Source organism: Pseudomonas sp. HLMP (genome assembly GCF_046365545.1).
GTDB classification, from domain to species: domain Bacteria; phylum Pseudomonadota; class Gammaproteobacteria; order Pseudomonadales; family Pseudomonadaceae; genus Aquipseudomonas; species Aquipseudomonas guariconensis_B.
Genome location: NZ_JBDLLR010000001.1, coordinates 4,401,386 through 4,459,056 on the forward strand (window position 1 = coordinate 4,401,386; position 57,671 = coordinate 4,459,056).

Sequence of the window (57,671 nt, forward strand, 5' to 3'; positions counted from 1 at the left end):
GGTGTTGGAGCCCAGGATGTTCTTGCCGTCGTCGCCACGCGCGTTGTGAACTTCGTCGTAGCCCAGGCGCAGTTCGACGTCGTCGGTCAGGAAGTAACCGATCGAACCACCGAACAGGTTACCGTCGTTCTTGAAGTTGCGCTGGCTGTCGAAGAATTCCTTCTTGTAGAAGATCTCGGTTTCGACGGCGCCTTGACCTTGTGCCAGAGCGCCAATCGAAGTGGCGGCTACAAGCGAACCAATGGCCAAGCCCAAGGTGTTTTTCAATTTCATCCGTTAAATCCCCATCTGGTGATAGTTAAGCAGTCCCGACAAACTCCGGGGGACAACTCGTCGGCAAGTCTAGCAGAACTCGCCGGTTGGTTAGAGGTATTTACCAGCCACTAAGTTTCAGTCAACCCGGCAAATTTCTCTCTAAGCTTGTCGAGCGCCCGTTTGTAGCGCATTTTCGTGGCGCTCAGGCCCATGTGCATGATGTCAGCGATCTCCTGGAACTCCAGCTCTGCGACAAATCGTAGCACCAGGATTTCGCGGTCGATCGGGTTGACATGGACCAGCCATTTATCCAGCCCGCCTTTCTCTTCGGCCTTCGGAGCCTTCTCTTCGGACGCCTCTTCGACAGGGTCCAGACTCAGGGCATCCATCAGCCGCCGCTTGCGACGCTCCTTGCGGTACTGGGTAATGCATTCGTTGTAGGTAATGCTGTAGAGCCAGGTCTTGAACTTGGACTTGCCCTCGAAGTTCTTCAGACCGTACAGCACCTTCAGCATCACTTCCTGACAGACATCGTCCGCATCCCGGTCGTTCCCCAGGTAACGCGCACAGACGTTGAACAGGGTCCGCTGGTAGCGCCGCATGAGTTCCTCATAGGCGCGGGTAACGTGATACAGCTCCTCATGCGAACGCGCCACCAACTCCTCGTCGGTGAGCTCGCGGGGGTCATAGCGCATGGGCAGCGAGTGAACTTTATTCAAAACGGATCTGGCCGACAGTCAGGTCAATGTCGCCGCTCGGCCCCCTTGGGCCGTTTTTCGCGGCGGCATACATTAACAGCTTTTGTGCGGTTAGCGGCTATTGACTCGTTGTTCGAGCAATGCTCGATTGGACAGCGACACCAATTCGCCATCATCGGTCAACAGTGTCGTCTTGACCGTACCGATCTCCTCGATCTGCCCTTCGACCTCGCCAATCTGCACCTGTTGGCCCACTTGGTAGAGTTCGCGAACGTAGATGCCGGCCAGGATCTGCCCGGCGATTTCCCGGCTGCCCAGGCCCATCGCCAGTGCAACGGCCAGACCAACGGTAATCAGGCCGATGACGATCACGTGGTTGAGCAGGTCGGTCTTGACCTCCAGCTGGCTGATGGCCACCGAGATGCTGATGATGATCACCAGCCCCTGGACAATACGCCCGACGCCCGCGGCATATTCCAGGCCGATGCCCTCGGCGGCGCCGCGCACCAACCCGTTGACCACCTGCGCCAGGAGCACGCCGGCGAGCAGCACCAGGGCCGCGCCGAACACCTTGGGCAGGTACAGGGCGAGCATGTCGAGGGTCGCCGAGACCCGCTCCAGCCCCAGGGATTCGGCGGCGGACACCAGGAAGATCAGCAGCACGAACCAGTAGACGATCTTGCCGATCAGGGTCGAGATCGGCACCTGGATGCCGACCCGGCCAAGCATCTTGGTCAGCCCGGTACCGCTCATCAGGCGATCCAGGCCAAACTTGGCCAGCAGTTTGGACAACAGCGTATCGAGCAGCTTGGCCACCACGAAGCCGAGCAGCACCACGACCAGGGCACCGAACAGGTTGGGGATGAAGTTCGCCACCTTGGTCCAAAGGGCGGTCATGGCGGTGACCAGGCTCTGGGTCCAGAGATCGAGTTCCATATTCAATCGGCCTTATCAGCTTTTCTGCCAGCGGCAGGGTTGCGGCGCACCGGCGCGACATGCGCCGAGCCATTGTTCACGGCGATCAGCAGCGCCTGGCTCCAGCGGCCCAGCAGACTGAACAGATCGCCCGCGCCGACCTGGCGGTTGGCGGTTTTCAGGACGCGACCCAGGCAGGCGGCGTCGTCGCGGTCATGGCCGGACGGCGATGCCTTGAGCAGGTCACGCAGGGATTCTTCAAACGGATCGTGCATGGGCACCTCGCGCAGTATCTGTCAGAGACGAGGGCGCCGGGCAATGGGTCACACTGGGATGTGGGACGCATGTTTCAAGACCAGCGCAGGACGACCTTTTCGCGGGCAAGCCCTTGAGAGCGGCGCGGTGGCTGTGGGAACGGGCTTGCCCGCGAAAAGACCGCCCCAGCACACTCCTCATCTATACCCACCGCAAGCGTCGGAACAGCCACCACTGCCCCGCCGCCAGCCCCAGCACCACCAGGCAGGCGAAGAGGAAGCCAAAGGGGCTGTCCGCCCCCGGAATACCGCCGACATTGATGCCCAGCAGCCCGGTGACGAAGCTCATGGGCAGGAAGATGCAGGTGATGATGCCGAAGCGGTACATGGTCCGGTTCATCCGTTCGCTACGCCGCCGGTCCTCGGTCTCCAGCACCAGGGCAGCCCGCTCGCGGGTCAGTTCCAGCTCCTCCAGGTAGCGGATCAGGCTGTTGTTGAGCTCGTTCCAGTAATCGGCGTCGGCATCGGCGAACCAGCTCCACTTGTTGCGCGCCAACTGGGCATAGATGTCGCGCTGCGGGGCGAGGAAACGGCGCAGGCCGGCGGCCCGACGGCGGATCTGTTGCAGGCTGCCCTGGGCAGGGCTATACCGTTCGTCGGATTCCACCTTCTCTTCCTCGAGATCGACCACCTCCGACAGGTCGCTGACCAGGGCCTGGACCTTTTCGGTGAGCAGCTCGCCCATCAGCAGCAACAGCTCGGAGGCCGACTTGGGCCCCCGACCTTCCTCCAACTGCTGGAGGATCTCGTCGCTGGCGCGCAGCGGCCGCAGGCGCAGGGACACGACCCGCTGCGCCTGGGCGAAGATACGCACCGAGACCATGTCCTCGGGCTCGGCCCCCGGGTTGAGGTTGACCCCGCGCAGGAACAGCAGCATCTGCTCGCCAGCCAGCGCCAGCAGGCGCGGCCGGGTGTTTTCCTCCAGCAACAGGTCGCAGGCGAACTCACTCAGGCCGCTGTCGCGCAGCAGCCAGCTGCGGGTCTGCGGATGGCTGCGGTCCCAGTGCAGCCAAAGGCTTTCCTGCGGTTGCAGGTCAAGAGCGTCCAGTTCGGTCCGGGCAATCGTGCGTGCGCCGCCTTTACCATCGAGCACCAGGGCATGCACCAGCCCCCACTGCGCGTTGTCTTCCTCGAACATTCAAGCTCCATCAGCGCCCGCGGCGCGTCACTCCGGCATCTGCAGCGGGCTTGGTGAGACGATCACACCGTTGTTGTCGGCATACACGTATTCCCCCGGGCGGAAGGTCACCCCGGCGAAGGTCACCGGCACGTTGAGGTCGCCGATACCGCGCTTGTCGGTCTTCATCGGGTGGCTGGCCAGGGCCTGGACGCCGACGTCGGTCTGCACCAGCACGTCCACGTCACGCACGCAGCCATAGATCACCAGCCCTTCCCAGCCGTTCTTCGCCGCCTTCTCGGCGAGCATGTCGCCCAGCAGCGCCCGGCGCAGCGAGCCACCGCCGTCGACCACCAGGACCTTGCCCTTGCCATCGAGCTCGACCTGCTCCTTGACCAGCGAGTTGTCCTCGAAGCACTTGATGGTGACGATCTGGCCACCGAAGGAATCGCGACCGCCGAAGTTGCTGAACATCGGCTCCAGCACCTGGACCAGGTCGGGGTAGGCGTCGCACAGGTCGGGCGTTACGTAATGCTGCATGGGAAACTCCTGTCAGTCACAACGAAAGGGCGGATCTTGCGGGTTGCTGCCAAGGCTACACCTTGGGTGGTGTCGCAGTCACCCAGGACCGAGCAGTCATGTTTGCGGCGCCTGTACTGGCCCATTCGCGGGCAAGCCCGCTCCCACAGGGACCGCTGCTGAACTTCCGGATTGCGCTGTCCCTGTGAGAGATCACCCAGCGCTGTCGCGCAGAGAACAGAGAGCGAAAGGGCAACGAGAACCCTGTGGGAGCGGGCTTGCCCGCGAATGGGCAGTACAGGCGCGTAAAACTCAACTGGCAGGCACAGCCTCCGTCACCCCCACCGCCCCGTGCAACGGCGCCAGCGGGTCACGCAGCCAGCGCTCCACCAACGGCCACACCTGCGCCTGGGCCGCCTTGCTGACCAGCATGTCGACATGCCCGAAGGCATCGAAGCCCTCCTCGCGCCCCAGACGCAGGAACTGATTGTGCCCACCGCCCAGTTGCTCGAACAGCTTGCGACAGGCCCACACCGGATCCTGGTAGTCCGCCGCCCCCGCCACGGCCAGCACCGGCACCTCGACCTGCGCCAGCCCTGCCCACCAGTCGTCCTGCTTGTCGCCGAAACGCCCGAACAGGCCATGCCAGCGCAGGCTCTCCAGGGCCAGGCCTATCGGTTCGTCCTCTGGGCCACGCTTGAGCCGTGAGCCGGACAACTGGCCGAAGCGCTTGAGCAGCAGGCGAGCGCTCCAGGCCACCGGCGGTACTTTCAACGGCCAGTAGACCCGACTGACCTGGGTGCCGAAGAACGCCGCGCTGGCCACGCTGCCGGCCTGCAGGTAACCCCCGCCGAGCGCGGCGGCCAGGGTGGTGCCGCCAAGGGAGTGACCGATCCAGTGCGCGACCTGCCCGCTCTGCTCCTGGACGAACGCGGCGATCACCGGCAGGTCGAAGCGGGCGTAGTCGGCGACCCGGTTGTAGCGCCAGGCGCGGTTGCGCGGCGACAGGCCGTGCCCCCGCATCTCCGGGATCCACACATCGAAGCCGGCGCGTGCCAGGTAGGCCCCCAGGCCAATCCCCTTGGGCGAGTACCAGAACCGCCGGTTGGAAAAACTGCCATGCAGGAGGATCACCGGCACGCCCTGGGCGCGGGGCTGGTCGGCCAGGCCCAGGCGGGTCATGGCCAGCTCGACGCTGGGGTCGGGGCTGTTGCCGGCCTTGATCCGGTACACGTCTTCGCTGAGGTCGCCACGGCGCTCGGCACTGAGCAGGGCCACGGGGAACAAGGTACTGCTGCTTTGCATAGGTCGATTGCACAAAAAAGGGCGGGATCCATTGCTGGAACTCGCCCTGGATGAAACCAGGCGGGAGCGCCATGGGGCGCTCCCGCGTTCACTGCCTCATGCCGCGCCCTGGTCCTCGGCCAGGAAGAACCAGGTCTCGAGCACCGAGTCCGGGTTCAGCGACACGCTCTCGATACCCTGCTCCATCAGCCACTTGGCAAGATCCGGGTGGTCCGACGGGCCCTGGCCGCAGATGCCGATGTACTTGCCGGCCTTGTTGCACGCCTGGATGGCGTTGGCCAGCAGCTTCTTCACGGCCGGGTTACGCTCGTCGAACAGGTGCGCGATGATCCCTGAGTCGCGGTCCAGGCCCAGGGTCAGCTGGGTCAGGTCGTTGGAACCGATGGAGAAGCCGTCGAAGTATTCGAGGAACTCGTCGGCCAGCAGCGCGTTGGACGGCAGCTCGCACATCATGATCACGCGCAGGCCGTTGACGCCACGGCCCAGGCCGTTCTCGGCGAGCAGGTCGACCACCTGGCTGGCCTCGCCCAGGGTACGCACGAACGGCACCATGATCTCGACGTTGGTCAGACCCATCTCGTCGCGCACGCGCTTGAGGGCGCGGCACTCGAGCTCGAAGCAGTCACGGAACGACTCGCTGATGTAGCGCGAGGCGCCACGGAAGCCCAGCATCGGGTTCTCTTCTTCCGGCTCGTACAGCTTGCCGCCGATCAGGTTGGCGTATTCGTTGGACTTGAAGTCCGACAGGCGCACGATGACCTTTTTCGGGTAGAAGGCCGCAGCCAGGGTGCTGATGCCCTCGACCAGCTTCTCGACGTAGAAACCGACCGGGTCGTTGTAGCCGGCGATGCGCTTGTCGACGCTTTCTTTCAGGTCCGCCGGCAGGCCGGCATAGTTCAGCAGTGCCTTGGGGTGCACGCCGATCATGCGGTTGATGATGAATTCCAGGCGCGCCAGGCCGACACCGGCGTTGGGCAACTGGGCGAAGTCGAAGGCGCGATCCGGGTTGCCGACGTTCATCATGATCTTGAACGGCAGCTCCGGCATGGCATCGACCGAGTTCTGCTTGACGTCGAAGCCCAACTCGCCTTCGAAGATGAAGCCGGTGTCGCCTTCGGCGCAGGACACGGTCACGCCCTGGCCGTCCTTGAGCACCTGGGTGGCGTTGCCGCAACCGACCACGGCCGGGATACCCAGTTCACGGGCGATGATCGCCGCGTGGCAGGTACGCCCGCCACGGTTGGTGACGATGGCGCTGGCGCGCTTCATGACCGGTTCCCAGTCCGGGTCGGTCATGTCGGAGACCAGCACGTCGCCCGGCTGCACCTTGTCCATTTCCGATACGTCGTTGATCACACGGACCTTGCCGGCGCCGATGCGCTGGCCGATGGCACGGCCCTCGACCAGGACGGTGCCCTTTTCCTTGAGCAGGTAGCGCTCCATGACATTGGCGCTGGCGCGGCTCTTCACGGTCTCCGGGCGCGCCTGGACGATGTACAGCTTGCCGTCGTCACCGTCCTTGGCCCATTCGATGTCCATCGGGCGCTGGTAGTGCTGCTCGATGATCATCGCCTGCTTGGCCAGTTCGCTGACTTCGGCATCGCTCAGGCAGAAGCGCGCGCGGTCGGCACGGTCGACCTCGACGGTCTTGACCGAGCGGCCGGCCTTGGCTTCGTCGCCGTAGACCATCTTGATGGCCTTGCTGCCCAGGTTACGGCGCAGGATGGCCGGACGGCCGGCCTGCAGGGTGCTCTTGTGCACGTAGAACTCGTCGGGGTTGACCGCGCCTTGTACCACGGTCTCGCCCAGGCCGTAGGCGCCGGTGATGAACACCACGTCACGGAAGCCCGACTCGGTGTCGAGGGTGAACATCACGCCGGCGGTACCGGTTTCCGAACGGACCATGCGTTGCACGCCGGCGGACAGGGCGACCAGCTTGTGGTCGAAGCCCTGGTGCACGCGGTAGGCGATGGCGCGGTCGTTGAACAGGGAGGCGAAGACCTCCTTGGCGGCGCGGATGACGTTGTCGACGCCACGGATGTTCAGGAAGGTTTCCTGCTGGCCGGCGAAGGACGCGTCCGGCAGGTCCTCGGCGGTGGCCGAGGAGCGCACGGCGACGGCGAGATTGGGGTTGCCCTTGCTCAACTCGGCGAAGGCGCTGCGGATCTCGGCGTCCAGGCGCGGAGGGAATTCGGCGTCCATGACCCACTGGCGGATCTGCGCGCCAGTCTTGGCCAGGGCGTTGACGTCGTCGACGTCCAGCGCATCGAGCGCAGCGTGGATGCGGTCGTTCAGGCCGCTCTGTTCGAGAAAATCGCGGTACGCCTGAGCCGTAGTGGCAAAGCCGCCCGGCACCGATACGCCGGCACCTGCGAGGTTACTGATCATCTCGCCCAGGGATGCGTTCTTGCCCCCCACATGCTCTACATCATGGACGCCGAGCTTATCGAGGGAAACTACGTACTCTACCAAGGTGATCTCTCCACTAACTGTATTGGAAAAGCTCAAGGGCGCCCGCCTGCCTGCTCAGACTTGGCCGGACGCTTGTGGCCTGGACCTGGAAAATAAGTGAGAATGCCGAACAACCGTGTTCGGCAAACCGAACGTATCATACTCCAGAAAACTTCGGCAGCTTAAGGCCCAGGGTGCAAATGAAACGATCCGCGTTCTTCATCTCCGACGGTACCGGCATCACTGCAGAAACGCTGGGGCAAAGCCTGCTCGCACAATTCGATAGCATTCCTTTCAATAAATTCACCCGCCCGTACATCGACACCCCGGACAAGGCGCGGGCCATGGTCGAGCAGATCAATGCCGCGGCCGAGCGCGACGGGATGCGGCCGATCATCTTCGACACCATCGTCAACCAGGACATCCGTGAGATCCTGGCCACCTCCAACGGCTTCATGATCGACATCTTTTCGACGTTTTTGTCCCCGCTGGAGCAGGAATTGACCGCCCATTCGTCGTATAGCGTGGGCAAGTCCCACTCGATCGGCGGCAATTCCAACTACATGGAGCGTATTGAGGCGGTCAACTTCGCCCTGGACAACGACGACGGCGCGCGTACCCGCTACTACGACAAGGCCGACCTGATCCTGGTGGGCGTGTCGCGTTGTGGCAAGACCCCCACCTGTCTATACATGGCCATGCAGTTCGGCATCCGCGCCGCCAACTACCCGCTGACCGAGGACGACATGGAGCGCCTGCAGTTGCCGACGGTGCTGAAGAAGTACCAGGACAAGCTGTTCGGCCTGACCATCGACCCCGACCGCCTCACCGCCATCCGCCACGAGCGCAAGCCCAACAGCCGCTACTCCAGCTTCGCCCAGTGCGAGTTCGAGGTACGCGAGGTGGAAAACCTGTTCCGCCGGGAGAACATCCCCAACATCAACTCCACGCACTTCTCGGTCGAAGAGATCGCGGCGAAGATCCTGGTAGAGAAAGGCGTGGAGCGGCGGTTCAAGTAAGCGGCAAGAAAAAGCAGCGGTGCCGGGGCCCGCACCGTCTCAAGCCAGAAAGCTGCAAGCAAGACCAACGCGGTCTGCTTGCAGCTTGTCGCTTCAGTTGGCCGGCAGAACCGCCGCCTGCCCGCTCATGGCCAGGTCCACCAGCTCACGGTTGGCCACCGCGTACATGGCGTAGTCGGTGCCGGTGGCGTTGCGCAGGTCCTCGAGCATGGCACGCCAGCGCTCCACCATCACCCGGTGCTGCTCGATCCACAGGGCCACGCGGGCGTCCATGTCCTCCGGCGCATCGGCCATCTGCAGCACGGAAATGGTGATGGCGCGCTGCTGCAGGTCGATATCGTCGCGGTACGCCTCGCGGGCCAGGGCCTGCCAGTTGTTCTCCACCGACAGGTTGCTGATCTCCTGCAGGTACCAGGTCAGGTCCAGGGCACTGCCCACGGCGAAGAACGCCTTGGCCACCAGGGCCGGGTCGCGGCCGGTGACGTCCGAAGCCTCGATGATCGGCAGCAGGGTGTACAGGTGGGTGGTGCCGGCGACCATGCGCGCCAGCAGCTCCGGCACCCCAGCCTCGACGAAGCCCTGGTAGCGCTGCTGCCAGCGTTCGCGGGTCGGGCCCTCCAGCAGTTCGTCGAGCTTGAGCCCCAGTTGGGCGATCTTCGGCCCGAAATGGGCCACGTCGCGACCGGCATCCTGCTCGTTGCGACGGCTGCGCAGGAACCAGCGGGTGGCGCGGCGGCCCAGGCGCATCAGCTCGTCCATCAGGGTCAGCTGGATCTCGGCCGGTACCTGGTAGTCCAGGGCCTCGATCTGGCGGAACCAGTGCGGCAGGTGGAAGATGTCGCGCACGATCACATAAGCCCCGGCGACGTTGGCCGGGCTCATGCCAGTGGACTCCTTCAGGCGCTGGACGAAGGTGATGCCCATGTTGTTGACCAGGTCGTTGGCGATCTGGTTGCTGACGATCTCGCGCTTGAGGCGGTGGCGGCGCATGGCCTCGGCGAACTTGCTGACCAGCGACGGCGGGAAGGCGGTCTCCATGTCGCGGGTCAGGTAGTCGTCGTCCGGTACCAGCGACTTGAGCAACTGCTCCTTGAGGTCGATCTTGCTGTAGGAGATCAGCACCGACAGCTCGGCGCGGGTCAGGCTCTGGCCCACGGCCAGGCGCTCGGCCAGCAGCTCCTCCGACGGCAGGAACTCGATGGCCCGGTCGAGCTTGCCACGCCCCTCCAGGTCGGCCATCAGGCGCTTGTACTCGGCGATCCGCTCGCGGGCGCGACGGGCCGCCAGCGACAGGGCCTGGGTCTGCTTGTAGTTGTTGCCCAGCACCAGGCCGGCGACTTCGTCGGTCATGCTGCCCAGCAGTTGGTTGCGCTGCTTCTCGGTCATGTCGCCACCCTGCACCACTTCGTTGAGCAGGATCTTGATGTTGACCTCGTGGTCGGAGCAGTCCACCCCGCCGGCGTTGTCGATGAAGTCGGTGTTGGTGGCACCGCCGTTGAGGCCGAACTCGACCCGGCCAAGCTGGGTCATGCCCAGGTTGCCGCCCTCGCCCACCACCTTGCAGCGCAGCTCGTCGCCGTTGACCCGCAGGGCATCGTTGGCCTTGTCGCCGACATCGGCGTGGCTCTCGCTGCTGGCCTTGACGTAAGTGCCGATACCGCCGTTCCACAGCAGGTCGACCGGGGCCTTGAGCAGTGCGTGCAACAGTTCGGTCGGCGTCAGGCGGTCAGCCTCGATGGCGAAACGTTCCTTCATCTGCGGGCTGATGGCGATGCTCTTGGCACTGCGCGGGAAGATCCCGCCGCCTTCGGACATGATGCTGGTGTCGTAGTCGCTCCAGGCCGAGCGCGGCAACTCGAACAGGCGCTTGCGCTCGACGAAGCTGGTGGCCGGGTCCGGGTTCGGATCGATGAAGATGTGCAGATGGTTGAACGCCGCGACCAGCTTGAGCTTGTCGGACATCAGCAGGCCGTTGCCGAACACGTCGCCGGCCATGTCGCCGATACCGATCACGGTGATCGGGTCTTCCTGCACGTTGATGCCACGCTCGCGAAAGTGGCGCTGCACGCCGACCCAGGCACCACGGGCGGTGATGCCCATCTTCTTGTGGTCGTAGCCGGCCGAGCCGCCCGAAGCGAAGGCATCGCCCAGCCAGAAGCCATAGTCGATGGCGATACCGTTGGCGATGTCGGAGAAGGTCGCGGTGCCCTTGTCCGCCGCCACCACCAGGTAGGGGTCGTCGTCATCGTGGCGGACCACGTTGGCCGGCGGCACCACGCCGCCGTCCTTGAGGTTGTCGGTGATGTCCAGCAGGCCCGAGATGAAGATCCGGTAGCAGGCGATGCCTTCGGCCTGGATGTCGTCACGGCTGCCGCCCAGCGGCAGACGGCGCGGCAGGAAGCCGCCCTTGGCACCGACCGGGACGATCACCGAGTTCTTCACCTGCTGGGCCTTGACCAGGCCGAGCACCTCGGTGCGGAAGTCTTCCTCGCGGTCCGACCAACGCAACCCACCACGGGCAACGTTGCCAAAGCGCAGGTGCACGCCCTCGACCCGTGGCGAATAGACGAAGATCTCGAACTTCGGCACCGGCTTGGGCAGCTCGGGGATCAACTTCGGATTGAACTTGAAACTGAAGTACGGCTTGTTCTGGCCATTGGCGTCCGGCTGGTAGAAGTTGGTGCGCAGGGTGGCCTTGATCAGGTCCAGGTAGCGACGCAGGATGCGGTCCTCGTTGAGCACCTGGACCTCGTCCAGGGCGCTGAGGATGGCCTGTTCCAGGCGCTGCTGCTTGTCGTCCAGGTCATCCTGGGTGAGCTTGCGCGCCAGGTAGAAGCGGGTCTTGAACAACCGGGTCAGCTCGCGAGCGATGTCGGTGTGGTTGTTCAGGGTCGCGGCGATGTACCCCAGGTCGAAGCCCAGGCGGATCTGCTTGAGGTAGCGGGCGTAGGCGCGCAGCAACGCCACGTCGCGCCATGGCAGGCCGGCGGTGAGCACCAGGCGGTTGAAGGCGTCGTTCTCGGCGTCGCCCTTGACGATGTGGATGAAGGCGTCCTGGAGGATGTCGTTGAGTTGCTGGATGTCCAGCTCCATGCCTTCGCTGTAGGTGAAGGCGAAGTCGTGGATCCAGAACTCACGGCCACTGGCGTGACGCAGGCGATAGGGGAACTCGCCGAGCACGCGCAGGCCGAGGTTCTCCAGGATCGGCAGCACGTCCGACAGGGCCAATGGCGTGTCGGCGTGGTACAGCTTGCAGTGCAACTGGCGCTCGCTGAGCTGGGTCAGCGGTTGGTAGAAGCTCATCGCCAGCGGCTTGCTCTCGGACAATGCCAGCACGTGCTGCATGTCGACCACCGCCGAATGGGCGGCGAAGCGCTCGCGGTAGCCGGCCGGGAAGCCCTTGGGGAAGTCGGCGAGGATGTTGGTGCCCTGGGCCTCGCCGAAGTTCTCGATGACCAGCGCCGAATAGTCGTCGTGCCACGAACGGCAAGCCTGGATCACCTCGTTCTCCAGCTGCTGCGGGTCGATGTCGATGCGGTTCTTCGGATCGACCCGCAGGATCAACTGCACCCGCGCCAGCACCGACTCGGAGAAGAACGTCCAGAATTCGCAGTCGCTGGCCTTCAGGCGCTCCATCAGCACCTGCTGGATCTTCTGCCGCACCTCGGTGGAGTAGATCTCCCGCGGTACATAGGCCAGGCAGTAGCAGAAGCGTCCGTACGGGTCCTTGCGCAGGAACACGCGGATCTTGTTGCGTTCCTGGATCTGCACGATGGCCATGACGGTGCTGAACAACTCGTCGATCGGCGTCTGGAACAGGTCGTCGCGCGGCAGCACCTCCAGCACCTGGGCCAGTTCCTTGCCCAGGTGGGCCTTGGGATCGAAGTGCGAGCGGCGCTCGATCTCGGCCACCTTGCCACGGATGTAGGGGATGGTGCGCACGCTCTCGCCGTACACCGAGGAGGTGTACAAGCCCATGAAACGGCACTCCTTGACCACCTTGCCGTCGTCGTCGATCTGCCGGATCGACACGTAGTCGGGGTAGGCCGGACGGTGCACGCGGCTGGGTTGCGAGGCCTTGGCGAACGACAGCAGACGCGGCTCGCGCAGGTAGGCGACGGCGTAGTCCTCGATGCGCAGGTCATCGATGCCGAGCCCGGCGCGCAGCAGGCGGGTCAGGCCAAGGAACGAGCCCTCGTCGTAGACCAGGTGGCCACCATCGGCGTCCGACTCGACGGTGAATTCCTCGTAGCCGAGGAAGGTGAAATGGTTGTCCAGCAGCCACGCCAGGAAGCTCTGCACCTCGGCCTTGTCATGCTGCTCCGGGCCGAACCCGGTCTGCTCCACCAGCGCCAGCAGGTCGCGGACCTTGGCCTTCATCGGCTCGAAGTCGTCCACCGCCACCCGCACCTCGGCCAACACCTGGTCCAACTCACGGGTCAGGGTGTTGAGCTCGGCGGCGTTGGCGCAGCGGTCGATCTCCAGGTACATCAGCGACTCGTGGCTGATGCCCTCGCCCTGGGTGCCCTTGGGCAGCAGCTCGAGCAGCTCGCCCTTGGCCCCGCGCCGCGCGCTCAGCACCGTGGTCTGCAGGGTGTGGATGCTGTAGCCGCGACGGTTGAGCTCGGTGCGCACCGAATCGACCAGGAACGGCAGGTCGTGGTGCAGCACCTCGACCACGGTGTGGGTCGACTGCCAGCCGTGGCGTTCGTAGTCGGGGTTGTAGACCCGCACCTGTGGCTGCGCAGGGTCGAAGCGTTCGATGATGCGCCAGGCAGAGAGGGTGCAGCCGGCCAGGTCGGACAGCCTGCGCTGGGTGAGTTCGTCCAGAGAGATGATGCCGAAGAACTGTTCGGCGAACAGGGCCACTTGTGGCAGTGCCTGTTCGCTGATGTGCTGCGCCAGGGCCGCTTGCAGTTGATGCTGGAAGTCGGCTTTGCTGGCTGCGGTGAAGAACGCCATCTGTGGTACTCCGCTTGGGCTTTGTTATGTGTGAAGCGTCGCGTGCGTCCGCCGTGTACGGATCAACGATAGCCAACCCGTGGCGACAGGACGATGAAAACCAGGCGTTTGGACGTGACCGGCACGCCCATCCGTTCCATGGATGGGCACCTGCAAAGACGACTGCCGCCTCGGGCCGTGGCTTTACGGGTGACCATCGACTGGGCAGCTTAACGACTGAGCGGTCATCACGGCTTGCAGCGCTGCGACAATTTCGGTCAAGGGCCGGTAACTTTCCGTTTATGGATGTTCGCGGGGCTGTCAGAATGGCCTTTCGTCCCCCGACCCCGCTCCATGCAACGGAAGCCACCCCATGCAACTGAAAACCGCCCTGCTCTTCGCCACCCCTTGCGACGAGGAGGAAGACAACATGGCGACCCTGTGCTGCCACAGCGACAGGGGCCAGATGTTCCTGCTCACCCGCTACCCGGACGAGGACACGGTGGACCTGACCCTGGACGACGAGCCGTCGACGCTCGATGGCCTGAAGGTGACCTTCAGCGCCACACGCCTGCTGATCGAGGTGACGGCGGGGGATCGCGATGCACTCAAGGGCGCATCGCAGCTGGAAATCGTCCTGACATCGCCGGGGACGGACCTGATGGAGGTAGAGCAGACCCTGCGCAATATCCTCGACGGCACCGGCACCTACGTCAGCGAGCTTTAAGCTGCAAGCTTTCCGAGCCGCAAGCAGGCCTGTGTGAAGGCTGCTTGCGGTTTTTCAGTCCCTGCGGCTTGCAGCTATCCGATAGCCCCCTCGACCACGGCCAACACCTCGCCCTCGCGCAACTGCTCGGTCACCGCGACGATGTCCGGGTAGAACGCCCGGTCTTCGTCGGCCACCGGCACCCGGCTGCGTACCAGCTCATACAAGGCGCGGGTGGCGCTGGAGGCCTTGGCCGGGTCGTGGAAGTCCAGGGCCTGGCAGCCGACCAGCAGCTCGATCGCCAGCACCGACTCCAGCTTGCGCGACACCTGGTAGGCCTTGATCGCCGCGTTGAAGGCAAAGCTGACCGGGTCTTCCTGGTTGCCACAGGTCGAAACGCTGTCGATCGTCGCCGGGTGCGACAGCACCTTCATCTCGCCCAGCAACCCCGCCGCGGTGTATTGGATGATCATGTAGCCGTTGTTCAGGCCCGGGTTGCGCACCAGGAACGCCGGCATTTCGCTGAAGTGCGAGTTGACCATGCGGTCGGTACGCCGCTCGGAGATCTTCGCCAGGTTGGTCATCGCATTGCACAGGGTGTCGGCAGCCATGCCCACGAAGGAGCCGTCGAAATTCGCCCCGGAGATGGCGATGCCATTGCCCTCGGTGGTCGGGTAGATCACTGGGTTGTCGCCGGACGAGGCGATCTCGTTGTCGATGCAGGCCTGGGCATAGGCGATGAAGCGCTTGGAGGCGCCATGCACCTGGGGGATGGCGCGCAGGCTGTAGGTGTCCTGCAGACGGTAGTCGATGTGTTCTTCGATCAACCGACTGTCGCCCAGCAGGCGCTTGATGTAGCTGGCGGTCTGGGCCTGCTCGGCGTAGGCCTTGACCGAATGGTAACGGGGGTCGAAGGCGCGGATGGTCCCCTTGAGCACCTGCAGCGAGATCGCCGCGGCCACGTCTGCCGCCTGGGCGGCCTGGTTGGCGTTGTACTGGGCCAGGGTGGCGATGGCGGTGACCGAGGTCGTGCCGTTGAGCATCGCCAGGCCTTCCTTGCACTGCAGCTCGATCGGCTGCAGGCCCACCTGGCGCAGCGCCGCCGCGCCATCGATCCAGTCGCCCCCCGCGACCCGGGCCTTGCCCTCGCCGATCAGCACCAGGGCCAAATGGCCTTCAGGGCCCAGGTAGCCCACCGAGCCCTCGCCCGGCGCGAATGGCATGACATCGTGGTTGAGCAGGCCGGCAATCTGTTCGAGCAAGGCCATGCGCACGCCGGAGAACCCCTTGCCCAGGCTGACCAGGATCATCAACTGGATCGCCCGCACCTGCTCGCGATTGAGCGGCTCGCCCACCGACACCGCATGGGAGCGCACGATGTTCACCTGCAGGGTCTGGGCATCTTCCGGCGAAATGACATGGCGGACGTTGTCGCCAAAACCGGTGGTCACGCCATAGACCAGGCGGTTTTCCGCCAGAAAACGCTCGACCAGGCCGCGCGAGCGGTCGACCCGGGCGCGATAGGCATCGGAAAACCGCACCTTCGCCGAGTAACGGGCGACCGCGATGAACTCCTCGAGGGAAGGCTTGGCGTCGTCCAGGGTAACGGTGGCAATGTCTTTCGGGTGAATACGCATGATGCTCTGCTCTCTCTACTCATTGGCCTTTTTCAGGGCGCAGGAAGCCCGTCCTGTTCAGGGACAGGCGAAAAACGTCGGGTAACCGGGGGGGCTCAGGCCTGGCTGAGGATGAACCGGCTGAAACGCTCCGAGCGCTGGTCCTTGAACATCTCCTCTGGCGTGCCCTGGGCTTCGATCAGCCCCTGGTGCATGAACACCACGCGGTTGGAGACGTTGCGGGCGAAGCCCATCTCATGGGTCACCACCAGCATGGTCCGACCCTCTTCGGCGAGCGCTCGCATCACCTTCAGCACTTCGCCGACCAGCTCCGGGTCGAGCGCCGAGGTGGGCTCGTCGAACAAGATGACCCGTGGGCGCATCGCCAGGGTGCGGGCGATCGCCACGCGCTGCTGCTGGCCCCCCGAGAGGAACGCCGGGTAGTGGTTGCGCTTGTCCGCCATGCCGACCTTCTCGAGCAGCGCCTCGGCCTGTTCGAGGCACTCGGCGCGCGGCCGCTTCTGCACATGCAGCGGCCCTTCGATGACGTTCTGCAACACCGTCATGTGCGACCACAGCCCAAAGCTCTGGAACACCATGCCAAGCTCCGGGCGCAGGCGGTCGACCTGGCGCCGGTCGGCGGGCACCGGCAGCCGGTGGCGCCCCCGCTTGAACGCGATCTGCTCGCCGGCGACACGGATCTCGCCGGCGTCCGGGGTTTCCAGCAGGTTGATGCAACGCAGGAAGGTGCTCTTGCCCGAGCCACTGGAGCCGAGGATCGACACCACATCGCCCTGGTACGCCTCCAGCGAGATGCCCTTGAGCACCTCCAGGCTACCGAAGGACTTGCGGATATGTTTCACCTGCAGTACCGGATCGTTGCCAATAGTCATGTCAGTTACCCCTTCGCACGCTGAATGCGTACTTTCTTGTCGTTGTTCGCGTGGCCGCCGGCTGCCGGGGAGACAGCCAGCGCTCGAGCCACGCCAGTGTGCGGACGATCAGGAAGTTCAGAACCAGGTAGATGAGCGCTGCGCAGAGGAACACCTCGAGCGTGCGGTAGGTTTCCGAGATGATTCGCTGGGCCACGCCCGAGATCTCGTAGACCGTCACCAGGCTGGCCAGCGAGGTGGCCTTCATCATCAGGATGATTTCCGTGGAGTAGGCCGGCAGGCAGCTGCGCAGGGCGATCGGGATGATGATCCGCCGCGCCAGCAGCCCGCCAGACATGCCCGCCGCCCGCCCCGCTTCGACCTGTTGCGCCGGCACCGCCAGCAGGCCACCGCGGAAGATCTCCGCCATGTAGCCCGCCGTGCACAAGGCCAGGGCGATCACCGCACAAGCCAGCGGGTCGCGCAGCACCGGCCACAACGGGCTCTGGCGCACCTCGGGGAACTGGCTCAGGCCGTAGTACAGCAGGAACAGCTGGATCAACAACGGCGAGCCGCGAAACAGGAAGATGTAGCCACGCGCCAGGTGACGCAACGCGGCCACGTCGCAGACCCGCAGCCACACCACCAGCAGCGCCAGCAGCGTGCCAACGGCCACCGAGGCGGCGAACAGCACCAGGGTGGTCGGCAAAGCCCGCAGCAGTTGCAGCAGGGTGTCGCACAAGAACGCAAAGTCGATGGACATGTCGAGCCCCTCTTCAGCCGCGGCGCAAGGTTCTGCCAAGCCGCAGCTCGGCACGTGAGAACACCAGGTTGGAACCCCCCGTGAGCAGCAGGTAGAGCGCGCACCCGGTCATGAAGAACAGCACGAACTCCCCGGTGGAGGCCGCGGCGACCCGGCTGGCGCGCATCAGCTCGACCAACCCGGTCACCGAGATCAGCGCCGAGTCCTTCAGGCTGATCTGCCAGACCCCGCCAAGCCCCGGCAAGGCAAAACGCAGCACTTGCGGCGCGATGATCCGGCGAAAGCGCATCAGCATCGGCATGCCGATCGCCTTGGCCGCCTCCAGCTCGTTGCGCGAGACGGCCTGGAAGGCGCCACGGTAGACCTCCGCCTGGTAGGCGCCAGAGACCACGCCGACCGCCAGCGCCCCCACCAGGAAAGCCGGCATGCAGATGAAACCCTCGGCGCCGAACAGTTGGCCGACCTGGCCCACCAGGGCCGAACCACCATAGAAGAACAGATAGATCACCAGCAGTTCAGGTACCCCCCGAAACACCGTGGTGTAGGCATCGCCCAACACCCGCAGCAGGCCGTTGTCCTGAAGTTTCGCCGCCGCCACCAGCGCGCCGAGCAGCGCACCGACCAACAAGGCGGCCAGGGTCACCAATAGCGTCATGAGCGCGGCCAGCAGCAGCACGCCGCCCCAGCCCTGTGCGCCAAATCCGAGCAAATCGATCACGTGTACACCCACCCATAGCCATGTCAGGGAGCGGTCGGCCGAGGCCGCCGCGTGCAGTGCCTGCGTCGCCGGGCATCAGGGACGATGCCCGGCGACGCCCCAGAGGTTCAGGGGGTTGGCGGGGTGAAGTCGTGCTTGAACCACTTGCGGCTCAGCTCGCTGATGGTGCCATCGGCGATCAACGAGGCAATCGCCGCATCCAGCTTGGCCTTGAGCTCCGGCTCGCCCTGGCGGATGCCGAAAGCCTCGCCTTCGCCCCAGATCGGCCCGTTGATCGCCGGGCCCACCAGCACCACCTCGCTGCCGGCGCGTTGCATTTCCCCGGCGAGAAAGCCCAGGTCCTCGAACACCACGTCGACGCGACCGTTCTTCAGGTCCATCAGCGGCTCCGGTGGGGTCTTGTACTCGCGGATGGTCGCCACCTTGCCGAACTGGTCATGGATGAACGTGCTGTACACGGTGCCCGAGACGATACCTATGAGCTTGCCTTCGAGCCGTTTGCGCAAGTCATCGACCCTTGGCGTGTCCTGCGCCGGGTCGCCCTGCAGTTGCAACGTGCCGTCACCCAGGTCGATGCCGCTGGAGCGCAGGGCAACGAAGGTGGCCGGTGCCTTGGTGTAGGGGCGCGAGAAGTCGATCACCTGGCGCCGCTGCGGGCTGATCGCCAGGGCATCCATGACCACGTCGAACTTGCCGGCCTTAAGGCCCGGGATCAGGCCATCCCAGTCCTGGGCGACGATCTTGCAACGGACCTGCATGCGTTCGCACAGCACCTTGGCCATCTCCGGCTCGAAGCCATCGAAGGTGCCATCCGGGCGGGTGCGGTTCCAGGGTTCGTAGACGCCCTCCGTGGCGATCTGGATGCTGTCCCAGTCCTTGGCTGGGGCGTTGAAACTGGTCAGGGCCATCAACAACGAGCAGGCGGCGAATCCGATTTTCTTGTTGTTCATTCTTATTCTCCGATGCGAGACCACGAAGGTCGTAAAGGGCACGCAGGGCACGTCTTTCGGTGGGGTTACCTCCATTGGCCAGTGGTCTAGCGCCTGCCCAATGCCAGCACGACCGGCGAGGTCGGCCGGGCGCAGCACAGCAATACCTGGCCCGCCTCGGGCTCGGCCAAGGGCGCTTCAAGGTACTCGACGGTGCCGCTGAGCAGCGGCGTCATGCAGGCACTGCACAACCCCGCGCGGCAACTGAAGGGCGGCGACAGCCCTGCCTGCTCGGCGCAGTCGAGCAGCGATGGGCAAGACGCCTCCCAGGTGACCGACCGGCCCGAGGGCTCGAAGCGCACCGTCAGTTCACCCTGCGCCTGTGCGCTGGGTGTGGCCACGCTGGCCACGGCGGGGGCCTCGTCCTCGTCCAGGACAGTCGCCGGCCCGAAGAACTCGTAGCGAATCCGCTCGCGCTCGATGCCCAGGCCACGCAGCAAGCGCCAGTTGGCCTGCATGAACGGCCTGGGCCCACACAGGTAGACGTCGTAGTCGTCCAGCGGCAGCAGCGCCTGCAGGGTTTCGCGGCTGACCAGCCCACTGCTGTGGTGATGGCCATTGCGCACGTCGGCGTCGCTCGGCGCCCGGTAGCAGAAGTGCACACGAATCCCGGCACGCTTGGTCGCCAGGGCCAGCACTTCCTCACGCAAGGCATGCACGCTGCCGTTCTCGCAGGCGTGGACGAAATACACCGGCCGCGCCGAATGGGTCGCCAGGCGATGCAACATGCTCACCATGGGCGTCAGGCCGACGCCACCGCTGAACAGCAGCACCGGGCGGGTGCTTTGCTCATCGAGGACGAAGTTGCCGGACGGGCCGGCAACCTCCAGTTGCCCACCCACCTCCAGCGCCTCGTGCAAAAAGCTCGAGCCCACGCCGGCCGGCACGTCGGGCAAGTGCGCCGGCGCCCGCTCGTGCTTCACCGAGATACGCAGTTGCTCCGGGGTATCCGGGTCGCTGGACAGGCTGTAGGCACGCAGCAACTGCGGGCCCTGGGCCTGGGGGATGCGCACCACGATGAACTGCCCGGGGCGAAAGGCGATGCGGCCATCGTTCATGGCGGGCTTGAGCAACAACGAGGTGATGGTTGCGCTCTCCCGTACCTTCCCTGTCACCTGGAAGCGCGCGAAGCCCTTCGCGGCGGGAATGGCATCAAGCATGAGCGTTCACCTCGACGGTCGCGACCAGCCCGTGGGCGGCCTGCTGCTCTTCGCGAATCAGGCGCTCCATGCCACGGCGAAAACGCAAGGGGCCAGAATCGATGGCCAGGTCGATGTTCGGCGTCTGGCGCTGCCTCATGCCCGCATGCACCGCCGCCAGCACCACCCGGTCCTCCTCGAAGGCTCGACGCACATCGGCAGCGAACTGGCGGGAGACCTCCTGGTCGTCTGCGTCGAAATTGCGCAACTGGAACCAGTAGTAACGGGTGCGGTTCTCGTCGACCGGCGTCATGAAGTTGTAGGAGTCCATCAGGAACGCCTTCTCATGCAGCGCTCCGCCCTCCCCGCCCGTACCGGCCGGGGTGTGCACGCCCTTGATGATCGCATGGGCCGGGTAGCGCACCTCGTAGTACTGCAGACGGTCGCAGCGGCCTTCGAACTTCAGGTACTGGCGATAGAACGGCGCCACATCGATATTGCGCAGCCAGCGCGAGACCACCACGCCGTCGTCGTTCACCTGGGTCTGCAACGGCTCCGACTCACAGGCCGAGGTGCCGAAGGTGCTCTGGTGGACCCAGGCCACGTGGGAGGGGTCGAGCAGGTTGTCGGTCATGTACAGGTAGTTGCAGTCGATGGTCATCGAATCGCCACGGTTGACGCCCCAGGCCGGGTCGTCCCACTCGGGGATGTCGAGGAGCTTGCTGCGGTCGGCCAGGGCCGGCTCGCCCATCCACAGCCACACCAGGCCGTAGCGCTCTTCTACCGGGTAGCTGCGGACTTTCGCCGCCTGCGGAATGCGCGACACGCAGGCGGCCTTCACACAGGTGCCGGCGCCGTCGAAGGTGAGGCCGTGGTAGCCACACTCGACCACATCGCCGTGCAGGCGCCCCATCGACAGCGGCAGCTTGCGGTGCGGGCACGCATCCTCCAGGGCCACCACTGCGCCGTCGGCCTTGCGGTAGAGCACGACGGGCTCGCCGAGCAGGGTGGTGGCGTGCAAGGCCTGCTTCACTTCGGTGTCCCAGGCGGCGGCGTACCAGGCATTTCTCAAGAACATGGCATGAGGCTCCTGTTGTTGTTGTCATGGGCTGCATCAGGTTCTTGAAACACAGCCTAGGCCTGGGTGAAACAAAAGAATAGGTGGTGTTTTCTGTTGATTTATTAAGTTTTTCTAAACTAAAAATAGGCCTGTCCCCACAGCTGAGAGCCCGTCATGAGCCAGCTCCCCCCGTTACGCGCACTGGAAGTCTTCGAAGCCGTCGGCCTGTGCGGTGGCATCACCCAGGCGGCCAAGCGCCTGGGTATCTCCGCCGGCGCCGTCAGCCAGCAGATGAAGATCCTCGAGCAAGCCGTTGGCCTGAGCCTGACGGTCAAGGAAGGCCAGCGCCTGCGCCTGAACGCCGCCGGCCAGCGCTTTCACGAAGGCTGCAGCCAGGCGTTCGAGCGCTTGCGCGCGGCCTATGCGGGGTTGGAACGCTCGAAGAACACCAGCAACCTCTACATCAGCGCCCTGCCCTCGCTGTTGTCGAAATGGCTGGCACCGCTGGTGGCCGAGTGGCAGGCGGCATTCCCTCAGTTGAGCATCTACCTGGACGGCACCCACACCGAACCGTCCGAGGCCCACGCCAATGGCGTGGACTTTCGCCTGAGCTATGGCGCCGGCATGCATGACGACCAGCACACCCTCGAACTGTTCCGCGATTGCGTGGTACCGGCGTGCAGCCCAGCCTTGCTGGACGCGAAGGTCGACGCCGACCGCCTGCTCGCGCTGCCGTTGATCACCATCGACTGGCGGCCGAAGTTCGATTCACCGCCGTCCTGGGAGGAGTGGTTCGCCACGGCTGGCATCGGCGAGGTGCAAATCGCCAACTACCGGATCTACTCGCTGTCTTCCATGGCCATCCAGGCTGCCATCGACGGGCAAGGCATCGTCCTTGCGCAGTACTCGATGATCAGCCGGGATGTCGACAGCGGCAAACTGATGCTGCCTTGCCTGCGGGCCCTGCCCATGCCAGCGTCCTATTACCTGACCTGGAACCCGGGCAGCATCCACCACGGTCACTGCCGAGCCTTCCAGCGCTGGCTGATCGAGCGCGGGCGTGACCAGCAGGAAGTCACGCAGCGGTTGCTGGCCGAATCCCCGGCATAACGCATTGAATCGATTGACAACAGGGCCCGGACACAGGCATTGTCTGACAACCTGATCAATAGGCAACCGTTTCCATGCTAGAGCTCCAGCGCCCCGACACCCTGGTCGAACGGGTCGTCAGCGCCATCCGTGCAGAGATCGATTCCGGCCGCCTGGCCGCCGAATCGCGCCTGCCCACCGAACAGCAACTGGCCGAGCAGCTCAATGTCAGCCGCTCGGTGGTGCGCGAAGCGGTGGCGCAGCTCAAGGCCGATGGCGTGCTCATCGCCCGCCGCGGGCTCGGCTCCTACATCTCCCAGACTCCCAGCGGCACGGTGTTCCGCTTCCCCGGCAGCCAGGGGCGCAAGCCAGACCTGGTGCAGATGTTCGAGATGCGCCTGTGGATCGAGACCCAGGCCGCCGCCATCGCCGCCCGCCGCCGCGACGCGCACGACCTGGCGCGCATGGCCACGGCCCTGCAGGAAATGCTCGACAGGCGCAGCGACTTCAGCGCCGCCTCCGCCGCCGACGTGGCCTTCCACCGGGCCATCGCCGAAGCCAGCAAGAACGCGTACTTCGTGGCCTTCCACGACTTCCTCGGCGGCCAGTTGGCCGCCGCGCGCCGCAACGCCTGGGAAAACTCCGCCGCCCACTCCGTGGGCGGCTCGGCCGACGCCAATCGCGAGCACCAGGCGCTGTACCAGGCCATCGCCGATGGCGACCGCCAGGCCGCCGCGGCCTGCGCCGAAGCGCACCTGCGGGCCTCGGCCAAGCGCCTGAAGATCGACCTCCCCGCCCTCGACTGACACCCGGAGAACGCCTGGCAGCCTGGCGAGGTTTTCACGCGCACTACTTAGTCTGACAACCTGATAAGCAGATCCACCGACAAGAAATCCAAGGTACCCCTGCATGACCTACGACTACTGCATCATCGGCGGCGGCATCGTCGGCCTCGCCACCGCCATGGCCCTGCTCGAGCAGCGTCCCGGCGCGTCCCTGCTGATCCTGGAAAAGGAAGCGAGCCTCGGCCGCCACCAGACCGGCCACAACAGTGGCGTGATCCATGCTGGCATCTACTATGCTCCGGGCAGCCTCAAGGCCGACCTGTGCAAGCGCGGCGCCCAGGCCACCAAGGACTTCTGCAGCGAGCACGGCATCGCCTTCGACGTCTGCGGCAAGCTGCTGGTGGCCTCCAACGACCTGGAAATGCAGCGCATGCAGGCCCTGTACGAGCGTTCGCAGCAGAACGGCCTGAAGGTCGAGCGCCTGGACGCCGCCGAGCTTGGCCGCCGCGAACCCAACATCGTCGGCAAGGGTGCGCTGTTCCTCGATGCCACCGGCATCGTCGACTACAAGCAAGTGTGTACGGCCATGGCCCGGGTGATCGAGCGGGCCGGCGGCGAAGTCCACCTGAGCACCAGCGTGCGCGCGATCGAAGAACACGGCACGCATGTCGAAGTGCGCAGCGACGCGCAGACCTGGCAGGCACGCCAGCTGGTGGCCTGCGCCGGCCTGCAGTCCGACCGCCTGGCGCGCCTGGCCGGGGTGAAGATCGACCACCAGATCATCCCTTTTCGCGGTGAGTACTACCGCCTGCCCGCGAGCAAGAACCAGGTCGTCAACCACCTGATCTACCCGATCCCCGACCCGGACCTGCCGTTCCTCGGCGTGCACCTGACGCGGATGATCGACGGCAGCGTCACCGTCGGCCCCAACGCCGTGCTCGGCCTGGGCCGGGAGAACTACCGCAAGTTCTCGGTGAACTGGCGCGACGTCGCCGAGTACGCACGCTTCCCGGGTTTCTGGAAGACGATCTGGAACAACCTCGGCTCTGGCACCACGGAGATGAAGAACTCGCTGTTCAAGCGCGGCTACCTGGAGCAATGCCGCAAGTACTGCCCGTCGCTGGAGGTCGAGGACCTGCTGCCCTACGAGGCCGGCATCCGCGCCCAGGCGGTGATGCGCGACGGCACCCTGGTGCACGACTTCCTGTTCGCCGAGACGGCGCGCATGGTGCACGTCTGCAACGCTCCGTCGCCAGCTGCCACCTCGGCCATCCCGATCGGCCAGATGATCGCTGCCAAGATCCTCGAGGCCCGCTGAACCCTGCTGCACACCCCACTACAAAGACAATAAGGAACCTTCGATGTCGGTACATGAGGCGGCCCTGGCCGCGACGGAAACCCCGCAACAGCAACGCAAGCGCCTGCGCAAGGTGGCAGCGGCGACCATCTTCGGCTCGATGCTGGAGTGGTACGACTTCTACCTGTACGCCACGATGGCGGCGATCGTCTTCTCACAGATCTTCTTCGACGCCAGCAACCCGGCGGTGGCCTCGCTGCTGGCGTTCTCCACCTTCGCCATCGGCTTCATCGCCCGCCCCTTCGGCGGCATCCTGTTCGGCTACCTGGGCGACCGCTTCGGGCGCAAGCAGGTGCTGGTGATCACCTTCTGCATGATGGGCGTGTGCACCGCACTGATCGGCCTGATCCCCAGCTATGCCACGATCGGCATCTGGGCGCCGATCATCCTGGTGGTCATCCGTATCATCCAGGGCCTGGGCGCCGGCGCCGAACTGTCCGGCGCGGCGGTGACCTCCTACGAGCACGCCAGCGAAGGCAAGCGCGGCAGCCAGGGTGCTTGGCCGGCGCTGGGCCTGAACCTGGGCCTGCTGCTGTCGTCGCTGACCGTGTACCTGCTGACCATGAACGGCAATGCGTTCCTCATGGCCGGCGGCTGGCGCATCCCCTTCATCGCCAGTATCGCGCTGGTCGGCATTGGCCTGTGGGTACGTCGCAGCATCCCCGAGACGCCGGACTTCAAGGAACTCGACCAGGCCAAGGACAAGCCCCAGGTGTCGCCGCTGAAGCTGCTGCTGCGCAACGACCTCAAGGGCCTGGCCGTGGTGTTCTTCGTGGCCATCGGCTACAACGCCCTGAGCTACATCTTCAAGACGTTCTCGCTGGCCTACCTGACCCAGTTCAAGGGCGTCCAGGCGCATGTCACCTCGCTGTCGGTGACCATCGCCAGCCTGGTGGCGATCTTCGCCGTGCCGTTCTTCGGCTGGCTGTGCGACAAGTGGAGCAGCAAGATCGTGCTGATGCTCGGCGGCGTGTTCTCGGCGCTGTTCGCCTATCCGTTCCTGCAGTTGCTGAGCACGGGTGAACCGACGCTGATCTACGTGGCCATCGGCATCGGCACCGGGATCCTCGCGCCGATGATGTTCGCACCGCAGGGTTCGTTCCTCAGCCGGCAGTTCCCGACCCAGACACGCTCGTCAGGGTTCGGTACCGGGCGGGAGATCGGCACGGCGGTGGCCGGTGGCCTGGCACCGCTGGGCGGCCTGGCCCTGGTGGCTGGCTCGGCGACCCATTCCACCGATGGCGTGGCGCTGATCCTGGCGATTTCCGGGGTGCTGGTGGTGGTCTTCGCCCTGTGCGACCAGGGGCGCAAGCACTCCACCGCGAAGAACTGAGGGCTGCCTAGGCCAGTTAAAGCTTTACAGTCGCAATTGGGGCCGCTCCAGGTACCGCGCTCAATGGCAGAACGGCGCTGTACCTGAGCGGCCCCAGGATGCCAAAAGCACCACATGCCAGGCCCGCTCACCCCACTGGATTCACATGCATCACCCGCCCGCCTTCCGCCGGCCGGTCGACGAACATCACCTCCAGTTCGCTGTTGCGCAGCCCCTTGAGTGCATTCCAATGCGCCGAAGCATGGATGTACCGCGCCTCCAGCAAGTGCCGCTCCTCCTCGCTCAAACCCGGACCAGCGCTACGCCCCAGGGCGAAGTCATGCAATTTGGCACTGATCCCCAGCAACGCCTCCGGCAACCGATACGCCGCCTCGCGCGCCTCCACCTCGGCGAACGGCACCCCACCGCGCACCGCCAGCTCACGCATGATGCGCAGATAGATCCGCGACAAATGCCCCAGTACCTCACGCTCCCGATAAACCGCCGCATACACGCGCTTTTCCGGCCCATCCTGCCTGCAACGCCGCTCGACAGGCACCTCCCAGGTCAGGACCCGGGGCTGCGGCCCCGGCATGCCCGCATACTCCGCCGCCAACTGCCTGGTGGCGATGGCATACGCCCGCGTCCGCTCCGCTGGCGTGCGCGCAGGCACCAGGTTCGATCGCGGCTTGCTCAGCAGGACGCGCTCGGTCATCCGTTCCAGGTAGCCGCCGCCGATGTCCGAATGGACCCCGGGCACGACGATGTCGTGCCCGCTACGCACCAACGGGAAGTTGTGCCGCCTTTCATCGCCAGCCACCAGTTGCACGACCTGGCGCGCAATACCCTCGCCCAGGCCGAGGCGCAACCCGCCGTAACGGTCGTTGGCAGGGCTGAAGTTGCCTTGCCACGGGGCGACGATGGCCGCCACCGTGTCGAACAGGCCGATGAAGTTGATCGTCACAGGCCACGCCAGCAGGCAGGCCGAGCCCTCCTGCAACTGGTTGGCCAGGTGGCGGGCCGCCGCCGCCCCGCGACTGAAGCCGAACAGGTCCAGCTCGACCCCTGCCACGGGGCCCTGCGGTTGCCCTGCACGCCAGCGCCGCAATTGCCCGGCAACCACCGCCAGCGCCTCGGCCACTCGTGCCTCGATCCCCGTCTGGCCACGCCCGGTGGCCTGGGCGAGCGCCGAGTCGGGCGCGCCTTGCGTGGTGCCGATGCCCTCGACATAGACCTTGAAAAAGACCCTGTCCGCAAGTGCCTCCACAGCCCCGACCGGGTACAGCCCGTACAGCAGCGCCACGTTGCTCGGGGCATTGGCATAACTGCCGCCGCGTTCGGGCGATGCTCCCGCGTGCATGCCGTTGCCCAGGTTGTTGCCGGTGCCGTCGAAGAACACCCCCACCCTCAAGGTGAGCGGATGGGGTGTGCCGGAAGCGATGCGTTGCAGGTCCATCGGTGGGTTCCTCATTGTCCAGGACCGACAATGAGGCAACCTCGCGGCGCACGCGGGAACCCGCAGATTCCACAGGCAGTCAGCGATTGTTCGACGACCCGCGCCCGCCCCCCTGGAGAATTTTCCATGCCGCCATTGGTCGGCACGGGCCCGGATGGATTAAAGTATCAGCCCCTGCCCGGACGCCGCTGCGCCAGCACGCCCGGCTCATTTCCAGGAACCCTCGACGATGGAACACCGTGAGGCGCTGATCGCGCTGCGCACATTTCTTTCCTCCCAGATCCTTGGCCAGGAGAAGCTGGTCGAGCGCCTGCTGATCGTGCTCCTGGCCGACGGCCACATGCTGGTCGAAGGTGCGCCCGGGCTGGCCAAGACCAAGGCCATCAAGGAGCTGGCCGAGGGTATCGAGGCACAGTTCCATCGCATCCAGTTCACCCCTGACCTGTTGCCGGCGGACATCACCGGCACCGAGATCTACCGCCCGGAAACCGGCAGCTTCGTGTTCCAGCAGGGGCCGATCTTCCACAACCTGGTGCTGGCCGACGAAATCAACCGTGCCCCGGCCAAGGTCCAGTCGGCGCTGCTCGAGGCCATGGCCGAGCGCCAGGTCAGTGTCGGCCGCAGCACCTACGAGCTGTCGCCGCTGTTCCTGGTCATGGCCACGCAGAACCCGATCGAGCAGGAAGGCACCTACCCGCTGCCCGAGGCCCAGCTCGACCGTTTCCTCATGCACGTGAAGATCGGCTTCCCGGACGCCGCCGTCGAGCGGCGCATCCTCCAGCAGGCCCGGGGCGAGGCGCTGGGCGGCGAGGCCAAGCCGGAGCGGCGGGTCAGCCAGCTGGCGATCTTCGCCGCGCGCAAGGAGATCCTCGGCCTGTACATGGCCGACGCCGTGGAGGAATACCTGGTGCAGCTGGTGATGGCCACCCGCACCCCAGCCAAGTTCGATGCCGAGCTGGCCGACTGGATCGCCTATGGCGCCAGCCCACGCGGCTCGATCGCCCTGGACCGCTGCGCACGCGCCCATGCCTGGCTGGCCGGGCGCGACTTCGTCAGCCCCGAGGACATCCAGGCCGTGCTGTTCGACGTGCTGCGCCACCGCATCATCCTGTCTTTCGAGGCCGAGGCGGCGGGGATCGACCAGGACCGTGTGGTCCAGCGCATCCTCGACGTCGTCGCCGTCGCCTGACCCATGCCCACCGCGCGAACGGCCGAACCCGGCATCCGCATCGGCCTGGCCGAGCTGATCGACATGCGCCATCGCGTGCGCGAGATCCAGCTGTTTTCCCGGCCCGGCCAGCGCAGCCCGCTGGTCGGCCTGCACCACTCCAAGCTGCGCGGGCGCGGCGTGGACTTCGACCAGGTGCGCGTCTACCAGGCCGGCGACGATGTACGCAACATCGACTGGCGTGTCACCGCGCGCACCCAGGAGCCGCACACCAAGCTGTTCCACGAAGAGCGCGAGCGGCCGATCTTCATCCTGGTCGAGCAGAGCCAGCGGCTGTTCTTCAGCTCCGGCCTGATGTTCAAGTCGGTGCTGGCGGCCCAGGCCGCAGCGCTGTTCGGTTGGGCCGCGCTGGGCCACAACGACCGCATCGGCGGCCTGGTGTTCGGCGACAACGAGCACCACGAGATCAAGCCACGGCGTAGCAAGCAAAGCCTGCTGCAACTGCTCAACCGCCTGGCCAAGGTCAACCAGGCGCTGCACACCGAGGCCCAGCCCCAGGCCGACAGCCTCGGCCTGGCCTTGCGCCGGGCCCGCGAGGTGCTGCGCCCGGGCAGCCTGGCCATCGTCATCTGCGACGAACGCGCCTTGAGCGACAGCGTCGAACAGCACCTTTCGATGCTCTCGCGCCACTGCGACCTGCTGCTGATGCCGGTTTCCGACCCGCTCGACCATGCCCTGCCGGCCGCCGGCCTGCTGCGCTTCGCCCAGCGCGGCGCCCAGTTGGAACTCGACACCCTCGACGCCAGCCTGCGCCAGGCCTATCGCCAGCAAGCCGAGTCGCGCGTCGAGCGCTGGGAACTGCTGGCGCAGAAACTGCGGATACTGCTGATGCCCCTGAGCACCCAAAGCGAGATGATCGAGCAACTGCGCGAGCACCTCGATGCCCAGCGCCCCGGGAGCCCTCAATGAATCCGCTGGACCCGTTGCAACCGCTGATCGCCCCGCCGGGCATCGGCCTGTGGCCACCCGCGCCCGGCTGGTGGGTGCTGCTGGCCATGCTGCCGCTGCTCGGCTGGGGCCTGTGGCGCTTGCGCCACTGGCGCCCTGGCAAACGTCGGGTGGTGCGCGCCGAGCAGCCGCTGGACCCGATACGCCAGGAGGCCCTGGCCGAGCTCGCCCGCCTGCCCCGCCCCTACGACGGTGCCCCGGCCGGCGCCTGGCTGCAGCAGATCAACGCCCTGCTCAAGCGCCTGTGCCGCAACCACTACCCCGGCGCCAACAGCCACACCCTCAATGGCCGCCAATGGCTGGCCTTTCTCGACAACCGCTGCCCCGCCGCCGGCCTGACCCGCTGGATGGTGCTGGTCGAAGGCGCCTACAAGCCCGAGTGCAAGCTCGACGACAAGGCCATCGCCGGGCTCGCCCAGGCGGTCGAAACCTGGATCCGCAAGCATGTTTGAACTGGCCTGGCCGTGGGTCTTCCTGCTGCTACCGCTGCCCTGGCTGGCACGCCTGGTGCTGCCCGCCGCCGACAGCGGCGAGCCGGTGCTCAAGGTGGGTTTCCTCGATGAACTGGAAGGCCTGGCCGGGCGCCGCGCCCGCCTCAACCTGCCGACCTGGCGCCAGCAGGCCCCCTTCGTGCTGATCTGGCTGCTCCTGCTGCTGGCCGCTGCTCGCCCGCAATGGCTGGGCGAGCCGGTGCCGGTCGCCGCCAGCGGCCGCGACCTGCTGGTGGCGGTGGACGTCTCCGGCTCCATGGACTTTCCCGACATGCACTGGCAGGACGAGGACATCAGCCGCCTGGACCTGGTCAAGGCGCTGCTCGGCGACTTCCTCCAGGACCGCCAGGGCGACCGGGTAGGGCTGATCCTGTTCGGCAGCGAAGCCTACCTGCAGGCGCCGCTGACCTTCGACCGGCACACCGTGCGCACCTTCCTCGACGAGGCGCAGATCGGCATCGCCGGCAAGAACACCGCCATCGGCGATGCCATCGGCCTGGCGGTCAAGCGCCTGCGCCAGCGGCCGGCGCAGAGCCGCGTGCTGGTGCTGGTGACCGACGGCGCCAACAACGGCGGGCAGATCCACCCGCTGACCGCCGCGCGCCTGGCCGCCCAGGAAGGCGTGCGCATCTACACCATCGGCATCGGCGCCAACCCCGAAGCCAGCGGTACGCCCGGCCTGCTCGGCCTGAACCCGAGCCTGGACCTGGACGAAGCCTCGCTGCGGGAGATCGCCGAGCTGACCCACGGCGCCTATTTCCGCGCCCACGACGGCGCCGAGCTGGATGCCATCGGCGATACCCTCGACCAATTGGAGCCGGTGGCCCAGCAACCGACCCAGGCGCGCACCGCCAAAGCCCTGTATGCCTGGCCACTGGCCCTGGCGCTGCTGCTCAGCGTGCTGCTGGTGGCCGCCGCCCAATGGCCGGACAACCGGCTGCAGCGCCTGCTGCGTCGGCCGCGCTTCCTGCAGCCGCACCCGGAGTGGCGCCAGCGCCTGCAACGCCTGCGCCTGAGGAGGCGGCGATGATCGAATTCTGGCCGCAATGGCTGCGCCCGCTCTGGCTGCTGGTGGTGCCGCTGCTCGCCTGGCTGCTGTTCAAGCGCTGGCATCGGCGCAAGCGCGCCGGGCGTTGGCAACTGATCCTGCCGCCACAGTTCCATGCCGTGCTGCTCGGCGGCGGCAGCGGCAGCACCAGCAAGCTGCCCTGGATCGCCCTGGGCCTGGCCTGGTTGCTGGTCGTCCTGGCCCTGCTCGGCCCGAGCTGGCAACGCCTGGAGGAAACCCGCCAGCGCCCGGCCGACCCGCTGGTGATCCTGCTCGAACTGACCCCGCAGATGCTCGCCGAGGACAGCCCGCCGAACCGCCTGGAGCAGGCCCGGCGCAAGATCCTCGACCTGCTCGAGCATCGCCGCGACAGCCAGACCGCGCTGGTGGTCTATGCCGGCAGCGCACATACCCTGGTGCCGCTGTCCGACGACCTGGGCACCACCCGCAACCTGCTCGAGGCGATCGATCCGTCGATCATGCCGCAGCCCGGCCAGCGCGCCGACCTGGCCGTGCAAAAGGGCCTGGCGCTGCTGGCCCAGAGCGGCCTGGGCCAGGGCCGCCTGCTGCTGGTCGGCTCGGCGCTGAGCCCACAGGAGCGTGATGGCATCCTCCAGGCCCTCGGCCGCCAGGGCCCGAGCCTGCTGATGCTCGGTATCGGCAGCGCCGAAGGTGCGCCGGTGCGCCAGGCCAACGGCGAATACCTCAAGGACGACCAGGGCGGCATCCTCCTGCCACGCCTGGACAGCGCCAGCCTCAAGGCCTTCGTCGCGGGCACCGGCGGGCGCTACCGGCATGCCCGCATCGACGACCTGGACCTGCGTGGCCTGGGGTTGTTCGACACTCCCCACATCCTGCGCAACGACGGCCAGACCCTGCAGCTGGACAGCTGGGCCGACCAGGGCTACTGGCTACTGCTGCCGCTGTTGCTGCTGGCCGCCTGCGCCGGCCGACGCGGCTGGTTGTTCTGCCTGCCGTTGCTGCTGGCGCTGCCGCAACCGGGCCAGGCCTTCGAGTTCGACGACCTGTGGCTGCGCCCCGACCAACAGGGCCAGCGCCTGCTCGAGCAACAGCGCCCCGCCGAGGCGGCCCAGCGCTTCGAAGACCCACAGTGGCGCGGCATGGCGCTGTACCAGGCCGGCGACTTCGAAGGCGCGGCCCAGGCCTTCGCCCAGGGCAACAGCGCCGCGGCCCACTACAATCGTGGCAATGCCCTGGCCCGCGCCGGTGCGCTGGAAGCCGCCCTGGACGCCTACGAACAGGCCCTGGAGCGCCAGCCCGACCTGCAGCCTGCCCTGGACAACCACGCCCTGGTCCAGCAACTGTTGCAACAGCGCCAGGCCAAGGCCGAGGAACGACCGGCCAGCAGCGATGCCCAAGGCACGCCCGGCAGCGAGACCGACGGCAACAGCAGCTCGGCCGCCAACCAGGCCCAGGGCACGCCCGGCAACGAAGAGCAGGCCGCGGCCGAACAGCCCGGCGAAGGCACTGGCGAGCACCAGGCCCAGGCTGGCAACCAGCCCGGCGACGACGACGGTGTCACCCAGCCGCCGCAACGGCCCGTGCCCACCAGCCTCGACGCCGAGCAGCGCCAGGCCCTGGAACAGTGGCTGCGGGAGATTCCCGACAACCCGGCCCAGCTGCTGCGGCGTAAATTCTGGTACGAACAGCAATTGCATCAGGAAACCCCACGATGAGCCGCTTCGGCGTCTTCCTACTCAGCCTGCTGTGGCTCGTCCAGGCCCAGGCGCAACCGGCCCTGCAGGCCAGCGTCGACCGTACCCGCCTGGAAGCCGGCGAAACCCTGGAACTGACCCTGGAAAGCCAGGACATCACCCAGTTCGGCAAGCCGGACCTGCGCGCCCTGGAGGGCGACTTCGAGGTCCGTGACACGCGCCAGCTCAACAGCCTGCATACCCTCGACGGCGAGACCCGCGCCAGCACCCGCTGGATCATCACCTTGCTGCCACGGCGCAGCGGCAGCCTGCGCATTCCCGAGCTGCAGCTGGGCCAGTCGCGCAGCCAGCCCATCGAACTGCAGGTGCTCCAGGCCGATGCCAGCCGCCCTGGCAGCGCCGCCCAGGTGTTCGTCGAAGCGACCCTGGACAGCACCGAGGTCTACGTCCAGGCCCAGGCCGTGCTGACCCTGCGCATCTACCATTCGGTGTCGCTGTACGACGACAGCAGCCTCAGCCCACTGCAACTGAACGATGCCAAGGTCGAGCCGCTGGGCGAGTCGCGCACCTACGAGAAAGAGATCGACGGTGTGCGCCACGGGGTGATCGAGACACGCTACGCGATCTACCCGCAGCACAGCGGCAGCCTGGAAGTCCCGCCGCTGACCTTCACCGCCACGGCGGCCGACGGCGGCGAGCCAACGGCCGGCATGCCCCGGGTCGGGCGCCAGGTGCAGGTCAGCTCGCTGCCGCTGCACCTGACGGTGCGACCGATTCCCAGCGCCTGGCCAGCCGACACGCCCTGGCTGCCGGCACGCAGCCTGGCCCTGGAAGAACACTGGAACCCGGACCCGGCCCGCCAGCCGACGCAGATCGGCGACTCCCTGACCCGCAGCATCACCCTGCGCGCCGAAGGGCTGTCGAGCACCCAGTTGCCCCCCCTGCCGGCCACCGAGACCTACGGCCTACGCCGCTACCCCGACCAGCCGCTGCTGCGCAACGAGATCAACGAGCGCGGCATGATCGCCAACCGCGAGGAGCGCGAGGCCCTGGTGCCGACCCACAGCGGCGACCTGGCCCTGCCGGCTCTCGAGGTCACCTGGTGGAACACCCGCGAGGACCACCTGGAACACAGCAGCCTGCCGGCGCGCACCCTGCAGGTGCAGGACAACCCGGCGCTGAGCGCCGAGACGCCGGTGGGCGATGGCAGCAGCGCCTGGCTCTGGGCCTGGCAACTGGCGACCCTGGTCCTGGCCCTGACCACCCTGCTGGGCTTTGCCCTGTGGTGGCGCGCCCGCTCGCAGCCGGCGGTGCTGCGCGCTGCCCAGAGCGGGCCGAGCCCGCGCACCCTGCTGGACGACCTCAAGCGTGCCTGCCAGGCCAACGACCCCCAGGCCACGCGCCAGGCGCTGGACGCCTGGGCACGCCAGCAACCGGAAACCCTGGCCGAGATGGCCGCCCGTTTCGTGCCCTTGTCCGATGCCCTGGATGGCCTCAACGGCGCCCTGTACAGCGAGAGCGGCCAGTACTGGCACGGCGACGAGCTGTGGCGCGCCATCGGCGCCATCCCACCGGCCGAGCAGGTGCTGGCGCCTGCTGGGGAAACCGGGAGCTTGCCGCCGTTGTATCCGAAATGATCAAAGCCTCTGGGTTCTAGAGGCCAGCGACACCGTTGGGTTTGGCTAATGCTGGGGCCGCTTCGCGCCCCTGCACCCTATTCCCGCGCACGATATCGAGCCTGCACAAAACCACTTGGGTTAACATACCGTCCTCGCTCGCCGGCCACCCCGGCCACTCAATGAACGCCCAACGACCAGGTGAGGCACAAGCTTTCCTGCTCCCATCCAACGGATCATCCATGCGTCTGTTTCACACCTCCGACTGGCACCTGGGCCAAAGCCTGCATGGCCAGGACCGCGACTTCGAACACGCCTGCTTCCTCGACTGGCTGCTCGGCCAACTACGCCTGCGCCAACCCGATGCCCTGCTGATCGCCGGCGACATCTTCGACACGGTCAACCCACCGGTCAAAGCCCAGGAGCGGCTCTACGACTTCATCGTCCAGGCCCACGAGCAACAGCCGAAGCTGGACATCGTGATGATCGCCGGCAACCACGACTCCGGCTCGCGCATCGAGCTGCCGGCAGCGCTGATGCGGCGCCTGCGCACCCATGCCCTGGGCCGGGTGCACTGGCTCGACGAGGGCCAGCTGGACGCCGAACGCCTGCTGATCCCGCTGACCAATGCCCGTGGCAAGGTCTGCGCCTGGTGCCTGGCCCTGCCCTTCCTGCGCCCGGCGGAGGTCACCGGCCCACAACTGGGCGACGACTACCTGCAAGGCATCACCCAGGTGCACCAGCAATTGATCGCCGCCGCCCAGGCCAAGCGCAAGAAGGACCAGGCGCTGGTCGCCATCAGCCATGCGCACATGGCCGGCGGCGCAGTCTCCGAGGACTCCGAGCGCAGCCTGATCATCGGCAACGCCGAGGCCCTGCCGGCACGCCTGTTCGACAAGGCCATCAGCTACGTCGCCCTGGGCCACCTGCACAAGCCGCAGCGGGTCAACCGCGAAGCACGCATCCGCTACAGCGGCTCGCCGATCCCCCTGTCGTTCGCCGAGATCGGCTACCCGCACCAAGTGCTCGAGGTGGAGCTCGACGGTGCCGAGCTGGTCAGCATCGAGCCGCGCCTGGTGCCGCGTGCCGTGGCCCTGCAACGCATCGGCCCGGCGCCGCTGGGCGAGTTGCTCGAGCAACTCGCCGAGTTGCCGGTGGTCGACCTGCTCGAAGACCCCAACCGCCAGCCCTGGCTGGAGGTGCGCGTGCGCCTGGACGAACCGCAGCCCGACCTGCGCCAGCAGATCGAGGCCGCCCTGGCCGGCAAGGCCGTGCGCCTGGTGCGCATCGGCGCCGAGTACGCCGGGCGCGGCAACCAGGACGATGACGAGCTGGCGTTCGTCGAACTGGCCCAGATGACCCCGCAAGACCTGTTCAGCCGGGCCTGGGAGCAGGCCTACGGCAACCCCGTCGACGAACAGGCACTGGCCGACTTCGCCCTGCTGCTGCAGGACGTCCAGCTGGAGGAGGAGCAGCCATGAAGATCCTTGCCATTCGCCTGAAGAACCTGGCCTCCCTGGCCGGGCCGATCGACATCGACTTCACCGCCGAGCCCCTGGCCAGCGCCGGCCTGTTCGCCATCACCGGGCCCACCGGCGCCGGCAAGAGCACCCTGCTCGATGCCCTGTGCCTGGCCCTGTTCGGCACCGTGCCGCGGCTCAACGACATCGGCCGGGAAGCCAAGGTGCCGGACGCCGACGGCGAGATTCCGACCTACGATCCGCGCAACCTGCTGCGCCGAGGCACCGGCAGCGGCCATGCCGAGGTCGACTTCGTTGGCATCGACGGCCGCCGCTACCGCGCCCGCTGGGAGGCCAACCGCGCCCGCGAGAAGGCCAACGGCAAGCTGCAGCACAGCCGCCAGAGCCTCTACGACCTGGACAGCGAGCAACTGCTGGGCAGCGGCAAGAACGAGTACAAGCAACTGGTCGAGGCACGCCTGGGCCTGAACTTCGAGCAGTTCACCCGCGCGGTGATGCTGGCCCAGAGCGAGTTCGGCGCCTTCCTCAAGGCCGACGACAAGGAGCGCAGCGAACTGCTGGAAAAGCTCACCAACACGGCGATCTACACCCGCCTGGGCCAACGCGCCTTCACCAAGGCCAGGGATGCCGGCGAAGCCCACCGGGCCCTCGAGGCGCAGGCCAGTCTCCTGCTGCCGATGGCCGCCGAGGCCCGTGCCGAGCTCGACCAGCGCCTGGAACAGGCCCAGCAGCAGTTCAAGGCCGAGCAGGCACGCGAGCGCCAGCTGGAGCAACAACGGGCCTGGCTGAACGAGCGACAGCAGCTGCAAGCCCAGCACAGCGAGGCCGGCGAAGCCCTGAAAGCGGCCGAACAGGCATGGCAGCAACTGGCCGACCAGCGCCTGGACCTGCAACGCCTGGAGCGCCTGGCGCCACAGCGGCACCAGTTCCATCGTCAGCAGGCCCTGGCCGCCCAGCTTGCGCCCCTGGCCACGACGCTCGAACAACAGCAGCGCCAGCAGGAAGCCCTGCAGGCCCAGACGGTCGAGCTGGAGCAAGCACTGGCCGTTGCGCGCCAGGCCCTGGCCGAGGCCCAGACCAACCAGGGCGAGAACACCCCACGCCTGCGCCAGGCCTTCGCCGCCCAGGACAGCCTGACCCGCCTCGACCAGGAACTGGCCAGGCTGCACGCCGCCGGGCAGCAGGCCGACCAGACCGTTGTCGAAGGCCAGCAACAGCTGCAACAGCTCGAACAACAGCAGCAGCGCAGCCTCCAGCAACTGGCGCAGATCGAAACGGCACTGGCCGAGAGCGCTCCGCTCGCGGCCCTGGGCAATGCCTGGCAGGCCTATCGCGGCCAGCTCCAGCAGCTGTTGCAGATCGGCAATCGGCTCAGCCAGGGGCGCGACGAGCTGCCGGGCCTGCAGGCGCAGGCCAGCCAGGCCAATGCCCAATGGCAGGAACAGCGCGATGCCTTCGAGCTGCTGTTCCGCGAAGCCGGCGCCGAACCCCAAGCCCTGGCCGAACAGCTCGACCTGCTCGGCAGCATGCTGCAGGACAACCGCAAGCAACAGCGCGCCGTGGAGGAACTGGCGCGCCTGCACGCCCGCCAGCAAGAACTGCAGCACAGCCTGCATGCCCTGCGCGAACGCCAGCAGCACGCCCTGCAACAGCGCCAGCAACTGATCGGCGAAGGCCAGGCGGCCAAGACCGAGCTGGAAGCCGCGGAGCAGGCCCTGGCCCTCACCCGCCAACTGCTCGAACGCCAGCGCCTGGCGCGCACGGCCAGCGTCGAGGAACTGCGGGCGCAACTGCGCGACGGCGAACCCTGCCCGGTGTGCGGCAGCGCCGAGCATCCCTATCACCAGCCCGACGCCCTGTTGCAGAGCCTGGGCCGCCGTGATCAGGCCGAAGAAGCAGCGGCCCAGGCCCAGGTGGACACCCTCAACGCCCGCCTGGTGGAACTGCGCACCCAGGTCGGCGTGGTCAATGGCCAGATCAAGGAGTACCAGCACCAGCAAGCCCAACTGGGCGAACAACTGCCCCCCCTGGAGCAACAGCTCGCCGCCCATGCCCTGTGGCCGGCGCTTTGCGCCAGCGCCGAGGACGACAAGGGCCGCGCTGCCTGGCTGGAAGCGCAGCTGCGCCGCCTGGACGAGGAGATCGGCCGTGACGAGCAGCGCCAGGCCGCCCTGCTCACCCTGCAGAAGGACGCCGCACGCCTCAACCAGCAATTGCAGGCCGCCAGCGAGGCCCAGCAACAGGCCCAGCGTCGCCTCGACCAGCAGCACCAGGCCCTGGCCGCCGACCAGGAGCGCCTGGAGCAGGCCCTGGCCGACTTTGCTGGTGTGCTGCCTGCCGATATTCTCCAGGCCCTGCGCGACGAGCCCTCGCACACCTTCCTCGCCCTCGACCAGCAGGTCACCCAGCGCCTGCAACAACTCGAACAACAGCAGGAAGAACAGCAAGAGCAGCAACAGCGCCAGCAACAACTGGAGCGCCTGCACGACCAGCAGCAATCACGCCTGCAGCGCCAGGCGGAGTTGCAACAGCAAATCGCCAGCCTCGCCGAACAACAGCAGCGAGCTCGCACCACGCTGGGCGAGCTGCTGGGCGAGCATGCCAATGCCGAGGCCTGGCAGCAGCACCTGGAGCAGCAGGTGGAACAGGCCCGCGCCGGCGAAGCCGATACCGCCCAGCGCTTGCAGGAAGCACGCACCCAGGGTGTGCAACTGGCCGGCGAACGCAAGGCCAACGCCGCCCGCCTGCAGACGCTCGAACAGGAACACCAGCAGTTGCAGGGCGAGATCGCCCAATGGCGCGCCGCCCACCCCGAACTGGACGACGCCGGCCTGGACCGCCTGCTGGCCATGGATGAGGCCCAGTTGGGCGACCTGCGCCAGCACCTGCAAGCCGCCGAGAAGGCCGTCGAACAAGGCCGCGTGCTGCTCCAGGAGCGCGAACAGCGCCTGCAGCAGCATGCCGCCCAGGGCAATGTCGAGGCCTCCGTCGAAGACTTGGAGCAACGGCTTGGCGAACTGCGCGAGCAGTTGGCCACCCAGGAACAGCAATGCGCCGAACTGCGCGCCCAACAGGCCGACGACCAGCGCCGCCAGCAGGCACACCAGGCCCTGGCCGAGGAAATCGAGCAGGCGCGCCAGGAGTGGCAACGCTGGGCTCGGCTCAATGCGCTGATCGGCTCGGCCACCGGCGACGTGTTCCGCAAGATCGCCCAGGGCTACAACCTCGACCTGCTCCTGCACCACGCCAACAGCCAGTTGCGCCAGCTGGCCCGGCGCTACCGCCTCAAGCGCGGCGGCAGTGCCCTCGGCCTGCTGGTGCTGGACACCGAGATGGGCGACGAGCTGCGCTCGGTGCATTCGCTGTCCGGCGGCGAGACCTTCCTGGTTTCCCTGGCCCTGGCCCTGGGCCTGGCATCCATGGCCTCGAGCACCCTGCGCATCGAGTCGCTGTTCATCGACGAAGGCTTCGGCAGCCTCGACCCCGAGTCGCTGCAACTGGCCATGGACGCCCTCGACGGCCTGCAGGCCCAGGGACGCAAGGTCGCGGTGATTTCCCACGTGCAGGAGATGCACGAACGCATCCCGGTACAGATCCAGGTGCGCCGCCAGGGCAACGGCCTGAGCGAGGTGGAGGTGTGCGGGTGATCCTCTACTCGTTCCGCCGCTGCCCCTGGGCCATGCGTGCGCGCCTGGCGTTGCGCTATGCCGGCTGCCCGGTGGAGATCCGCGAGGTGGCGATGAAGCACAAGCCCGCCGAGCTGCTGGCGCTGTCGCCCAAGGGCACGGTGCCGGTGCTCGATACTGGTGAGGGGGTGCTGGAGGAAAGCCTGGACATCATGCGCTGGGCGCTGGAACGCCACGATCCCCAGGACTGGCGCCTGCAGGCCGACCCTGCCGCTGCTGCCCAAGGCGAGGCGCTGATCGTGCGCAACGACAGCACGTTCAAGGCGCAGGTGAACCTGTACAAGTACGCCGAGCGTTATCCCGAGCAATCGCGGGCGCACTACCGCCAGCAGGCCGAACCCTGGCTGGCTGAACTGGAGGCGCTGCTCGCAAGCCGCCCCTACCTGCTCGCCGACCACCCGAGCCTGGCCGATGCGGCTCTGCTCCCCTTGATGCGCCAGTTTGCCGGGGTCGAACCGCAATGGTTCGCCGAGGCGCCTTACCCGCGGGTGCGCAGCTGGTTGCAAGGGTGGCTGGATTCAGCGTTGTTCCAGGCCATCATGGCTCGGTAGCGGAGTCTTTGGGGCTGCTGCGCAGCCCCGCCACTCAGATCGCCAGGATCGGCGAAGAAAACAGCAACAGCACCACCGCCGCGATACGCCACATCATGCTCCACCTCCCGGAGAGTCAATAATCCAGCGTCAAATTCAAACACATGGCGTTGTGCTATTACCAGACCCTTTTCACGCTTCAGTGACTGTTCTTGCCGCTCAGCGCCGCATGGAAGTGCGCACTTTGCTGCAGGTACTTCTCGGTGTAGCTGTGGGTGGCGGACGATTTGCTACGCACCTCGACCTGGGCATGGGCCGGCAGGACGACGGAGGCGGAAATGGCGGAAGCGGCGATGACCGGAAAGAGATTGAAGTTCATGCGGGCTGCCCTCGACTTCGGTGGTTTGACAGTGGCCCCGATGGGCCTTGGGTCAAACTTACGCCGCCGAGGCTGTGCACAGAAATTCATTGCGGCAGTAACGATTATCACGCCGATTGATAATCACTCGATGAACTTGAGGTCCGAGGGGGCCGCCTGGGGCAGGGTCTGCACGGTCTCGCCGAGCATGCCGCTGCGCGGATCGCGACGCATCACCACGATCTGGTCGCTCTTCTGGTTGGCCACCAGCAGGAAGTTGCCGCTGGGGTCGAGGCTGAATTCGCGCGGGTGATCGCCCTCCACCGAGCGGCGCTGCAAGAAGGTCAGCTGGCCATCGTCCTTGCCCACGGCATAGACCACGATCTCGTTGGCCGTGCCGCGGTTGCTGACATACAGGAAGCGCCCGTCGGCCGACAGGTGCAAACCTCCCGCCGCCTTGGCCGCAGCCTCCTGGCGCTCGGTCAGGGGCAGGCGCTGGCGCTCGTTCAGTGCACCGTCCTGGACGTCGAAGGTCACCACTTCGCCGCTCATTTCCAGGGTCAGGTAGGCATGCTGGCCCTTGGCATCGAACAGCAGGTGGCGCGGCCCACTGCCGGGCGGCAACGCCACCGAGGCGGGAATCGCCGGGCTCAGCGGGCGTTCGGTACTGGCGCCATCGTAGCGGTAGATGAACACCTTGTCGGCGCCCAGGTCGCTGGCATAGAGGTGGCGCCCCTCGGGCGACAACACCACCGAGTGCACATGGCCACCGACCTGGCGCTCGGCGTTGACCTTGCTGGGCGCATGGCGCAGTTGCTGGACCACCGGCTTGAGCTTGCCGTCGCGCGCCACCGGGATCACCACCAGGCTGCCACCCGGGTCGGGGGCGACGGCGTAGTTGGCGACGAACAGGTAGCGCTGGTCATGGCTGAGGCTGGCGTGGGTCGGCTCATCACCCAGGCTTGCCACTTGGTTGAGCGGCTTGATCTGGCCCTTGGCACTGAGCGAGAAGCTGCTGACGTGCCCCTTCGGCGTCTCGTTGACCGCGAACAACTGGCGCTGGTCGGCCGAGAGCACCAGCCACGAGGGGCTCACGCTCTTGACCACCTGCTGGGGCTTGGGTTCGATCCGGCCACTGCGCGTGTCGAACGCATAGCGGTAGATCCCCTGGCTGGCGCCCTCGGTATAGCTGCCCACCAGCAAGGTGGCAGCGTGGGCATCGATCGCCAGGCCCATGAGGCTAGCGCTCAGCAGGTGCTTCCAGGTCCGCTTCATCATCGTCATCTTCCGAGGCGCGCAAGGCACTCATACAGACTAGCCGATGCTCGCCCTGGCCATCGTCGAGGCGCCAGTCGTCGCCTTCGGCCACGGCAGCGGCGACCTGCTCGGTGGTGAAGTGCCAGCGACGGAGCTGGCGCCCGTCCATGCACTCGACGGTGAGGCCCGAGGCGTCGAAGGTGAAGTCGAAGGCGTGCAGGCCGTCGATCAGGAGCATGTCGCAGGTGTGCAGGGCGGTGGCGAGGGTGGTCATGGGGATACCCGGAAAGAAATAGGTGGCCATTATAGCCAGGGGCCGCATGGCGGCCCCCTTTTTGATCAATGCGCGAAGATCGATCCGCCCTCCTTGCCCGCCAGCTTATGCGGCTTGATCAGGAAGCGCGCCAGCGCCGGCAACAGCCACAGGGCGCCGAACATGTTCCACAGCAGCATGAAGGTCAGCATCAGGCCCATGTCGGCCTGGAACTTGATCGCCGAGAAGATCCAGGTGCAGACGCCGATGGCCAGGCACAGGCCGGTGAACAGCACGGCCTTGCCGGTGGAGCGCAGGGTCTCGTAGTAGGCCTCCTGCAGCGGCAGGCCGGCGCGCAGGAAGCTTTCCAGGCGGCTGTAGATGTAGATGCCATAGTCCACGCCGATGCCCACGCCGAGGGCCACCACCGGCAGGGTGGCGACCTTCACGCCGATGCCCATGAAGGCCATCAGCGCGTTGCCCAGCACCGAGGTCAGCACCAGCGGCAGGACGATGCACAGGGTCGCGGCGAAGGAACGGAAAGTGATCAAGCACATCACCGCCACGCAGATGTACACCAGCACCAGGATGGTCAGCTCGGCCGACTTGATCACCTCGTTGGTGGCCGCCTCGATACCGGCGTTACCGGCCGCGAGCAAGAACTGCAGGTCGTCGCGGTTGTGGCTGTCGGCGAAGGCCTTGGCCACCGCGGTGACCCGCTCCAGGGTCTCGGCCTTGTGGTCGTTGAGGAACACCAGCACCGGCGCCAGGGAGCAGTCGGCGTTGTACAGGCCGTCGGCACGGGCGATGGAGTTGTTGAGGATGTCCGGGTTACGCGACAGGGTTTCCCACTTCAGGCTGCCCTCGTTCATGCCCTTGATCACCTGCTTGGACACGGTCACCAGGGAAATCGCCGATTGCACCCCCGGGGTGTTCTCCATGGTCCACATCAGCTCGTCGATCGGCGCCATGGTCGAGTGGATCGAACAGCTCTCCGACGGGGTCTTGACCATGATCACCAGCACATCGGAGCTGGTCGAGTAGTTGCTGATGATGAAGTTGTTGTCCTGGTTGTAGCGCGAGTCGGGACGCAGCTCCGGGGCACCCTGGTCGAGGTCGCCGATCTTCAGGTTCTGGCTGTACCAGAGCCCGCCGGCGAAAGCCAGCAAGGCCAGGCCGACGGACACCGGCGCCACCTTGGGGCTGGCGAAGTTGGATAGCAAGCGCCAGAACGGGTGCTCGCGGGTCGCATCCTTCTTGCTGCGGGCGATGGCCTTCTGGCTGATGCCCACGTAGGAGATCGCCACCGGCAGCAGGATCAGGTTGGTGAAGACGATCACCGCCACGCCGATGGAGGCACCGATGGCCAGCTCGCGGATCACCCCGATGTCGATGATCAACAGGGTGATGAAGCCCACGGCATCGGCGAGGATGGCGATCATCCCCGGCAGGAACAGCTGGCGGAAGGTGCGCCGGGCAGCGGTCAGGGCGTTGTCGGCGCCGCTCGACTGCAGGGCGATGCCGTTGATCTTCTGCACCCCATGGGAGATGCCGATGGCGAAGATCAGGAACGGCACCAGCATCGAGTACGGGTCAAGGCCGAAGCCCACCGCGTGCATCAACCCCAACTGCCAGACCACCGCCACCAGGGTGGTGATGAGCACGGCGATGGTGCTGCGGATGCACCAGGTGAACCAGTACAGCAGCGCCCAGGTGATGGCCAGGGCCACACCGAAGAACATCGCCACCATCACCAGGCCGTCGATCAAGTCGCCGACTTTCTTGGCGAAGCCGACGATGTGGATCTTCACGTTGGGGTTCTGGGCCTGGAACTTGTCGCGGATCTTCTCTTCCAGCTGGTGCGAGAACTGCTGGTAGTCGAGCGCCAGCAACTTGCCCTGGTCCTGCGGGTCCGGGTAGTTCTCCAGCAGCGGCACGTCGACGATGCTGGACTTGAAGTTGTTGGCCACCAGGCGCCCGACCTGGCCAGACTTGAGCACGTTGTCGCGCAGCGCATCGAGGCTTGCGGGCGAGCCGTCGTAGGTGTTGGGGATGACCTCGCCACCGGCGAAGCCATCCTCGGTGACCTCGGTCCAGCGCACGCTCGGGCTCCACAGCGACTTCAGCCCCGCGCGGTCGACGCCGGGGATGTAGAACACCTCGTCATGGATCTGCCGCAGGGTCTCCATGTAGTCCTTGTCGAAGATGTCGCCGTTGACCGCCTCGACCGAGATGCGCACGGTATTGCCGAGGTTGGCCAGGTCGTTGCGGTGCTCGAGCATCTGTTCGATGAACGGATGCTCCAGCGGGATCATCTTCTCGAAGCTGGTGGACGGGCGGATCTGCGTGGCCTGCCAGAACAGGAAGATGCTCACCAGCAGGCACAGGAAGATGACCACCGGCCGGTTGTTGAAGATCAGCCGCTCGAGCAGGGTGGCCTTGTCCTGGTGGTGCTGCTGGTGCATGTCGAATGTCTCCCGGTGGGTCATGGCTGCACCTCCTCGGCACCTTCGGCGGTGGCCAGGTGCACGCCGCCCTGGCCGACCAGCAGCAAGCGACCGTCGGCCAAGCCACTGACCCCTGCCAGGGCGATGCGATCGGCCCGGTTGTAGACCGTGAAGGTCTGGCCGTCGTCGTGGCTGCGCAGCACGCTGCCGCCATTGCCGACCAATACCAGGCTGCCATCATCGAGAAGCGTAGCGCTTGCCAGGCCGAATTCGAGCGGGCCACGGGCGGCTTCGACGTCGATCGATTGCCAGCTGTCGCCGAAATCACTGGAACGCAGCAGGTTGCCGCGCAAGCCATAGGCCAGCAAGGTACGTGGCTGTGCGGTACCGATCACGCCGAACAGCGACCCCTCGTAGGGGCTTTCGACCGTGGACCAGGTCTGGCCGTCGTCGCTGGAGCGGAACATGCTGCCCTGCTCGCCGACGATGAACAGGCCGGCGTCCTTGACCCTGGCGATGCCGTTGAGGTGCAGTTGGTCGGGGTTGTCCAGGCGCTCGGCGACGTCCTGCCAGTGCTGGCCGCCGTCGGTGGTCTCCAGCAAGGCGCCGTAGGCGCCCACGGCGAAACCGTGGCGGGCATCGAGGAACCAGACATCGAGCAAGGGGGCTTCGCGGGCGAGGTCTTCGAACTGCTTGCTCCAGGTGGCGCCGCCGTCGTTGCTGGCGAGGATCTGGGCGTCATGGCCCACGGCCCAGCCGCGCTTGTCGTCGAGGAAGAACACCGCCGTGAGCAGTTGCCGGGTGGGCACCCGGGCCTGGGTCCAGGTCTTGCCCTGGTCGTCGGAGAACAGGATATGGCCACGGTCGCCCACCACCACCAGGCGCTTGCCGGCGTGGGTGGTGTCGATCAGCAGGCTCTGGCTGGCCTTGGCCGACTCCGTCGAATACGCCTCGGCCGCCGCCGCGCCCACACTGCCTGCCCACGTTCCCAGTGCCAGCGCCAGCATCGCGCCAGCCGCCAGTGACCAGGCACCACGCCTGGCATCCGCCATCAGCCGTTCCCTCATGACCGTCCCCTGTTGTGTTCTTGTAGTGGGTCAATCTATTGGCAGGTACTGCGAAAACCCTGTTCCAGAGCCCTGCAATAGCTTGGGGGCCATCCTATCGGGGATATCGGCAGAAAGACAACGAGTGGGACGTTATGTTTTGTTAAGCATCTGAAGGGATCGCGGGGCCGATCAGTCAAGACATCGGTGATCAATCGGGGCTGCTTTGCAGCCCCGTATCGACCCGTCCTACGCCAGGCTCTTGCTCACCACTTCATACACATCGCTGGACAGCGCTCCCGACGCCAGGATCCGCTCCAGCTCGCCACGCATCAACGCCTGGCGCGCAGCATCGTACTTGCGCCAGCGGGTCAGCGGCGCCAGCTGGCGCGAGGCGATCTGCGGGTTGAAGGCGTTGAGTTCGATCACCAGGTCGGCGAGGAAGCGATAGCCCGAGCCATCGGCGGCATGGAAGTTCACCAGGTTCTGCCCGGCGAAGGCGCCGACCAGGGCACGCACCTTGTTGGGGTTCTTCAAGGTGAAGGCCGGGTGCTGCATCAGCGTCTTGACCCGCGCCAGGCCACCCGGCAGCGGGCTGGCGGCCTGCACGCTGAACCACTGGTCCATGACCAGCGGGTTGTCCTTGAAGTGCTCGGCGAAGGCCTCCAGGGCCTTGGCCCGCTCGGCCTCGAACGGCGAGTTGACCAGCACCGCCAGGGCGGTGAGGCGCTCGGTCATGTTGTCGCACTGGTCGAACTGCTCCAGGGTCGCTTCCAGCACCTCGGGCCTGCCGCTGAGCATCAGGTACGACAGCGCGATGTTCTGCAGGCTGCGGCGGGCGAAGTGCTCGGCCTCGGCGACGTAGGCGGTGTTGCGCGACACCTCGCGGTTGGCCTGGTAACGCGCCCACAGGGCATCGAACAGTTGCTCGGCGATCTGCTTGCGGGCGAACTCGCGGGCGGCGTGGATGGCGTCGACGTCGGCCACCTGGCTGATCTCGGTGAGGTAGGCCTCGCCCGGCAGCGACAACATCTCGGCGACCATGGCCGCGTCGAGCGCTTCGTTGCCCAGCACGGTGCCCAGCGCATCGACCAGGCGCTGGTCGAGGCTGAGCGCCTCGCCACGCTGGTGCTGGCCGATCAGCTCCTGCAGCACCTGCACCGACAACTGCTGGCCCGCTTCCCAGCGGTTGAAGCCATCGCTGTCGTGCTGCATGAGGAACATCAACTGGTCGCGGTCGTAGGGGAAGCCCAGCTTGACCGGCGCGCTGAAGCCGCGCAGCAGCGACGGCAGCGGCTTGGCGGCGATGCCTTCGAAGGTGAAGGTCTGCTCGGCCTCGGTCACCGACAACACGCGGCTGGTGCCCTGGGGCACGGCTTCGCCGGCCAGGCGCAGCGGCAGGTCGTTGCCTTGGGCATCGAGCAGGCCCAGCTCCACCGGGATCACGAACGGCTGCTTCTGGACCTTGTCGGGCGTCGGCGGGCAGCTCTGGCGGAAGGTCAGGCTGTAGGTCTGCGCCGCGGCGTCGTAGGCCTCGCTGACCTCCAGGCGCGGGGTGCCGGCCTGGCTGTACCAGCGCTTGAACTGGGTCAGGTCGACGCCGTTGGCGTCTTCCATGGCCTTGATGAAGTCGTCGCAGGTCACCGCCTGGCCGTCATGGCGCTCGAAGTACAGGTCGCTGCCCTTGCGGAAACCCTCGGTGCCCAGCAGGGTGCGGACCATGCGCACCACTTCGGCACCCTTCTCGTACACGGTCAGGGTGTAGAAGTTGGAGATCTCGATGAAGCTGTCCGGGCGCACCGGATGGGCCATAGGGCCGGCATCCTCGGCGAACTGGTGGGTGCGCAGGTAGGCCACGTCCTCGATGCGCTTGACCGTGCGCGAGTTCATGTCGGCGCTGAACTCGGCATCGCGGAACACCGTGAAGCCTTCCTTGAGCGACAGCTGGAACCAGTCGCGGCAGGTCACGCGGTTGCCTGACCAGTTGTGGAAGTATTCGTGGGCCACCACGCCTTCGACCCGTTGGTGAGCGGCATCGGTGGCGGTCTCGGCGCGGGCCAGCACGCAACTGGAGTTGAAGATGTTCAGGCCCTTGTTTTCCATGGCGCCCATGTTGAAGTCGTTGACCGCGACGATCATGAAGATGTCCAGGTCGTACTCCCGGCCATAGACCTCCTCGTCCCAGCGCATGGACTTCTTCAGGCTGGCCATGGCGTGGTCGCACTTGTCGATGTTCTCCGGCTCGACGTAGATGCGCAGGGTGACGTCCCGGCCGGACTGGCGGGTGAAGCTGTCCTCGACGCACCACAGGTCGCCGGCGACCAGGGCGAACAGGTACGCCGGCTTCATGAACGGGTCTTCCCAGGTCGCCCAGTGCCGGCCGTCTTCGCCCTGGCCTTTTTCGAAGGTGCCGCTGCCGACCGGGTTGCCGTTGGACAGCAGCACCGGGTAGCGATGCTGCTCGGCGATCACCGTGGTGGTGAAGGTGCTCATCACGTCCGGGCGGTCGAGGTAGTAGGTGATCTTGCGAAAGCCCTCGGCCTCGCATTGGGTGCAGAACATCTTGCCGGACTTGTACAGGCCCTCGAGGGCCGTGTTGCTTTCCGGGTGGATCTTCACGCTGGTGTCGACGGTGAAGCGCTCGGCCTTGGGCTGCAGGGTCAGGCTGTCATCGTCGAGCTGGTAGTCACCGGCGGCCAGGGGCTGGTCGTCCAGTTGCACGCCCAGCAGCTCCAGTTGCTGGCCATCGAGCACCAGCGGCGGCAGGCCCGCGCCACGCGCGGGGTTGCGGCGCATGACCAGTTGCGCATGGACCAGGCTGTGGTCCTCGAACAGCTCGAAGGTCAGGTGCGTCTCGTCGATCAGGTACTCGGGCGCCTGGTAGTCCTTGAGGTAGATCACTTGCGGTTGTTCGGTACGCATGGTGGCGGTCCTTTTACTGGTGCACGGCCAATTGGTAGGCCGTGTACTTGCGAATGTTGATCACGCCGGTGTCGAAGATCAGGTACTGGCCCTTGATACCCAGCAGCGTGCCTTCGGCCACCGGGTTCTTGTCGAGGTTGAAGCTGACGATCTTCGACGGGTAGGCCTCGACCGGGTAGCGCATCTCGACCACCTCGGCATCCGGCAACGGCTGGATGGCCTGCAGGCCGAAGCGCTCCTGCAGGGCGCGCAGGCCCTCGGCACAGGCGTCGAAGATCCGCTCGCGGATGGCCGGCAGGTCCAGCGCCTCGGCATCGCCCTTGAGCAGGGCACGCCAGTTGGTGCGGTCCGGCACCTGGCTGCGCAGCAGGTCCTCGACCAGCCCGGACTGTTGCCGGGTGGCCACGCGCAGGATCGGCAAGGCCTGGCTGGCGCCCTGGTCGAGCCAGCGGGTGGGCAGTTGGGTGGCCCGGGTGATGCCGACCTTGATGCCCGACGAGTTGGCCAGGTACACCACGTGGTCGGTCATGCAGAACTGCTCGCCCCAGGACGGTTCGCGGCAGGTGCCGGCGTCGTAGTGGCATTTTTCCGGGGCCATGATGCACACATCGCACTGGGCCAGCTTGGTCATGCAGGGGTAGCAGTAGCCCTGGCTGAAGCTGGTCTTGGTGCGCTTGCCACAGTGGGTGCAATGGATGGCGCCGAGGTACTCCAAGCGCAGGGACTTGCCGATCAGCGGGTTGACCGGCACCTGCTCCTCGCCCAGGCGAAAGGCGTACTGCACGACCGGTGCTTCCAGGCGTACCGCCATCTTGCTCAGAGAGCCACGTGCGAGTTCGATCAATGTACCGAGTCCGACTTGAACAGGAGGTTGGCGATCGGCGCCGACTTCGAGGCGCATTCCTGCGGGCCCATGTAGCCGGTGCGCTGCTCCTCCGGGAGGTTCTTCATCTCCCAGGCGATCACCGCCTGCAGCGACAGTTCCTTCTGCTCGGGGGTGAGCTTGCGGCCGTCGGCCCATTTGCCGATCTCCACGGCCGTCTTCAGGCTTTCGTAGATCTCCGGGGTGATGTTTTCGATCATTTGCGCGAACGTGGACATAGCGTCTCCTCAGTCAGGCCGACAGTTTACGCCGGGCAAGCGCCCCACCCAAGAGCCCGGTCAGGCATCCGATGAGCAGCCCGCCAACGTGGGCAGCATTGGCGATCTGGCCGAAGCCCAGCTGGCTGACCACACCGCTCAGGCACACCAGCAGCCAGATGAGCATCATCGCCAGCACGCCCCTGGGCAGGCTGAACAACGGGTTGGGCGCCAGCCACTGGTACAGCCAGACATGCCCGAGCAAGCCGTAGAGCACCCCGGACAAACCGCCGAACAGGCTGGGGCCGCCCACGAAATGCTGGGCCAGGTTGGAAACCAGGCTGAACAGCAGGGTCAGCAGCAGGAGCCTCCAAGGCCCCTGGCGCAGCTCGATACGTCGCCCGAGCTCCCAGTACCACAGGCCGTTCATCGCCAGGTGCAGGATGCCGAAGTGCAGCAGCATGGGCGATACCAGCCGCCACCACTGGCCCTCGGCCAGGCCCTGGGCCAGCGGGGTGAAGTACAGGTAGTCGCCCTGCACGTGAAATTGCAGGAAGGTGAACCAGCCGATGGTCGAGAGGCTCTCGCCCAACCCTGTGAGGCCAGCCACCACCAGGCACAGCAGGAGGACGGCGACGGTGACCTTGCAGGCGCGGGCCTGCTCCGCCAGCGACGGCGGCCTCGGGCCGTTCTCCGCCAGAGCGGTGCCCTCGGGCAGTTCCAGGTCGGCATTGCCATCGGGGAAGCGCTGGTACAGTTGGCGCACGTCGTCGGCCAGGTGCGGGGGCGCCCAGAGCACCTGCTCCTCGCCCTCCTCGACCACCCGGTGCGGCACCTGCAGGCGCCGCAGCAGGGCGACGAAGCCACTGAGGTCGACCGCAAGCGGCAGGCGCATCACTTCGATCACATTCATTGGCTGGCCTGCGGACGGTCGACGTCGACCCAGACGAACTTGTGCGGGTCGATGCGTGTCTCGTCGTCCAGCCGATAGGCCGCCAGCTTGCCGTACAGCACCGCGCTGTAGTCCAGGCAGGCGAGGTTGTCGCGGATCGGTGCCGGCCGGCCGCTGCGCCAGTAGTGGCCGACGAACAGCAGCGGCTCGTCCTCGGCGTAGCGCAGCAGAGCGTTCTTCTCGCTGCGGCTCAGTGGCGTGCGGGCCACCTCTTCGGGCAGGGCGTCGGGCTGGAACACGATGTCCCCGTAGGTCTTCGGGTCTTCCTCCCAGAACTTGGTACGGAAGAAGGCGCGGGTCAGGCCGTCGCCGCCAGTCAGGGTCAGGCCGTCCGGCAGGCGCATGTCGGTGCCACGCAGCAGGCGGTTGCACACGGTCGCGGCGAAACTGCCGGAAACCGCCGAGGCCTGGACGAAATGCGCGTCGATGCAGCCGTCCGGGTACTGCTGGCGCAACGGCTCGATCAGCCGCGGGTCCCAGCAGGCATGCACCAGGCGGAAACGGCCGGCGTCGAGGAACAGCGGCAACTGGTAGAACCACTGCAGGAAGTCGTGCCAGTCGCCGGGGTGCTGGGCGAACTGGGTCAAGGTCTCGTCGATCAGGCGGGCATGGCGCGGGGTGTGCTCGCGGACGAAGGTCTTGCCGCTGCCGGGCAGCGCCGGGGTGACCCAACCCAGGGCGTTGTACTCATGGTTGCCCATGATGCAGAAGGCCTGGCCGGCCTCGACCATGTCGTGGACGATGTGCAGCGCTTCGCGGATGCGCGGGCCGCGATCGACGATGTCGCCGAGGAACAGGGCCTGGCGCCAGGGATGGCGCCAGACGCCGCCCACGCGCTTGTAGCCCAGGGTATCGAGCAGGAGTTCGAGGGTCAGGGCACAGCCGTGCACATCGCCGATGATGTCGAAACTTCGCGCCGGATCGAGCATCAGTCGCCTCCACCTCCAAGGCGGCTGCCCCAGCCAAGCTTGGTGCGGCAGACCTCGTAGTAATTGTGGTCCAGCGGGTGGATCAGGCGCAGCTTCTGCGGCTTCTTGCTCACCGTGATGGTGTCGCCGGGCGCGCAGGTGAAATGGTTCTGGCCGTCGCAGGAAACCTGCGGGTAGATCTGCAAGTCCTGGGACACGACGATCTTCAGCTCGCTGTTGCCGTCCACCACGATCGGCCGCCCGGACAGGGTATGCGGGTACATGGGCACGATGACGATGGCGTCGAGCTTGGGGTGCATGATCGGCCCGCCGGCGGACAGTGCGTAGGCGGTGGAGCCGGTCGGCGTGGCGACGATCAGGCCGTCGGCCTTCTGGCTGCAGACGAACTGGCCGTCGATGTAGATCTCGAACTCGATCATCCGCGTCGACTTGCCCGGGTGCAGCACCACGTCGTTGAGTGCGTCGCCCTGGCCAATGGCCTCGTTGTGGCGGCGTACCTCGGCCTGCAGCAGGAAGCGGTTCTCCACCAGGTAATGGCCGTCGAGCACCTCGGCGACCTTGACCTCCAGCTCGTCGGGACGGATGTCGGTGAGAAAGCCCAGGCTGCCGCGGTTGATCCCCAGCACCGGGATGTTGTGCCGGGCCAAGGCGCGGGCGGCGCCGAGCAGGCTGCCGTCGCCGCCAACCACGATGACCAGGTCGCAGACCTCGCCCAGCAGCTTGCGTGTGGAGGTCTGCAAGCCATGGCCGGGCAAGACTTCGGCGATGGTGTCCTCGAGGATCACGTGCAGGTGGCGCTCGAGCAGGAATTTTTTCAGGCGGCGGATGGTGTCGAGCACCTGGGAGCTGCCGAGGCGGCCGATGATACCGATATTGCGAAATTGCTCCATGGTGCTCCTGCGAGGCTCTGCGGCGGGTGACGGGCGCATGGCGCCGATGCCGGGATTATGGGCGAAACGACCCGCCAGCGGCAAACCGGCTATGCTCGCAGGATGACGCCCTTCGCCGATCTGCACGCCCTGCCCCGCCAGTTGCGCCAACCTGCGGTGCGCGACCTGGCCTGGGCACTGGTATCGCCCCCGTTGCTGCGCGCGCCGCCCTGCCGCCAGCGCCATCCGCTGGCGGCCAGTGCCTGGGCCGACGATCCGCAGCGCCTGCGCCAGTGGCTGCTGGCGCTGGATGCCGACGACCAGCCCCTGCGCAGTTGGCTGGCCCGGCTCACCAGCCGCCGCCTGGGCCTCTACTACGAAAGCCTGTGGCAGTTCGCCCTGGGCCAGGCCCCGGGCATCGAGCTGCTGGCCGCCAACCTGGCGATCCGCGAAGGTGGGCATACCTTGGGCGAGCTGGACATCCTGCTGCGCGACCGCGAGGGCGTGCATCACCTGGAACTGGCGATCAAGCTCTACCTCGGGCCGGTGGGCGACGCAGGCCATGACCCGGTGCACTGGCTCGGGCCCGGCTGCCACGACCGCCTGGACCTGAAGCTCTCGCACCTGACCGGGCACCAGTTGCCGATTTCAGGACGCCCGCAGAGCCGCCAGGCGCTGGCGCGACTGGGGGTGGACGAGGTGCAGGCGCACCTGTGGCTGGGCGGCTACCTGTTCTACCCCTGGCCCGGGCAGGCCGAGGCGCCGACCGGGGCTGAGCCGCGCCACCTGCGCGGCCGCTGGCTGCACCGGCGCGACTGGCCGGCCTATGCGGCTGGCTGCGCCCCTGGCCGCTGGCAAGCCCTGCCTCGTCACGCCTGGCTGGCGCCGGCGCGGGTACAGGCACAGGACTGCTGGTTGCCGGAACGGTTCGAGGCTTGGCTCGGAGGGCTGGACGACGTGGCACCCGCGCAACTGCTGGCCAGGTTGCAGGCCGCTGAGGACGGAGTCTGGGAAGAAGCCGAGCGGCTGTTCCTGGTGGCTGACCGTTGGCCACATCTACCGGGGTGAAGCTACACATACCCTGCCCCCCGCGAATGACAGCGTTCACAGGTCACACTGTGGGATCGGGCATGCCTGCGAATAGGCTGCAAAGCAGCCAGAACACGACTTGGCTCAAGGAAAAATCCCAAACCAGCGATTAGAGTGGAAAACACGCGCCGCCAGAGCGCCATCCCGACCTGATGACGAGGACCGACCATGGTTTCATCCACACCCGCCGCGCACTATGCGCGCCTGTCCATCGCCCTGCACTGGCTGATGCTGGTGCTGCTGGCCGCCGTCTACGCCTGCATCGAGCTGCGCGGACTGTTCCCCAAGGACAGCGCCGAACGCGACCTGATGAAGACGCTGCACTTCACCCTGGGCCTGACGGTGTTCGTGCTGGTATGGCTGCGCCTGGCCATGCGCCTCGCGCGCCCCACCCCGCCGATCGTGCCCCGGCCACCGGCCTGGCAGACCGGCCTGGCCCACCTGGTGCACATGCTGTTGTACCTGATGATGATCGGCCTGCCGTTGGCCGGCTGGTTGATCCTCAGCGCCGCCAACAAGCCGATCCCGTTCTATGGCCTCGAACTGCCGGCGCTGATCGCCCCCGACCCGGACCTGGCCAAGTTCATCAAGGGCTGGCACGAGCGGATCGGCAGTTGGGGCTACTGGCTGATCGGTTTGCATGCCCTGGCAGGCCTCTACCACCACTATGTGCGTCGCGACAACACGCTGCTGCGCATGCTGCCCTACAAGTAGCCACGCCGGCCCTGCAGGCCGCCGGTATGCAGGAAGATCAGCCGCGTGCCTGGCGCGAACCGCCCGGCCGCGGCCTGCTCGCGCAGGGCCATCAGCGCCTTGCCGGTGTAGACCGCCTCCAGCGGCAGGTCTGTCTGGCGCTCGGTTTCGTCGATGAAGGCCAGCAGTTCATCGTCGATACGGGCAAAACCGCCACGGCAAGCTTCGTGCAATACGTAGCCGCGGGCGCCGGCCAAGGCCGCCACATTCTGCGGCGCGCCATGCTCCCTGGGTACCGCCAGGGCGCCATGCACCGGGTGCCGGCCTGCTTCGGCCAGGACGATGCCGGCGAGGGTCGTGCCCGTGCCGGCAGCCAGCCACCAGGCGTCGTAGTCGTCCCAGCCCACGGCAGCCAGCTGCGTCCTGCCCTGTTCGACGATCAACCCGCAGCCTTGCGCCCCTGCCAGGCCGCCACCACCCTCGGGGATGCAGTGCCAGCCTGGATAGCGCGCCTGCCAAGAGTCCCAGAAACCCGGCTCATGACGTGCCCGGTAGCCACCATAGCCCAGCCAATGTAGCGCCATGCCCAAGTCCTGGAGATCGCGCACCGTCGGAGTGTCTCGGGGATGACCACGCAGCAGGCCAGCGGTGGCGAACCCAAAGCGCTTACCGGCTGCCGCCAGGGCATGGAGGTGGTTGGAGTGATCGCCACCGAGGCTGATCAGGCCGGGCGCGCCGGCGGCCCGGGCTTCGTGCAGGTGATGGCGGAGCTTGAACCATTTGTTGCCGCTGAGCAGCGGGTCGACCAGGTCCAGGCGCAGCACCGCGACCTCGACGCCGGCCTGGTCGAGCCAGGGCAAGGTCAAGGATTGCAAGGGGGCTTGAGGGAGATTGGAAAAGGTTGGAGACATTGGGCGAGTCTATCAGGTGCCGGCACGCTGCTGGTCAGTTGAGACATGCGCGCCTCTAGGGCCCAGCAAAGCTGCCTTATGTGCGGTTGGCCCAGGCCCTGTACAAGTGGGGCTGCTTTGCAGCCCATCGCCGGCTCACAGCTCCGCCGCCAGCCTCGCCCCCTGGTTGATCGCCCGCTTGGCATCCAGCTCGGCGGCCACATCGGCGCCACCGATCAGATGCACCGACTGCCCCGCCGCCAGCAGCCCTTCGTGCAGTTCACGCAGCGGCTCCTGGCCGGCGCAGATCACCACGTTGTCCACCGCCAGCACCTGCGGCTCGCCCTCGCCGATACGCACATGCAGGCCGTGGTCGTCGATACCCAGGTACTCGACACCGTTGAGCATCTGCACCTGCTTGTTCTTCAGCCCGGTACGGTGAATCCAGCCGGTGGTCTTGCCCAGGCCGTCGCCGACCTTGGATTTCTTGCGCTGCAGCAGGTACACCTGGCGGGCCGGCGCATGCGGCTCGGCCTTGATGCCGGCCACGCCACCGCGCGCCTGCAGCTGCGTATCGATGCCCCACTCCCTCCAGAACGCGGTACGGTCCTGGCTGGTCGCCACCCCCTGGTGCACCAGGTACTCGGACACGTCGAAACCAATGCCGCCAGCACCGATCACCGCCACGCGCTCGCCCACCGGCTTGCGCTCGAGCAGCACGTCCAGGTAGCTGAGCACCTTGGCATGCTCGATACCCGGAATCGCCGGAGTGCGTGGGCTGATGCCGGTTGCGAGGATGACCTCGTCGAAACCACCCGCCACCAGTTCGGCCACGCTGACACGGGTGTTCAGGCACAACTCGACCCCCGTACGCTTCACCTTGTTGCGGAAGTAGCGCAGGGTCTCGAAGAACTCCTCCTTGCCCGGTACCCGCTTGGCCACGTTGAACTGCCCGCCGATCTCGCCAGCGCCATCGAACAGGGTCACCTGGTGCCCGCGCTCGGCGGCCACGGTGGCCGCGGCGAGGCCGGCGGGGCCGGCGCCGACCACGGCGATGCGCTTGGCCTGGGCGACAGGCAGGTAGTTCAGCTCGGTCTCGTGGCAGGCGCGCGGGTTGACCAGGCAACTGGTGAGCTTGCCGCCGAAGGTGTGGTCCAGGCAGGCCTGGTTGCAGCCGATGCAGGTGTTGATCTCGTCGGCACGCCCCTCGGCGGCCTTGTTGACGAAGTCCGGGTCGGCGAGGAACGGCCGGGCCATGGAGACCATGTCGGCATCGCCCTCGGCCAGCACCGCCTCGGCCACCTCCGGGGTGTTGATACGGTTGGTGGTGATCAGCGGGATCTTCACCGCGCCACGCAGCTTGGCGGTCACCTTGCTGAACGCCGCGCGCGGCACCTTGGTGGCGATGGTCGGGATGCGCGCCTCGTGCCAGCCGATACCGGTGTTGATCAAGGTGGCGCCGGCCCCCTCGATGGCCTTGGCCAACAGGACGATCTCGTCCCAGGTACTGCCGCCCTCCACCAGGTCGAGCATCGACAGGCGGAAGATGATGATGAAGTCCTCGCCCACCGCCTCACGCACCCGACGGACGATCTCCACCGCCAGGCGCATGCGGTTCTCGTAGCACCCTCCCCAGCGGTCGGTACGCTGGTTGGTGTGGGCGGCGAGGAACTGATTGATGAAGTAGCCCTCCGAACCCATGATCTCGACGCCATCGTAACCGGCGCGCCGGGCCAGCACGGCGCACTGGACGAAGTCGGCGATCTGCTTCTCGATGCCCGCCTCGTCCAGTTCTCTGGGTTTGAACGGGTTGATCGGTGCCTGGATGGCGCTGGGCGCCACCTGGCGTGGGCTGTAGGCATAGCGCCCGGCATGGAGGATCTGCAGGCAGATCTTGCCACCGGCGGCATGCACGGCCTGGGTGACGATACGGTGCTGCTCGGCCTCTTCCTCGGTGCTGAGCTTGGCCGCTCCGGAATACACGCCGCCTTCGTCGTTCGGCGCGATGCCACCGGTGACCATCAGGCCGACACCGCCCCGGGCACGCTCGGCGAAATAGGCAGCCATGCGCTCGAAGCCGCCGGGGCGCTCCTCCAGGCCAGTGTGCATGGACCCCATCAGGGTGCGGTTGCGCAAGGTGGTGAACCCCAGGTCGAGCGGGGCCAGCAAGTGTGGATAGCGGTCGGCGGCCATGGAAGAACTCCCCATGAGGCATGATCACGGAATGCGGGTACCTCGGCCGGCATGGCGGGCCCCGTCGTTTGTCTGGCGTCGACATTAAACAGCCGCTTGAACGCGCTCAATGATCGAAACAGACAACTTGATGATCCTGCTGCACAGCCCCTCAGTGGCTGGCCGCCCGGCTTGCACCCCGGTCTGAGCTGACTCGGGCCTTGTGTCGCGATAGGGGCATTTGCCAAATCCAACACTGTAGCGCCGAAAAAGACGCCCCCTCAGCCCTTGACATTAAAGTTAAGTTAAACGTTAGGGTGAACGTGAAAGACCTACCCGGCATACCGCCGAGCGAAATCCCTGGCCGCACGCCTCGAGCGTGATGCCCCGTCCTGGAGATACTGACACGTGAAACTCGGAACCGTCGCCACACTGACTGGCATACTCCTGACCCCCCTAGCGAACGCCGCCCTGGCAGACGCCAACGGCCTCCCCAAGCACGCCGACACCACGGTGATCGATATCGCGGGTCACCCGGTGCCCGTGCTCAAAGGCGGGCTGTACGACCGTTACCGCTCCAACCCTCCCCTGTCGGTGATCCAGGCCCAAGCGCC

The 57,671-nt window shown here is 66.4% G+C and carries 48 protein-coding genes (2 of these 48 running past the window's edge); 18 read left to right on the top strand and 30 right to left on the bottom strand.

Features of this window, described 5'->3' with window-relative positions; all coding sequences use genetic code 11:
* The 8 genes from ABFA30_RS20300 to ppsA all read right to left on the bottom strand — a co-directional run.
* Positions 1–273, bottom strand: partial view of an OmpA family protein gene (locus ABFA30_RS20300; protein ID WP_253090882.1) — the 5' portion only. Its footprint begins 762 nt before the window's first position; only the first 273 of its 1,035 coding nucleotides appear in the window; the start codon lies at positions 271–273; its stop codon lies beyond the left edge, outside the window.
* A gap of 110 nt (positions 274–383) precedes the next feature.
* Positions 384–974: an RNA polymerase sigma factor SigX gene (sigX, locus tag ABFA30_RS20305; RefSeq protein WP_225786968.1), complete on the bottom strand. Its 591-nt coding sequence runs from the start codon at positions 972–974 to the stop codon at positions 384–386.
* A 90-nt stretch (positions 975–1,064) separates the two neighbouring features.
* Entirely contained in the window at positions 1,065–1,889 is an 825-nt protein-coding gene (locus tag ABFA30_RS20310; RefSeq protein ID WP_225786969.1) for a mechanosensitive ion channel family protein, read from the bottom strand.
* A gap of 2 nt (positions 1,890–1,891) precedes the next feature.
* The gene (locus tag ABFA30_RS20315) at positions 1,892–2,143 is read right to left on the bottom strand and encodes a CrfX protein (protein ID WP_225786970.1); all 252 of its coding nucleotides are present in this window, start codon (positions 2,141–2,143) and stop codon (positions 1,892–1,894) included.
* A gap of 181 nt (positions 2,144–2,324) precedes the next feature.
* A complete protein-coding gene (locus ABFA30_RS20320; RefSeq protein ID WP_253080513.1) occupies positions 2,325–3,320 on the bottom strand; it encodes a zinc transporter ZntB in 996 nt (331 codons plus the stop codon).
* 27 nt (positions 3,321–3,347) lie between these two features.
* Complete coding sequence (rraA, locus tag ABFA30_RS20325; protein ID WP_253080514.1) at positions 3,348–3,839, bottom strand: ribonuclease E activity regulator RraA; 492 nt, start codon at positions 3,837–3,839, stop codon at positions 3,348–3,350.
* Positions 3,840–4,130: 291 nt separating this feature from the next.
* Positions 4,131–5,123: an alpha/beta fold hydrolase gene (locus ABFA30_RS20330; protein ID WP_410045843.1), complete on the bottom strand. Its 993-nt coding sequence runs from the start codon at positions 5,121–5,123 to the stop codon at positions 4,131–4,133.
* A gap of 96 nt (positions 5,124–5,219) precedes the next feature.
* Positions 5,220–7,595: a phosphoenolpyruvate synthase gene (gene ppsA, locus ABFA30_RS20335; protein WP_225786974.1), complete on the bottom strand. Its 2,376-nt coding sequence runs from the start codon at positions 7,593–7,595 to the stop codon at positions 5,220–5,222.
* A gap of 179 nt (positions 7,596–7,774) precedes the next feature.
* Here ppsA and ABFA30_RS20340 point away from each other — a divergent pair, with 179 nt between their 5' ends.
* Complete coding sequence (locus tag ABFA30_RS20340; protein WP_225786975.1) at positions 7,775–8,593, top strand: pyruvate, water dikinase regulatory protein; 819 nt, start codon at positions 7,775–7,777, stop codon at positions 8,591–8,593.
* Positions 8,594–8,686: 93 nt separating this feature from the next.
* Here the strand turns inward: ABFA30_RS20340 and ABFA30_RS20345 are convergent, their stop codons facing one another.
* On the bottom strand, positions 8,687–13,555 hold the full coding sequence (locus ABFA30_RS20345) for an NAD-glutamate dehydrogenase (RefSeq protein WP_253080992.1): 4,869 nt from the start codon (positions 13,553–13,555) through the stop codon (positions 8,687–8,689).
* A gap of 352 nt (positions 13,556–13,907) precedes the next feature.
* Here ABFA30_RS20345 and ABFA30_RS20350 point away from each other — a divergent pair, with 352 nt between their 5' ends.
* Positions 13,908–14,261 carry a hypothetical protein gene (locus tag ABFA30_RS20350; protein ID WP_253100502.1) on the top strand — a complete coding sequence of 118 codons (354 nt, stop codon included), beginning with the start codon at positions 13,908–13,910 and terminating at the stop codon, positions 14,259–14,261.
* A 74-nt stretch (positions 14,262–14,335) separates the two neighbouring features.
* Here ABFA30_RS20350 and hutH read toward each other — a convergent pair whose 3' ends face one another.
* From hutH to ABFA30_RS20385, 7 genes are all read right to left on the bottom strand, one after another.
* Positions 14,336–15,877 (bottom strand): histidine ammonia-lyase, encoded by a 1,542-nt coding sequence (hutH, locus tag ABFA30_RS20355; protein ID WP_225786978.1) that lies wholly within the window; start codon positions 15,875–15,877, stop codon positions 14,336–14,338.
* Positions 15,878–15,972: 95 nt separating this feature from the next.
* The gene (locus ABFA30_RS20360) at positions 15,973–16,749 is read right to left on the bottom strand and encodes an ABC transporter ATP-binding protein (RefSeq protein ID WP_225786979.1); all 777 of its coding nucleotides are present in this window, start codon (positions 16,747–16,749) and stop codon (positions 15,973–15,975) included.
* Between the two features lies 1 nt (position 16,750).
* Complete coding sequence (locus ABFA30_RS20365) at positions 16,751–17,491, bottom strand: ABC transporter permease (protein ID WP_225786980.1); 741 nt, start codon at positions 17,489–17,491, stop codon at positions 16,751–16,753.
* A gap of 13 nt (positions 17,492–17,504) precedes the next feature.
* Positions 17,505–18,209 (bottom strand): ABC transporter permease, encoded by a 705-nt coding sequence (locus tag ABFA30_RS20370; RefSeq protein ID WP_225786981.1) that lies wholly within the window; start codon positions 18,207–18,209, stop codon positions 17,505–17,507.
* Positions 18,210–18,316: 107 nt separating this feature from the next.
* Positions 18,317–19,159: a transporter substrate-binding domain-containing protein gene (locus tag ABFA30_RS20375; RefSeq protein ID WP_225786982.1), complete on the bottom strand. Its 843-nt coding sequence runs from the start codon at positions 19,157–19,159 to the stop codon at positions 18,317–18,319.
* Positions 19,160–19,245: 86 nt separating this feature from the next.
* The gene (locus ABFA30_RS20380; protein ID WP_225786983.1) at positions 19,246–20,358 is read right to left on the bottom strand and encodes an FAD-binding oxidoreductase; all 1,113 of its coding nucleotides are present in this window, start codon (positions 20,356–20,358) and stop codon (positions 19,246–19,248) included.
* Entirely contained in the window at positions 20,351–21,415 is a 1,065-nt protein-coding gene (locus ABFA30_RS20385) for an aromatic ring-hydroxylating dioxygenase subunit alpha (protein ID WP_225786984.1), read from the bottom strand. The genes ABFA30_RS20380 and ABFA30_RS20385 overlap by 8 nt, the downstream gene beginning before the upstream one ends.
* A 156-nt stretch (positions 21,416–21,571) precedes the next feature.
* On the opposite strand from ABFA30_RS20385, the gene ABFA30_RS20390 reads away from it, so the two are divergent.
* The 4 genes from ABFA30_RS20390 to ABFA30_RS20405 all read left to right on the top strand — a co-directional run bounded on the left by ABFA30_RS20390 (position 21,572) and on the right by ABFA30_RS20405 (position 25,961).
* Complete coding sequence (locus tag ABFA30_RS20390) at positions 21,572–22,507, top strand: LysR substrate-binding domain-containing protein (protein ID WP_225786985.1); 936 nt, start codon at positions 21,572–21,574, stop codon at positions 22,505–22,507.
* A gap of 74 nt (positions 22,508–22,581) precedes the next feature.
* A complete protein-coding gene (locus ABFA30_RS20395) occupies positions 22,582–23,292 on the top strand; it encodes a FadR/GntR family transcriptional regulator (RefSeq protein ID WP_253080986.1) in 711 nt (236 codons plus the stop codon).
* A 103-nt stretch (positions 23,293–23,395) separates the two neighbouring features.
* On the top strand, positions 23,396–24,589 hold the full coding sequence (gene lhgO, locus ABFA30_RS20400) for an L-2-hydroxyglutarate oxidase (protein ID WP_225786987.1): 1,194 nt from the start codon (positions 23,396–23,398) through the stop codon (positions 24,587–24,589).
* A 43-nt stretch (positions 24,590–24,632) separates the two neighbouring features.
* Entirely contained in the window at positions 24,633–25,961 is a 1,329-nt protein-coding gene (locus ABFA30_RS20405; RefSeq protein ID WP_225786988.1) for an MFS transporter, read from the top strand.
* Positions 25,962–26,088: 127 nt separating this feature from the next.
* Here the strand turns inward: ABFA30_RS20405 and ABFA30_RS20410 are convergent, their stop codons facing one another.
* A complete protein-coding gene (locus ABFA30_RS20410; protein ID WP_410045844.1) occupies positions 26,089–27,396 on the bottom strand; it encodes a T6SS phospholipase effector Tle1-like catalytic domain-containing protein in 1,308 nt (435 codons plus the stop codon).
* A gap of 229 nt (positions 27,397–27,625) precedes the next feature.
* Here ABFA30_RS20410 and ABFA30_RS20415 point away from each other — a divergent pair, with 229 nt between their 5' ends.
* The 9 genes from ABFA30_RS20415 to ABFA30_RS20455 all read left to right on the top strand — a co-directional run bounded on the left by ABFA30_RS20415 (position 27,626) and on the right by ABFA30_RS20455 (position 40,121).
* A complete protein-coding gene (locus ABFA30_RS20415; protein ID WP_253080984.1) occupies positions 27,626–28,585 on the top strand; it encodes an AAA family ATPase in 960 nt (319 codons plus the stop codon).
* A 3-nt stretch (positions 28,586–28,588) separates the two neighbouring features.
* Positions 28,589–29,533 carry a DUF58 domain-containing protein gene (locus ABFA30_RS20420; protein ID WP_225786991.1) on the top strand — a complete coding sequence of 315 codons (945 nt, stop codon included), beginning with the start codon at positions 28,589–28,591 and terminating at the stop codon, positions 29,531–29,533.
* Entirely contained in the window at positions 29,530–30,024 is a 495-nt protein-coding gene (locus tag ABFA30_RS20425) for a DUF4381 domain-containing protein (RefSeq protein WP_225786992.1), read from the top strand. Before ABFA30_RS20420 ends, ABFA30_RS20425 begins: the two co-directional genes overlap by 4 nt.
* The gene (locus tag ABFA30_RS20430) at positions 30,017–31,093 is read left to right on the top strand and encodes a vWA domain-containing protein (RefSeq protein ID WP_410045845.1); all 1,077 of its coding nucleotides are present in this window, start codon (positions 30,017–30,019) and stop codon (positions 31,091–31,093) included. Before ABFA30_RS20425 ends, ABFA30_RS20430 begins: the two co-directional genes overlap by 8 nt.
* Positions 31,090–32,808, top strand: coding sequence for a VWA domain-containing protein (locus ABFA30_RS20435; RefSeq protein ID WP_410045846.1), 1,719 nt, complete (start codon positions 31,090–31,092; stop codon positions 32,806–32,808). The genes ABFA30_RS20430 and ABFA30_RS20435 overlap by 4 nt, the downstream gene beginning before the upstream one ends.
* The gene (locus tag ABFA30_RS20440) at positions 32,805–34,424 is read left to right on the top strand and encodes a BatD family protein (RefSeq protein WP_225786995.1); all 1,620 of its coding nucleotides are present in this window, start codon (positions 32,805–32,807) and stop codon (positions 34,422–34,424) included. Before ABFA30_RS20435 ends, ABFA30_RS20440 begins: the two co-directional genes overlap by 4 nt.
* 221 nt (positions 34,425–34,645) lie before the next feature.
* A complete protein-coding gene (locus ABFA30_RS20445) occupies positions 34,646–35,884 on the top strand; it encodes an exonuclease SbcCD subunit D C-terminal domain-containing protein (protein WP_225786996.1) in 1,239 nt (412 codons plus the stop codon).
* Positions 35,881–39,531, top strand: a complete 3,651-nt coding sequence (locus ABFA30_RS20450) for an AAA family ATPase (protein WP_410045847.1) — start codon at positions 35,881–35,883, stop codon at positions 39,529–39,531. Before ABFA30_RS20445 ends, ABFA30_RS20450 begins: the two co-directional genes overlap by 4 nt.
* The gene (locus ABFA30_RS20455; RefSeq protein WP_225787155.1) at positions 39,528–40,121 is read left to right on the top strand and encodes a glutathione S-transferase; all 594 of its coding nucleotides are present in this window, start codon (positions 39,528–39,530) and stop codon (positions 40,119–40,121) included. The genes ABFA30_RS20450 and ABFA30_RS20455 overlap by 4 nt, the downstream gene beginning before the upstream one ends.
* A 178-nt stretch (positions 40,122–40,299) precedes the next feature.
* Here ABFA30_RS20455 and ABFA30_RS20460 read toward each other — a convergent pair whose 3' ends face one another.
* The 11 genes from ABFA30_RS20460 to ABFA30_RS20510 form a co-directional block, all read right to left on the bottom strand.
* On the bottom strand, positions 40,300–40,479 hold the full coding sequence (locus ABFA30_RS20460) for a hypothetical protein (protein WP_225786998.1): 180 nt from the start codon (positions 40,477–40,479) through the stop codon (positions 40,300–40,302).
* 123 nt (positions 40,480–40,602) lie between these two features.
* Complete coding sequence (locus ABFA30_RS20465; RefSeq protein WP_225787156.1) at positions 40,603–41,733, bottom strand: lactonase family protein; 1,131 nt, start codon at positions 41,731–41,733, stop codon at positions 40,603–40,605.
* Positions 41,699–41,989, bottom strand: coding sequence for a DUF5629 family protein (locus tag ABFA30_RS20470; protein WP_253080978.1), 291 nt, complete (start codon positions 41,987–41,989; stop codon positions 41,699–41,701). The genes ABFA30_RS20465 and ABFA30_RS20470 overlap by 35 nt, the downstream gene beginning before the upstream one ends.
* A gap of 65 nt (positions 41,990–42,054) precedes the next feature.
* Positions 42,055–44,457 (bottom strand): efflux RND transporter permease subunit, encoded by a 2,403-nt coding sequence (locus tag ABFA30_RS20475; protein WP_225787000.1) that lies wholly within the window; start codon positions 44,455–44,457, stop codon positions 42,055–42,057.
* Entirely contained in the window at positions 44,454–45,482 is a 1,029-nt protein-coding gene (locus ABFA30_RS20480; protein ID WP_225787001.1) for a WD40/YVTN/BNR-like repeat-containing protein, read from the bottom strand. The genes ABFA30_RS20475 and ABFA30_RS20480 overlap by 4 nt, the downstream gene beginning before the upstream one ends.
* A gap of 228 nt (positions 45,483–45,710) precedes the next feature.
* Positions 45,711–48,383 carry an aminopeptidase N gene (gene pepN, locus ABFA30_RS20485; RefSeq protein ID WP_410045848.1) on the bottom strand — a complete coding sequence of 891 codons (2,673 nt, stop codon included), beginning with the start codon at positions 48,381–48,383 and terminating at the stop codon, positions 45,711–45,713.
* Between the two features lie 13 nt (positions 48,384–48,396).
* Positions 48,397–49,227: a DUF2797 domain-containing protein gene (locus tag ABFA30_RS20490; RefSeq protein ID WP_225787003.1), complete on the bottom strand. Its 831-nt coding sequence runs from the start codon at positions 49,225–49,227 to the stop codon at positions 48,397–48,399.
* The gene (locus ABFA30_RS20495; protein ID WP_225787004.1) at positions 49,224–49,484 is read right to left on the bottom strand and encodes a YeaC family protein; all 261 of its coding nucleotides are present in this window, start codon (positions 49,482–49,484) and stop codon (positions 49,224–49,226) included. Before ABFA30_RS20495 ends, ABFA30_RS20490 begins: the two co-directional genes overlap by 4 nt.
* A 13-nt stretch (positions 49,485–49,497) precedes the next feature.
* Positions 49,498–50,376, bottom strand: coding sequence for a rhomboid family intramembrane serine protease (locus tag ABFA30_RS20500; RefSeq protein WP_225787005.1), 879 nt, complete (start codon positions 50,374–50,376; stop codon positions 49,498–49,500).
* Complete coding sequence (locus ABFA30_RS20505; RefSeq protein ID WP_410045849.1) at positions 50,373–51,344, bottom strand: metallophosphoesterase; 972 nt, start codon at positions 51,342–51,344, stop codon at positions 50,373–50,375. The genes ABFA30_RS20500 and ABFA30_RS20505 overlap by 4 nt, the downstream gene beginning before the upstream one ends.
* Positions 51,344–52,234 (bottom strand): NAD(+) kinase, encoded by an 891-nt coding sequence (locus ABFA30_RS20510; RefSeq protein ID WP_225787007.1) that lies wholly within the window; start codon positions 52,232–52,234, stop codon positions 51,344–51,346. The genes ABFA30_RS20505 and ABFA30_RS20510 overlap by 1 nt, the downstream gene beginning before the upstream one ends.
* 57 nt (positions 52,235–52,291) lie before the next feature.
* Here ABFA30_RS20510 and ABFA30_RS20515 point away from each other — a divergent pair, with 57 nt between their 5' ends.
* Together ABFA30_RS20515 and ABFA30_RS20520 are read left to right on the top strand one after the other, a co-directional pair.
* Positions 52,292–53,281, top strand: coding sequence for a DUF1853 family protein (locus ABFA30_RS20515; RefSeq protein WP_410045850.1), 990 nt, complete (start codon positions 52,292–52,294; stop codon positions 53,279–53,281).
* Positions 53,282–53,470: 189 nt separating this feature from the next.
* Positions 53,471–54,016, top strand: a complete 546-nt coding sequence (locus tag ABFA30_RS20520) for a cytochrome b (protein ID WP_253080976.1) — start codon at positions 53,471–53,473, stop codon at positions 54,014–54,016.
* Here the strand turns inward: ABFA30_RS20520 and ABFA30_RS20525 are convergent.
* Positions 54,007–54,906 (bottom strand): 1-aminocyclopropane-1-carboxylate deaminase/D-cysteine desulfhydrase, encoded by a 900-nt coding sequence (locus ABFA30_RS20525; protein WP_410045851.1) that lies wholly within the window; start codon positions 54,904–54,906, stop codon positions 54,007–54,009. The two genes, ABFA30_RS20520 and ABFA30_RS20525, sit on opposite strands and share 10 nt — an antisense overlap.
* Before the next feature lie 135 nt (positions 54,907–55,041).
* On the bottom strand, positions 55,042–57,078 hold the full coding sequence (locus ABFA30_RS20530; protein ID WP_410045852.1) for an FAD-dependent oxidoreductase: 2,037 nt from the start codon (positions 57,076–57,078) through the stop codon (positions 55,042–55,044).
* 426 nt (positions 57,079–57,504) lie between these two features.
* Between ABFA30_RS20530 and ABFA30_RS20535 the strand changes: the two genes are divergently transcribed.
* Positions 57,505–57,671, top strand: the 5' portion of a protein-coding gene (locus ABFA30_RS20535; RefSeq protein ID WP_410046062.1) for an acetoacetate decarboxylase (ADC). The gene runs 802 nt beyond the window's last position; the window shows 167 of its 969 coding nt (coding positions 1–167); the start codon lies at positions 57,505–57,507; its stop codon lies beyond the right edge, outside the window.

Bases quoted from the DNA above. Each gene is read 5' to 3' on its own strand.
- ABFA30_RS20310 (WP_225786969.1), bottom strand. From the start codon at position 1,889: ATGGAACTCGATCTCTGGACCCAGAGCCTGGTCACCGCCATGACCGCC.
- ABFA30_RS20315 (WP_225786970.1), bottom strand. From the start codon at position 2,143: ATGCACGATCCGTTTGAAGAATCCCTGCGTGACCTGCTCAAGGCATCG.
- ABFA30_RS20320 (WP_253080513.1), bottom strand. From the start codon at position 3,320: ATGTTCGAGGAAGACAACGCGCAGTGGGGGCTGGTGCATGCCCTGGTG.
- rraA (WP_253080514.1), bottom strand. From the start codon at position 3,839: ATGCAGCATTACGTAACGCCCGACCTGTGCGACGCCTACCCCGACCTG.
- ABFA30_RS20330 (WP_410045843.1), bottom strand. From the start codon at position 5,123: ATGCAAAGCAGCAGTACCTTGTTCCCCGTGGCCCTGCTCAGTGCCGAG.
- ABFA30_RS20340 (WP_225786975.1), top strand. From the start codon at position 7,775: ATGAAACGATCCGCGTTCTTCATCTCCGACGGTACCGGCATCACTGCA.
- ABFA30_RS20345 (WP_253080992.1), bottom strand. From the start codon at position 13,555: ATGGCGTTCTTCACCGCAGCCAGCAAAGCCGACTTCCAGCATCAACTG.
- ABFA30_RS20350 (WP_253100502.1), top strand. From the start codon at position 13,908: ATGCAACTGAAAACCGCCCTGCTCTTCGCCACCCCTTGCGACGAGGAG.
- hutH (WP_225786978.1), bottom strand. From the start codon at position 15,877: ATGCGTATTCACCCGAAAGACATTGCCACCGTTACCCTGGACGACGCC.
- ABFA30_RS20360 (WP_225786979.1), bottom strand. From the start codon at position 16,749: ATGACTATTGGCAACGATCCGGTACTGCAGGTGAAACATATCCGCAAG.
- ABFA30_RS20365 (WP_225786980.1), bottom strand. From the start codon at position 17,491: ATGTCCATCGACTTTGCGTTCTTGTGCGACACCCTGCTGCAACTGCTG.
- ABFA30_RS20375 (WP_225786982.1), bottom strand. From the start codon at position 19,159: ATGAACAACAAGAAAATCGGATTCGCCGCCTGCTCGTTGTTGATGGCC.
- ABFA30_RS20380 (WP_225786983.1), bottom strand. From the start codon at position 20,358: ATGCTTGATGCCATTCCCGCCGCGAAGGGCTTCGCGCGCTTCCAGGTG.
- ABFA30_RS20385 (WP_225786984.1), bottom strand. From the start codon at position 21,415: ATGTTCTTGAGAAATGCCTGGTACGCCGCCGCCTGGGACACCGAAGTG.
- ABFA30_RS20390 (WP_225786985.1), top strand. From the start codon at position 21,572: ATGAGCCAGCTCCCCCCGTTACGCGCACTGGAAGTCTTCGAAGCCGTC.
- ABFA30_RS20395 (WP_253080986.1), top strand. From the start codon at position 22,582: ATGCTAGAGCTCCAGCGCCCCGACACCCTGGTCGAACGGGTCGTCAGC.
- lhgO (WP_225786987.1), top strand. From the start codon at position 23,396: ATGACCTACGACTACTGCATCATCGGCGGCGGCATCGTCGGCCTCGCC.
- ABFA30_RS20405 (WP_225786988.1), top strand. From the start codon at position 24,633: ATGTCGGTACATGAGGCGGCCCTGGCCGCGACGGAAACCCCGCAACAG.
- ABFA30_RS20410 (WP_410045844.1), bottom strand. From the start codon at position 27,396: ATGGACCTGCAACGCATCGCTTCCGGCACACCCCATCCGCTCACCTTG.
- ABFA30_RS20415 (WP_253080984.1), top strand. From the start codon at position 27,626: ATGGAACACCGTGAGGCGCTGATCGCGCTGCGCACATTTCTTTCCTCC.
- ABFA30_RS20420 (WP_225786991.1), top strand. From the start codon at position 28,589: ATGCCCACCGCGCGAACGGCCGAACCCGGCATCCGCATCGGCCTGGCC.
- ABFA30_RS20425 (WP_225786992.1), top strand. From the start codon at position 29,530: ATGAATCCGCTGGACCCGTTGCAACCGCTGATCGCCCCGCCGGGCATC.
- ABFA30_RS20430 (WP_410045845.1), top strand. From the start codon at position 30,017: ATGTTTGAACTGGCCTGGCCGTGGGTCTTCCTGCTGCTACCGCTGCCC.
- ABFA30_RS20435 (WP_410045846.1), top strand. From the start codon at position 31,090: ATGATCGAATTCTGGCCGCAATGGCTGCGCCCGCTCTGGCTGCTGGTG.
- ABFA30_RS20440 (WP_225786995.1), top strand. From the start codon at position 32,805: ATGAGCCGCTTCGGCGTCTTCCTACTCAGCCTGCTGTGGCTCGTCCAG.
- ABFA30_RS20445 (WP_225786996.1), top strand. From the start codon at position 34,646: ATGCGTCTGTTTCACACCTCCGACTGGCACCTGGGCCAAAGCCTGCAT.
- ABFA30_RS20450 (WP_410045847.1), top strand. From the start codon at position 35,881: ATGAAGATCCTTGCCATTCGCCTGAAGAACCTGGCCTCCCTGGCCGGG.
- ABFA30_RS20460 (WP_225786998.1), bottom strand. From the start codon at position 40,479: ATGAACTTCAATCTCTTTCCGGTCATCGCCGCTTCCGCCATTTCCGCC.
- ABFA30_RS20465 (WP_225787156.1), bottom strand. From the start codon at position 41,733: ATGAAGCGGACCTGGAAGCACCTGCTGAGCGCTAGCCTCATGGGCCTG.
- ABFA30_RS20470 (WP_253080978.1), bottom strand. From the start codon at position 41,989: ATGACCACCCTCGCCACCGCCCTGCACACCTGCGACATGCTCCTGATC.
- ABFA30_RS20475 (WP_225787000.1), bottom strand. From the start codon at position 44,457: ATGACCCACCGGGAGACATTCGACATGCACCAGCAGCACCACCAGGAC.
- ABFA30_RS20480 (WP_225787001.1), bottom strand. From the start codon at position 45,482: ATGAGGGAACGGCTGATGGCGGATGCCAGGCGTGGTGCCTGGTCACTG.
- pepN (WP_410045848.1), bottom strand. From the start codon at position 48,383: ATGCGTACCGAACAACCGCAAGTGATCTACCTCAAGGACTACCAGGCG.
- ABFA30_RS20495 (WP_225787004.1), bottom strand. From the start codon at position 49,484: ATGTCCACGTTCGCGCAAATGATCGAAAACATCACCCCGGAGATCTAC.
- ABFA30_RS20500 (WP_225787005.1), bottom strand. From the start codon at position 50,376: ATGAATGTGATCGAAGTGATGCGCCTGCCGCTTGCGGTCGACCTCAGT.
- ABFA30_RS20505 (WP_410045849.1), bottom strand. From the start codon at position 51,344: ATGCTCGATCCGGCGCGAAGTTTCGACATCATCGGCGATGTGCACGGC.
- ABFA30_RS20510 (WP_225787007.1), bottom strand. From the start codon at position 52,234: ATGGAGCAATTTCGCAATATCGGTATCATCGGCCGCCTCGGCAGCTCC.
- ABFA30_RS20515 (WP_410045850.1), top strand. From the start codon at position 52,292: ATGGGCGAAACGACCCGCCAGCGGCAAACCGGCTATGCTCGCAGGATG.
- ABFA30_RS20520 (WP_253080976.1), top strand. From the start codon at position 53,471: ATGGTTTCATCCACACCCGCCGCGCACTATGCGCGCCTGTCCATCGCC.
- ABFA30_RS20525 (WP_410045851.1), bottom strand. From the start codon at position 54,906: ATGTCTCCAACCTTTTCCAATCTCCCTCAAGCCCCCTTGCAATCCTTG.
- ABFA30_RS20530 (WP_410045852.1), bottom strand. From the start codon at position 57,078: ATGGCCGCCGACCGCTATCCACACTTGCTGGCCCCGCTCGACCTGGGG.